This window comes from Marinicauda pacifica, assembly GCF_004793635.1.
In the GTDB taxonomy this organism is placed as follows: Bacteria; Pseudomonadota; Alphaproteobacteria; order Caulobacterales; family Maricaulaceae; genus Marinicauda; species Marinicauda pacifica.
Window position 1 is genome coordinate 55,140 of the sequence record NZ_SRXV01000005.1, and the last position, 55,175, is coordinate 110,314.

Here is a 55,175-nt window from a genome sequence, read left to right on the forward strand (position 1 = left end):
CTGGCCTGGCCCACACGAAGTCCGGGAAACCCGTCCATGACCCATTTCAAACCGCGCACCGAGCTTTCCACCCACGAGGTGTTCAACCAGTCCGAGCCGATGACAGGCTATAACGCCTTCAGCGACGATGTGATGGTGCGCGAAGCGATCGGGCGGACCGGTGCGAAGGTCCATGCCGAACGGCTGTCCGGGTTCGGCGCGCGCATCGGGTCGCAGGAGGTTCAGGACTGGGCGGTACGCGCCAATGCGAACCCGCCCGTGTTCAAGCCCTTTGACCGGTTCGGCCAGCGCCTGGACGAGGTCGAGTTTCATCCCGACTATCACAATCTGATGGATCTCGGCCTGTCGCACGGCGTGTCGAGCGCGGCCTGGACGGTCGATCAGGGTGGACACAGCCTGCATGCCGCCCTGCTGATGCTCATGGGCGATGCCGATGCCGGCGTGTGCTGCCCGATGTCGATGACCTATGCCTGCGTGCCTGCACTGCGCCACGCCGACTGGGCCGGCGACTGGATCAAGGGCGCGACGGCCGGGGCCTACGATCCCCGCTTCCTGCCCGCAAACGAAAAGTCCGGCCTGACCCTGGGCATGGCGATGACCGAGAAGCAGGGCGGATCGGATGTGCGGGCCAACACCACGCAGGCGCGCCCGATCGGCGGCGACGAAGTGGAGTTGACGGGACATAAATGGTTCTGCTCGGCGCCGATGAGCGACGCCTTCCTGACACTGGCCTATCTTGAGGGAGAAGAGGCGCTGTCCTGCTTTCTGGTGCCACGCTGGCGCCCGGACGGCACGCGCAACACGATCGAGATTCAGCGCCTGAAGGACAAGCTCGGCGACAAGTCGAACGCTTCCTCCGAGATCGAATACAAGGCCGCCTGGGCGCGGCGCGTCGGCGAACCGGGGCGCGGCGTGCGCACCATCATCGAAATGGTCAACCACACCCGCCTCGATTGCCTGGCCGGGTCGGCCGGACTGATCCGCCAGGCCGCGGCCGCCGCGGTCTGGCACAGCGACCGGCGCAATGCCTTCCAGCGGCGCCTGGTCGATCAGCCGCTGATGCGCGAAGTCCTCGCCGAGCTCTCGATGGAGGCCGATGGCGTGATCGCGCTCGCCTTCCGGGTTTCGGAAAGCTTTGACCGGGCCGGAGAGGACGAGCACGAGGCCGCGCTGGCCCGCGTCCTGACACCCCTGGCCAAATACTGGATCTGCAAGCGCGCACCCTATCTCGTCTATGAAGCGATGGAGGCCCATGGCGGCGCAGGCTATGTCGAGGAACACCCCTTGCCACGCATGTTCCGCCAGAGCCCGCTCAATGCGATCTGGGAGGGGTCCGGCAATGTCATCGCGCTGGACGTGCTGCGCGCCCTCTCCCGCGACACCGCCGCCCGCGACGCACTTGCCCGCGAGCTTTCCAGCGTGACCGGCCGCCACCCTGCCCTAGACGCGCGCATTCGCGACCTTTCCCGCATGGTGGAAACCGGTGTGGGCGAAGCCGATGCGCGCCGCTTTGCGGAACATGCCGCGCTCGCCTTGACCGCGGCGAGCCTCATCCGGGCGGGGCTCGACCCCGTCGCGGAGGCCTTTATCGGCCGGCGGATAGAAGAGAGCGCCATCATGCTGGGCGCGGGATCGGCCCGGATCGACAGCGACACGCTGATCGGCCGGGCGCGGCTGACCGTGTGATCGTCAGGCCTTCTTGACCATCACGCGGGAAACGGTCTGGTAGCCGTGCCGCTCGAAGAAGGCGTGTGCGCCCTCATTGCGCAGACCGCTCTCCAGGGCCAGCCAATCGGCGCCCGCATCGCGTCCTGCAGCTTCCACATAGCGCAGCAACGCCGTTGCAATTCCTGTCCGGCGACGGCCCGGGTCCACGATTAGGTCTTCCAGAGTCGCGACCGTGCGGCCGTCCTCGCGCTGGACGTTCAGGCAGGCGAGCCCCGCCCAGCCCTCCTCGTCGCGCACGGCAAAGCGCCGCGTCGCCGCACCCGTCGCGGCAAACTCGCGTTCGATGATCCCGGCGAAGTCCTCGTGCCAGCGGTCAGGCGCCGCCGCCCGGCCCCACAGAATTTCGGAGTGGGAGATATACTCGGGAAGCGGGCGAAGCTGGGACGCAAACCAGCGTGCCAGGTCGCGCAAGGCCCTGGGGTCGCTGACCTCGACAATCCTGATCTCGGCGTCACGATTTACGTTCAAGGTCTTTGAGCCATTTGCGGACGATCTTGCAGTCCATAACCTTGGCGACGTGGCCGAAGAAATACGCTCTTCGCTCCTCGTCGCCGGCGAATTCATCATAGCGCTCGACCGGCTCGTCGAACACGTCGCGCAGCACGTCGGTGTAGTTCTCGCGCAGCTCAGGCCACTGGGCGCGAAAATACCAGGACTGTGTCGTGGCGTGGAACCAGATCACCCAGCTGCCGAGGATTTTCGGATCGAAGCCGCCCTCCTGCCGCAAGCGCAGCGCGATCTCGAACAGGTTGAGGCATTGCAGATAGAAATTCCCCGCCACGCTCTCGTCGCCCGGTCCGGGCGTCCACTCGCCGGGCCGAGTCTCTTCCATGAAGGGCTCCAGCCGGGCGCCATACTCTGCCTCGTACCGGAACACCTCGTTGGAGGAGAGCTCGAGCGACAGGTAATTCTCCTGTTTCCTCAACTGGATCATCTTGCGTTGCTGCAGCAGGAAAACGACAAGGGACACCAGCAGAGCCGCGAATGCGACGACCGCTTCCATTGATGTTTCAAGCCCGAACATCCCGCCTCCACTCATTCCTGCCTGCAGCCCGTACTGGCCAGCGTCATTGCCTAACCGACGAGCCAGTAGATACCGAGCGCGATCGGGGTGCCGATCACATAGCCCAGCACGCCGGCGAGCACGCCGGGCGTGACCAGATCCTTCCAGCCCTTGGCCGCCGCCAGCGCGGGCGCGGTTGTCGCGCCCAGAATGGCGGCGTTGGACGCGATGATCATTTCCGGCAGGGACAGGCGGGCAATCGAGCCGACAGCCAGCATGATCACAGCATGGATCGCGATCAGCACCGCGATGAAGGCCATGATCATCGGGGCCTGCGAGATCATGTCAGCAACGTTAGCACCCGCAGCGATGGCCCCGAAGAAGACGAAGGCGAGCACCACGCCCAGCTCGAACCCGCCATGAAGCCTGGCCATCTGCCGAGGCAGAAGCGTTGCCGGCGCGACCGCCAGGACCGTGATGAGCACGTAGCGCAGGCCCGGAATACCGATGGCCTGCGTGATGAAATCAGCGATTGCCACGACGAGCAGCGCGAAAGTGAGCGTCAGGCCCAGGCTCAGAGGCGTGGCCGCATTTGCGCTCGTTTCGCCGGTCTCCGCGACCGTGCCAGTCGTGTGGTCGCGCGTCACGAAGCGCCGGGCAAGCCAGGCGATGCCGGGCAGGATGGCCAGGATCGCCAGATAGGTGGCGCTGGCCAGATGGTCTGCCGCGACGATGGCCGAGACGAGCGCCGGTTCGTTCGCGGCGAGGCCTGTCTGCTCGACCAGCGGCCCGAAATTGACTGATCCGCCGATATAGCTGGCGGTCAGCGATCCGGTGATCGCGGCTTCCAGCTCGCCCAGATCGAGCAACAGCCCGGCCAGCAACGCGCCTGCCACCGTCGCGACCGAGCAGATCAGGAAGGCCGCGCTGATGCGCGTGGTCTCGAAGATGATCCGCCGCAGATCCGCCTTCATCAGAAAGAGCGGAATCAGGATGGGCACAAAATACGCGAAGACAAAATCGTACGCCGCCGCGTCGAAGGGCAGGATGCGCAGGTTCGAGGCGAGAATGGCAAGCAGGATCGTCCAGACCGTTCCGGTCAGCAGTGCGCCGATCCGCGTCTTCTCCAGCAGAAAGCCGATGCCGGCGATGGTGAAGAGCGCGGCCATCACGGCGATGTTGTTTCCGGCCGGGATCAGGGACGAGGCCTCTACACCCTCCATCGGAGCCATCCTTTCTGTCGTGTCTGTCTCGCGTGTCTTGCGTCGGGCAGACATAAGCCGCGGCGAGCGGGCCGCAAGGTGGTCACACCGCCCTCATGCGCTCGGAACCCGGGTGGGTAACACTGCATCCGCCTCGATCTCGACCAGATAGTCGGGTGCGGCCAGAGCGGCCACGCCGATCATGGTGCTTGCCGGCCTGTGCGCGCCGAACACCGCCAGGTGAGCGGCACCCACGGCCGCCTGTGTCTGCGCGTTCATGTCGGTTACGAAGATGCGGGTGCGCACGACGTGGGCGGTATCGGTACCGGCCTGGGTCAGGGCGTCGGCGATGATCTCCAGGCAGCGTTCAGCCTGGGCTCCGACATCGCCGGGCGCGTGAACATGGCCGGTGCGTCCGACGGACACCGTGCCAGCCACCCAGACCTGATCGCCGTGGACGACCGCCCGGCAATACCCCACGCGGTCCTCCCACGGAGCACCGGACGGGATGCGCCGTATCCCGCCACCCTCAGGCGTACTCACTCGGCGCCCCGCTGCACACCATTCTCGAAGATATCCAGTGCGATCGCGGCCATGCCTTCGGTGGCCATGGTTATGGAGGTTTCCGCGTCGGGGTAGAAGAAGGGCGAGTGATTGGCCGGCGGCACTTCACCGCGAGCCATGTATTCGTCCCACACATCCCGCGGCTGTCCGCCGACCCAGAACATGAAGATGGGCACACCCGCCTCGGTCATGCCGTAGCGGGCAAAGTCCTCGCCGCCGGTTACCGGCTGGGTCGAGCGCACATTCTCCTCGCCGAAGCGGGCGCGCAGCGCGCCGACCGACTGCTGGGTCAGCGCCGGATCGTTGTACAGCGCCGGCGTATAGATATCCTCGGTTTCGACGATTGGCATGAGGTCCTCGGGCAGGCCTGCCGCCCGGGCCTGAGCCATGGCGATCCGCTCGATGCCGTCCAGCAGCGTCTGACGCACGGAGGGCTCATAGCTGCGCACCGTCAGCTGGAGATGCGCACTGTCGGGGATGATGTTGTGCTTGGTCCCCGCATTAAAGGCCCCGACCGTCACGACGCCGGTATCGAAGGGCGAAATCTCCCGGCTCACCAAGGTCTGGAGATTGGTCACGATCTGGCTGGCCAGCACGATCGGATCGACCCCGTTCTGCGGGCTGGCGCCGTGCGCGCCAATCCCGCGCACGGTGATGTCGACGCTGTCGACATTGGCCATCGCGTATTCGGAGACGAAGGTGATCTCGCCGGCCGGGACATACCCCCAAGTATGGAAGCTGACGACCGCATCCGGCGTGCCGAAGCGCTCGTAAAGCCCGTCCTCCAGCATGGCATGAGAGCCCAGGCCGATCTCCTCACCCGGCTGGCCGATCAGGATCAGCTTGCCCGACCACGCATCGCGATTGTTCGAGAACCAGCGGGCCGCACCGACCAGCGCCGTCATATGCGTGTCGTGCGCGCAGGCATGCATGACCGGGAACACGTTGCCGTTACGGTCTTCCTGTGTGGCCTCGGAGGCGAAGTCCAGCGGGGTGTCCTCCTCCATCGGCAGGCCATCCATGTCCGCACGCAGCAGCACGGTCGGGCCGTCGCCATTCTCCAGAACCCCGACCAGGCCGGGCGCGCCGACATCCTCGGTGACGTCGAAGCCGGCCTGGCGCAGTTCCTCGGCCAGGCGGGCCGCGGTCTCGGTCTCGACCATGGAGAGTTCGGGATTGGCGTGGAAGTGCTGGTAGAGGCCTTCCAGGTAGGCGTCATAGTCGGCGCTTACCGCGCTCGACAGATCGTCGGTTTGCGCGAAAGCGGGCGCGCAGAGCGCGGTGGCTGAGGCGGCGGCGATGAGTAGACGGCGCATAGAAGGAACTCCCCGGTGTCTCTGATTGACGCCCATTGCAGCGTGCGCCGGGGGGAAGGTCAATGGCAGCCTAGCCGAACATCGCGTCAATATCGGCCTGGGCGGAGGATTCTTCGGCTTCGTCCGCGTCGTCCATCTTGCCGTGAATGGCGCCGGACGCCGCCCCGATCAGCGGGCGGATATCCTCGTTGGCCATGCGGGCGACTGTCGCGCATGTCTCGGAATCGGCGCCGCCTTCCAGCATGGACTGGGCGCGGGCGACCTCACTGTCGATCTGCAGGATGATGGTTTCCAGGTGCGCGCGCAGCGCCCGCGGTGCGGCGCCGTAAGCCAGAATGGCGAGCTCCTTGGCCGCAAAAGTCGAACGCTGGAAATGCTCGACATAGTCGCACGGGGCCCAATCGAGCACATCCTCGGCGCAATCGGGCATGTCGGGCAACATGTCCATGAGCATCACCACTTCGTTGAAATGGTTGAGGTAGTCGGTCGCCAGGCCGGTCTCCGGATTGATGTTGGCCTTGGCCAGCACATCCGCGCCCAGCGCGCCCTCCCCCAATGTCGTCTCCGTGTCACTCATGCCTGGTCCGGACTTCAAACCCATTGCAAAGGCGCATCTTTCACGCCTCAAGGTTTAGGAACGCCTAACCGCCCGCCCCGCAATCCGATCACTCCTGCCCGCCACCGAACCGCTCGCTCCACTCGGCCACCGCGTCATCCTCGATCTTGGCGAACAGCACGTCGGGCGGGGTGAAGGCGCCTCCCGGCGGCAGCGCGGTGAGAATCTCCTGCGCGCTCGCCTCGGGCCAGTCGAAGCCTTCTCCGGACAGACCCAGAGCCGCCATGATCTTGTCGGCAGTGAAGGGAATGACCGGGTGAGCCACTAGTGCGAACAGGCGGCACAGATTGATGCCCGTGCGCACGCCCAGCGCTGCGCGTTCGCGGTCGGTCTTGAAATGGCTCCACGGTTCGGCACGGGTCAGATATTCATTCCCCGCCGCCCACAGGGCGCGTGTCTCGGCCATCGCCTTGCGGAACTCCATCGCCTGGTAGTGCTCGGCAATGGTCTTCAGACCGGCATCGACTTCTTCATACAGCCAGCTCTCGGCCTCGCCCGGCTCGCCACCGGCCGGAATCTCGCCGTCAAAGCGCGAATTTCCGAAACGCAGGATGCGGTTGACGAAATTGCCCAGCACGTCGGCCAGGTCCTTGTTCACCACCGACTGGAAATGCTCCCAGGTAAACTGCGCGTCGCCGCCTTCGGGCGCCCCGGCGGTCAGATACCAGCGCCAGTAGTCGGCGGGCAGCAGGTCGATGGCCTGGTCCATGAAGACGCCGCGCTTCTCGCTCGTGGAGAACTTGCCGCCATACCAGGTCAGCCAGTTGAAGGCCTTGAGCCGGTCCACCGTCTTCCAGGGCTCGTCCGACCCCAGGATCGTGGCGGGGAAAGACACCGTGTGGAAGGCGACATTGTCCTTGCCCATGAATTGCACATAGGTGACGTCGCCCGCGCCCTCGTCGGTGCGCCACCACGATTGCCAGTCGCCCCCCGTCTTGTCGGCCCATTCCACGGTCGCGCCGATATAGCCGACGGGCGCATCGAACCAGACATAGAAGACCTTGTCCTCGAAGCCCTCGCGCGCCTGGCCCTCGCGGACCACCGGCACGCCCCAGGACAGGTCCCGGGTGATCGTCCGGTCGCGCAACCCCTCGTCGAGCCATTTGTAGGCGATGGACTTGGCCAGCGACGGCCAGCCGTCGGCCGCGTCCACCCAGCTGCGCAGACGGTTCTCCATCCGGGTCTGGAGCAGGCGCAGGTGGCGGGTATCGCGCACCTCGAGGTTTTTCGATCCCGAAATCGCCGAATAGGGATCGATCAGGTCGACCGGGTCCAGCAGCCGGCCGCAATTGTCGCACTGATCGCCGCGCGCCTTTTCATGCTTGCACGTGGGGCAAGTGCCCTGGACGTAGCGGTCGGGCAGGAAGCGGCCATCGTCGATGGAATAGATCTGCTTCTCGACGACCTCTTCGATCAGGCCCTTGTCTTCGAGCACGCGCGCGAAATGCTGCGTCAGTTCGGCATTCTGCGGGCTCGACGTGCGGCCGAAATAATCCCAGGCCAGACCAAAGCGCTCGCCAAGCGCCTTCTGGATCTCGTGCTGTTCGTCGCAATAGGTGCGCACGTCCTGGCCGGCCGCAGCCGCGGCCAGCTCGGCCGGGGTGCCGTGCTCGTCGGTCGCACAGATCGCCAGGACATCATGGCCGCGCATGCGTTCGAAGCGCGCATAGACATCGGCGGGCAGCATCGACCCGGCCAGATTGCCCAGGTGTTTGATACCATTGATGTAAGGTAAGGCGCTCGTAACCAGAATGCGGGGCATTATCGATAACCGTCCAATCTCGAGAGTGCTGACCGCCGGCCCGGGATCACTGAAGCGGGTGCGGTGCGAGGCGCAGACATAGCGGTCACACGAGGTCAGGAAAATAGCCAGGGCGCATTTTGGCAGCGGCCCGGGGGATCGGGAGGCTTGCGATCGGTCGGAAGCAGGACGCCGGCGCGGTCGATGGTCAGCAGTCTTCAAACAGCCGGGGACTCGACGGCAGATCGAAAATTCGGTCATGTTCGTGCAAACGCTACAACCACGTCGCCTGCACTACCGGGCAATGGGAGAGACGCTCACATGGCTTCGATGACCGACGCCGAACGGGTGGCGGCGCTCAGGCGCTACCAGGTTCTGGACACCGACCCCGATCCGCGGTTTCAGGCGATCACAAACACCGCCGCGATTGCCCTCGATGTGCCGATTGCCCTCGTCACGCTGGTGGATGAATCGCGCCAGTGGTTCAAGGCGCGGCACGGGCTTGATGTCTGCGAGACCGAGCGGGAAATCTCGTTCTGCACTCACGCCATCGTCAGCACCGAGCCCTTTATTGTCGAGGATGCCGCCAGCCACCCGGTCTTCAAGAACAACCCGCTGGTTACCGGCCACCCCTTCATCCGCTTCTATGCGGGCATTCCGCTCATCGACAAGCAAGGCGCCGCGCTCGGGACGTTCTGCATCATCGATGCGCAACCGCGTACACTGAAAGACGACGAACTGACCATGCTTTTCGGGTTCGCCCAGTTTGCCATGACGGCGCTGACAGCCCATCGCCAGAAAATCGAGATGGAGACGGATTCAAGCTTACGCACAGGATCGTGAAATCGGGCTGATGGCCGGTCCGCGCACTGACCGCCTTTTCAAGAAGGAAGCACCATGTCGAGACTGCACCTGGGTGAAAAGCTTCGCGCCTTCCGCATCCGTCAACGGATCAAGCAGGAAGCGCTCGCGGCGGATCTCGGCGTCAGCCAGGCCACGATTTCCCGGCTGGAATCCGGCGTGATGGAGGCCAGCCAGCAGCTGGCGGACAGCATCGAGGCCCTGCTCGCCAATCCCACGAACCAGTCGAGTTTTGACTATTGGCGCGCGGCCGTGTCCCGTCTGGACGGCCTGTTCGCCCTCTACCGCCTGATGGGTACGGAAAGCGATCCGCTCACCGTATCGCGCGGCTTTGAACGCTGGGCTGAGGCCGGAGCGACCGCTCCCGACAATGCCATGGATACGATCGCCCAAGCGGTTTCACAGACCCGCAGCGCGCTGGTGGATGCCACCCAGCAGCCGGTGACGCGCCCGATCACGATCGACGGAGCCAAGCTGCATCTCAATCTCCAGCTCGTGGTCGACGATCACGGCTCCCGCCTCGCCCTGGTGGAGATCATCCGCACGCACTAGGGCGCTGCTGCCCGGCTTGCACGCGCCGGGGCCCGCGCGTATAGGAGGCGCCGGTTGTCGCAAGGCCGACAGGCCGGTTTAGCTCAGCTGGTAGAGCAGCGGTTTTGTAAACCGAAGGTCGGGGGTTCGAGTCCCTCAACCGGCACCATTTTCACACCCGGCGATTATCGAGGCAGGTGGCCGATACGCGTTTCCAGACGCACGGCGAACCAGGCGATGAGCTGCTTCCACATCTCGTCCTTCAGGACCAGGCCTTCCACATCGTGCTCCATGTTCGGGTTGTCGTTGACCTCGATGACGAACACGCCGGCTTCGTTCTGCTTGATATCGACGCCGTAGAGCCCGTCGCCGATCACGCGGGCGGCCCGAACGGCGATATCGATGACCTCGGCGGGGGTATCCTCGATGGCGAAGGTCGCCGAGCCGCCTTCGGTCATCTTGCCTCCCTCTCCGTGCTTGATGATCTGCCAGTGGCCCCGGGCCATCTTGTACTGGCAGGCAAACAGGGGCTTGCCGCCGAGCACTCCGACTCGCCAGTCGAACGTGGTCGGCATGTATTCCTGGGCAATGATCAGCGCGGTGTCCTTGAACAGCGCCTTGGCCTTCTTCGTCAGCTCCTCGCGCGTGGCCACCTTGTGGACCGAGCGCGAGAACGACCCGTCCGGTGCCTTCAGCACGACCGGGCTGCCGAGCGATTCCATCACGTCGGAGAGGTTCGCGTCTTCGTCGAGGATCAGGGTGCGCGGTGCGGGAATGCCCGCCTTTTCCAGCAGCTCCTTGAGATAGACCTTGTTGGTGCAGCGGATCATGGACTGGGTGTCGTCGATGACCGGCATGCCTTCCTGCTCGGCGCGCCGCGCGAAGCGATAGGTGAAGTTGTCGATGGCCGTCGTCGCGCGGATGAAGAGCGCATCATACTCGGCCAGATTGGCCAGATCGTTCGGTCCGATCGGCTGCACCTCGACATGCTCGCGCGAGGCCACCGAGGCCAGCCGCTTGAGAGAGGCTGCGCTCGACGGCGGCTTCTCCTCCTTGGGATCGACCAGCACCGCGAGCGACCAGCGCGCCGGAGTGCGGGCTTTCTGCGGGCTCCAGCTCCGCTTGGTATGGGAGTCCAGCGCATCCAGGAAGAAGTCGCGGCGTTCGCCCTTCAGCGCATGGATCGAAACCGGGCGCAGCTTGTCGATGCCGCCCGCCTCGTTCAGGCGCACCTCGATGGCGGGCACGCGAAACCAGTCGAACAGCAACTTCGAAAACCGCTTGAAGCCGGCAAGCTCGGGACGTCCAAATGCGACGAGAAAGCGCTCCGGCCGCTCCGCGAGGGCGTCAAGATCGCGGGCCAGCGCAGCGTTGAGTTCAGGCAGCGCCGACACGTAGAGCGACTTGCGCGACAGCTCGACCATGCTTTGCACCGTCGGCACGATGCGGTGAGCGCGCGCCTCCGCGAGCAGTGAGGCATAATAGCCTGCGCTCTGATAGGCGTAGGAGCGTGACAGGTTGATGATGTTGGGCCGGCGGTCGGAGAAGAGCCGGGGCTTGGTCAGGTAGTCGGCGACCTTGAGCACCTTGTGGGGCGTCTCGTGCTGGGCCAGGTCACCGGAATGGTCGACCAGAAGGAGCCAATCGCTCATGACTGTGTGTGTTCTCGCATTGCGATCTCGGTCTCCATGATCACCGCATCCTCTCCGTCATCATAGTATGCTGGGCGAATTCCGGTTCGGCGAAAAGCGCTTCTCTCATAACTTCGCTGCGCAGCGCCGTTCGACCGGCGAACCTCCAGCCGCAGGCGCCGGCATCCGCGCTGTGCGGCGTGGCGCGCGGCTTCCGCGACCAGTGCCGGACCGATACCCTGACCGCGTGCCGTCTCGTCCACGGCGATCGAATAGAGCCGGGCCACCGTCGCATTGCGCCGGTAGAGGATCAACGCATAACCCACGCGCTCCGGGCCATGTTCCCCGGCGCGCTCGGCCAGCAGGACCAGGGCGGAGGAACGCGTGAGCAACCGGCGCAGATTGCGGCGGGCAAAGCGATCCTGAGCAAACGCGCCGCGCTCCAGCGCATCGATCTCATCGAGGTCTGCGGGCCCGGCGGGGCGGATCCGGATGGGGGATGACGGCGCGTGCGGGTTCGAGGTCAAGGGACGACTCATGGAAGGCGGACTGGGGCGAGGAGTATGTAGCGCTATGGAACCGGTTGCGTCATCTCGCGCGTTGAACCCGCAGTCCCTGGCGCGCTATTGAGACACGAAGCGAATTTGAACCAATCATCTTCAAGGAGTCCCGAGCCGATGACCCGATTGAGCCTGCTGACCGCTGTATCCGCGCTTGTGCTCGCCGCTTGCGGCCCGGGCCAGGACCCTGAGTCCGAACCGATGGCGCCCGAGGGCGATGCCGCCTCGCACAGCGAGGTGGACACTGGTCATGGACCGGAGACGCCGGCGCGCGGAAGCACCGAAACCGCATCCGCGTCGCAAGACAGCGCCGAGCCCGATCCGGCCTATGGCAACCCGACCGGCGATGCCGGTGCCGATCAGACCGGCGAAACTGCTCCGGATCAAGCGGCGGCGGACGAGACACCGGCCATGAGCGAGGAGGCACAAACCATCCTCGCCGGGTTCGGTGCTCCCTATACGCAGGCCGATCTTGAAAACGGCGAACGTGTTTTCCGGCGTTGCGCCGCCTGCCACACGCTTCCTGAGGGCGCGCGCAACCTGGTCGGTCCGAATCTGCACGGTGTCTTTGGGCGCGAAGCCGGCACGGTCGAAGGCTTCCGCTATTCCGATGCGGTCCAGAACGCCGATTTCGAATGGACGCCGGACCGGCTTGAAGAATGGCTGGCCAATCCGCGCGAATTCCTCCCCGGCAACCGCATGGCTTTCCCCGGGTTGCGCGACGAGCAGGACCGTCACGACGTGATTGCGTACCTGGCGGTCGAGACCCACGCCGAACCGGTCGAATGATCGCGGCCTGAGACAGAGCTTGAAACGCCCCTCCCCGCCGGGAGGGGCGTTTTCGCGTCTACAGTCCGAACAGGCTTCCCGGGAGGGCTCCGATCACCGCGCCGGTCATCAGCGTGGCAAGGGAGCCTGATATGAGCGCGCGCGGCGCCAGCGCCAGAATGTCCTCGCGGCGCGAGGGCGCAACGGCCATCAATCCGCCGATCAGGATGCCGACCGAGGAAAAGTTGGCGAAACCGCAGACCGCGTAGGTCAAGATCAGCGTGGTGCGCGGCGACAGGCCCTCCGCATTGGCGAGCTCGGCATAGGCCAGGATCTCGTTCAGCGCCGTCTTGTAGCCCATGATGGAGCCGGCCTGGTTCGCTTCGGCCCACGGAATGCCGGCAAGCCAGACCAGCGGCGAGAAGATCCAGCCCATGAAGCGCTCGACCGAGATGGGCGCGCCGAAAAAGTCGGGAAAGACGGTCAGCATCATGTTGAGCAGGGTCACCAGAGCGGTGAAGACCAGCAGCATGGCGATGATGTTGATGAACAGCTTCACGCCGTCGGTCACGCCGGTGGTGAGAGCGTCCATCGTGGAATGATAGAGATTGACCGGGATCGGCTCCTGTCCCGTCATCTCCTCACCCGGCTCCGCCGGGTGCATCACGCGGGCAAGCAGAACCGCCGCGGGCACGGAGATGAGCGAGGCCGTGACGATGTGGCCGGCGGCGTCGGGCAGCACTCCTGAGAGCTGCGACACGTAGATCGCCATCACCGACCCGGCGACCGTGGAAAACCCGACCGTCATGATCAGGAAGAGGTCCGACCGGCTCATCGTGGCCAGGCGCGGACGGATCAGAACCGGGCTTTCGGTCATCCCCAGGAAGATGTTGGCAGCCGCGCCGAGCGAGGCCGCGCCTGAAAGCTGGAGGATGCGCCGAAAGAGCAGCGCGAAAGCGCGCACGGCAAACTCGAGAATGCGCCAGCGCCACAGCAGCGCCGAAAGGGCGGAAAGGACAATGACCATCGGCAGGGCATGGAAAGCAAAGGTGAACGCTCCCGGCACCGTCCCGTCGGGATTGATCGCGACAGGCTGGAACGGCATGTCCGCGGCCTGCTGGCTGCCCAGATAGCCGAAGACGAAGCTCGTTCCCTCAAGGGTCGCCTTCTGCAGCGCATCCACGACGCCGGTCAGCGAGGCCAGGAAGGCACGCGTGGGCGCGAGCGAATACAGCATGACCGCAATCACGAACTGGACAGCGACCGCGCCGGCGATGAGGAGGAATGGCGGCTTGCGCCGCGGGCCGAATGCCCAGGCGATTGCGATAAACGCAAAAACGCCAATCAGGCTGCGCAGCTGAAGCCCCGCGTCTTCCATCGTGTCTGCCTTCGAGTTGTTGAGAAATCCCGGTCCCGGGCGCGCACCCTAATGTGTAGACGGACGGTTTTCCAGCGCTTGAACTGTCGTGCGCGAAACGACACTGTCCCCGCCATGAAACGCGCGATCTGGTCTCCCTGCATACAGGTCTGCTTCGTCGACCCGGAGGACCGGATGTGCGTCGGCTGTTTTCGCACGCTTGAGGAGCTCGGCCGGTGGACCCGGTTTACCGACGCCGAACGCGCCGCGCTCAAACCGGAGCTTGAAAAGCGTCGCGCAGCCTATCTGGCACGCAAGGCCGGCTAGCCCGTGAAGAATGCCTCGCGCAACATGTTCAGCGCGACGATCACCAGCCCGATCGCGAAGGCCTGTCGCAGCCTGTGCTCGGGCAGGGCATGGGCAAGGCGCGCGCCGACCGGGGCGAGAAAGACGGCGGCAATCGCCAGCACCGCGAAGGCGGCCATGTTCACATAACCCAGAGAGAACGGCGCCCGGCCAAGCTCGCCCATGCCGGCCACCATGAAGCCGATGGCCCCCGGCAGACCGATCGCCACGCCGAAGCCGGCCGCGGTCCCGACCGCCTTGTGGATCGGCTTGCCGCACAGCGTCATCAGCGTGACGCCGAAGACCCCGCCGCCAATCCCCATGAGGCTGGATAGCGTGCCAATCAGCGTGCCCAGAACACCGCTCATCGGCAGGCCGGGCATGTCCTGCGCCAGCTTCCAGTCCGGCCGGCCGAAGAAAAACTGCGCCGACAAAAGCAGGGCGACGATGCCGAACAGCGCGGTCAGGACTTCGCCCGGGGCCAGGTCGGCAATCACCGACCCGGTCAGGGCGCCAAGTACGATCCAGGGGGTCCAGCGGCGCAGCACGTCGAAATCGACCGCGCCGCGGCCGGCATGCGCGGCGACGGAGCGCAGCGAGGTCGAGACGATGACGGTGAGCGAGGTTCCCACCGCGGCATGCATGGCGTGGTCTTCATAGCCGAGCGCGCTCAGCGTGTAGTAGAGGGCGGGGACCATCACGACGCCGCCGCCAATCCCGAACAGGCCGGCGATCAGACCGGCAAAGGCGCCCGTGGCCAGGAGCCCGGCGAAGAAGACCCAGATCTGTGCGGTCACGCGGCCTGTCTCGCCTCCGAGACGGCCTCCGCCGCGCGCGCGACAACCGACCAGTCCGCACCCGGCCGGTTGGCCTCGCTGGAGAGGATTTGGCGCCAGCGGCGCGCGCCGGGCATGCCGGTAAACAGGCCGAGCATGTGGCGGGTGATGGCGTGAAGACGCGTGCCCGCGGCGAGCGCGCCTTCCACATAAGGCCGGTACGCTTCCAGCGCGTCGAACGGTGTCTCTACCGGGTCGCGCTCGCCATAGAGGCGGCTGTCGACGCGCGCCAGCTCGAATGGTGTGTGGTACGCGGCCCGGCCCAGCATGACACCGTCCACGCCGCTCATCTCCTCGACCGATTGATCCAGCGTGGCGAGACCGCCATTGAGCAGGATTTCAAGGTCCGGGCGCGCCGTCTTCAGGCGGCGCACCAGCGCGTAGTCGAGCGGGGGCACGTCCCGGTTCTCCTTCGGGCTCAACCCTTTCAGCCACGCCTTGCGGGCATGCACGATGAAGGTGGTCACGCCCGAGGCGGCGACCGTGTCGACGAAGGAGAAAAGCGTCTGCTCGGGATCCTGGTCGTCCACGCCGAGCCGGTGCTTGACCGTGACCGGCACGTCGACTGCATCGCGCATCGCCGCCAGGCATTCGGCCACAAGCTCCGGCTCGCGCATCAGGCAGGCACCGAACTTGCCGGACTGGACCCGGTCGGACGGACAGCCCACATTCAGATTGATCTCAGCATAGCCGAAGCCTTCCGCGATGCGCGCAGCTTCGGTCAGGAAGCGCGGGTCCGATCCGCCCAGCTGGATCGCGACCGGGTGCTCGCTCGCATCAAATCCGATCAGGCGCGGCGCATCGCCGTGGATCACTGCCTGGTCGACCGCCATCTCGGTATAAAGCACGGCGCGCCGCGTCAGGACACGATGGAAGGCCCGGCAATGCCGGTCGGTCCAGTCCATCATGGGCGCCACGGTGAACCGGCGATCCAGGGTGTGCGGGTGTGCGGTCATTGTGATCATTTAGTTCGGCAGCAGAAAAAGCGCAAACGGGCCGGGACCGAGCTGTTTTGCCTGCATCGAAGAAATTCGCGGCCACGATTGCCGCGAACCGATGAGGCCCCAGGGCGGGACCTGAACTGAGCCAGCGACTGACGCAGCCCCAAACTGTCCATTTTTAACCCTGACATTTAACGGGGATTTGAGGCTTTCGGGCCTATGCTTCTGCCAGAAGTGGAGCGGACATCCATGGCCAAGGCCGTCTTTCAGAAACACCAGCGTGTCTTCGTGCGCCCGGTCGGAACCTGGGCGATGGTGGAGCAGGTCAAGCCGCAATGGGTCAAGGACGTCGAAGAGCCGGTCAAGGTCTTCTACGATTGCGGGCTCGGGCGTGACTTCTCCGCTGCAGAGCTCGCCGCCGAGGAAACCGCTGACGCCGATGTCCAGCCCGGCCAGTGGCGCCTCATGCGGGTAAAGAACAAGTGGCAGACCGCCGACGAGTGCATTCACCACCCGCATCCCGGGACCTACCCTGTGGTCGTCACCGATGAGCGCGACTGGGGCGGGTGGCGTGTGCCCGGTGCGGAATACGACCGCGATCCCAACCGGATAGAGGCGCAGGCCCGTCTGGTCGCGAATGCTCCGCGCCTTCTTGCCCTCGCCGAGGCGCTGGTTCGCCTGGCCGGCGACGATCCGGGGGCGGGCGATGAGCTGCTTTCCCTCGCCCGCCGCGCCAAGGACACCGTCCGGGCAGTCAAGAACACACCCCAATCGGACACCTAGCGGAATGCAGGTCGTCTGAATAATTTATGGGTCGCCTGGCTAACACCTTGGTAAGCGCGCAGCGGAGACTATCTTCACGTAAACGGTACAGTTTCAGGTGTCGCTCGTGCAATTTTTTCCCGGTCTCGACCGGCTAACGGTCCTCCTCGTCGACGATAACAGCCACATGCTGCACATCGTACGCACAATGATGCGCGGGTTCGGCATCGTTCATATCTTCGAGAGCCGCGACCCGGCCGAGGCCATCGACATTGCCCGCAATGACAGCATCGACCTGATTATTCTCGATTATCAGATGGATATGCTGGACGGACTGGAATTCACGCGCATGCTGCGCACCGCAGCCGACAGCCACAACCGGTTCGTGCCGATCATCCTCTTGACCGCCTATACTGAACGTTCGCGCATCCTGAGTGCGCGAGACGCCGGCGTGACCGAAATCTGCGCCAAGCCCATCAATGCCAGCGAGCTGTGGCGCAAGATCGCGGCCTGCGTGAACGAGCCGCGCCCGTTCGTGCGCACCAAGACGTTTTTTGGACCGGACCGCCGTCGCCGCACAATCGAGTGGCCGGCTGAAAAAGAGCGGCGCAAGACGCCGATCGAGGCCCCACAACCCCAAGCCCCAGATGGCGAAACGGCCCCGAAAGCCGCCGGCGAAGCGGCGTCGCAAGCAGCAGAGGCCACACTGGAACAGGCCGGCTAGACTGGCAGAAAAGCAAGACGTGTCGCCTGATTACAACAAAACCGTCGCGATTGTTTAATCATGCCTCGCAAACGCATGCGGTTTCCTGCTTAAACTTTTCATTCTGCTGGACGAACGCGTTCACTCTCCGTTAAATCACACAATGACCGAGGCGCGCCTGCGATCCGCGTCCGCTTCTGCGGATGGCTCTGTCGGGATGACCGAGCAAGCTCGCCCCATGCGCGGCGGGCTGACGCCGCGCCGCGTCCTCTTCGCGGTGATCGCGTTCTCGATGATCTTCGGCGCGATCATCGCCTTCAAGCTCCAGCAGGAATGGGCCGACACTGTCGAGGAAGCCGAAGGTACCCAGGCGCGCACCGCCGCCTTCCTGGCCGAGCGCGTCAGCGGACGTCTGGCCGAGGTGCGCGGCGCCCTCGCCTTCGCCGCCGCCGACCTGTCGACGGCCGAGGCGGACCGCATCGAAGACGTTGCCCGGATCCGTCTGCAGACATTGACCGAGTCCAGCCTGATTTCCGGGGCCGCCCTGCTTCTGCCCGGCGGAAGCGTGGTCCGCTCGCCGGATACGCAGGCCGATATCCGGGAGGCGGCCGAGGCGGCTCTGGCCAGCCCGACCGGTGTGGCAACCCTGCTCGGCCCGCCCTCCAGCATCGTCATGGGCTCCGGCGTGCCGCTGCCCACCGGCCAGGTTGGCGCCCTGGTCGTCTGGGTGGACCCGGCCGCCATTCTTCCGGAAAACCGCCCTGACCAGATCTCGATCCTGGCCAGCGCGGAAGGGCGCACACTTGCCTTGCAGCCTCCGGTGCAGCTTCGCGGGGCACCCTTTGCGGCCGAACGGTTCGGGCTGTCGACAGAGCGCATCCTGCGCGTTGCCGGCCAGGGCGGAGCGATTTCAGGCGCGCGCATGGGCGAGCAGGACCGCATTCTGGGTGTCGCGGCCCTCGCCGACGCGCCGATCCAGACCTATAGCCTGGGGCCGCCTGCCATCGACCAGACAGGCTGGCGCCGCACGCTGATCTTCTATCTTCTGATGTTCCTCGGGCCGCTTTTTGCGGCGGTGGCGCTGTGTGCGCTCCTGCTGATCCAGATGGGCAAGCTGAAGACCATCCAGGCGCAGCTTGAAGACTCTGAGCGCCGTTTCCGTCTGGCGATCGAGGGTGCCCGCTGCGGCGTGTGGGACTGGGATTTGTCGACCGACGACGTCTTCATCACCGAGTCCTTCGCCCGCATGGTGGGCCGCAAGGGAGCCTCGATCATCAGCGGGCCGGAGTTTCTCAGCCTGCTCGACCCGGAAGACCGGGGCCGCGTTCGCACGGCTCTGCGCGGCGCCCTCAAATCGGGAGAGGTCAATCTGGAAGCGCGCGCCAACTCAATCGCGCTCTGGATGCAGATGCGTGGCCGTCCGATGGTCAGCGAACGCGGCGATGCCCGGCGCATCATGGGCGTGGCCATCGACATCACCGAGCGCAAAGGCGCCCAGGCTCGCGTCGCGGCGGCGGAATCGCGCCTGCGCGCCGCGCTGGAATCCATGAATGAGAGCTTCGTGCTGTGGGACTCCAAGCGCCGCCTGGTGTTGTGGAACCGCAAGTTCCGGGAATTCTTCGATCTCGACGAGCACGCGCTGAAAGCCGGCATGGCCTATGACGATGCCGAGGCGGCCGCCGGAAAGGCCATTCTCGCCGTCCATTCCGATGCGCGCGAGAACGCCACTTACGAGATGGAGCTGAAGGACGGGCGCTGGCTGCACTACTCCCAGCGGGTCACCAATGATGGCGGCCTGGTCTCGGTCGGCGCCGACATTACCGCGCTCAAACGCCACGAAGCGACACTCAAGGCCAATGACCGTCAGTTGCGCCAGAGTGTCGACAGCCTGAAACGGTCCCAGGAACGGATCCAGGAACTGGCGCACAGCTATGAAGAAGAAAAGATCCGCGCCGAGCAGGCGAACCGGTCGAAATCCGAATTTCTCGCCAACATGAGCCATGAGCTGCGTACGCCGCTCAATGCCATCAACGGCTTCTCGGAAATGATGATCCAGAACATTTTCGGCCCGCTCGGCCACGAGCGCTACACCGAGTATGCGAACGACATCTACAATTCCGGTCAACACCTGCTCTCGCTGATCAACGACATTCTCGACATGTCCAAGATCGAAGCCGGCAAGATGGTTCTGTCAGCGGAGCCGGTCGTTCCGATGGATTTGATCGAACAATGCCTGCGCCTGGTCTCCGCGCGCGCAGCCGAGAAGAACATCAATATCGTTCTGGAAGGCGAAGACCTGCCGGAAATCGAAGCCGACCCGCGTGCCATCAAGCAGGTGCTGCTCAATCTTCTGTCGAACGCCGTGAAGTTCACCCCGGAGGACGGCCGGGTCACCGTGCGCGGCTTCAATGCGGTGGACGGCGTCGTGCTCCAGATCAGCGATACCGGCATCGGCATTCCCGAAGAGGACCTGCCCCGGCTTGGCCGCCCGTTCGAGCAGATCGAAGCGCATCATTCGCGCAAGCACGAAGGGTCTGGCCTGGGCCTGGCCTTGTCCAAGTCTCTGGTGGAGCTGCATGGCGGCACGTTGCGGATCGATTCCACGCTCGGCAAAGGGACCACGGTGTCCTTCACCCTGCCCGCGCAGCTGCCTGACGAAGCCTCAGGCGAGCATGGTGCGTTTCACCTGAACGCCAACGCCGCCGAGTAATCCCCAAACTAGTTGTTCGGCCCGGCCGGCGCGTCCGCAGCCTCGTCTGCCCGGACCGCGTCATCTCCATCGCCGTCGCCGCCGCGGTTATGCTCGCGATGCTCATGACGGTCACGGCGATCGTGACGGCGATGGCGGCGTCCCTCGAAGGGGGGACGGCCCGAATAGGCCTCGGCCAGCACCTCGCTGCGCGTCTGCGAATCCAGACCTTCAACGATGTCCAGCAGCACGCGCTCGCCCTGCGCTTCGACGGCGGCGCGCGTCTCGCGCGCCCGGCGCAACGCCTGGGCGGCGCGTTCCGTATCGAAGGGCTCGGCCAGAATGGCGGCGGCCGCCTCGCGGCGTGCCGCACCGGCTTCGCGCAGCAAGGGGCGGATTTCTCCGCGTCCCTCCATCATGCGTTCGCGCGCGGCCGCGCGTCCCTCCTCGGGCAACGCTTCGTAGAAGGCGCGCGGGTTGAAGCGGCCCGGCCCGAGAACCGTTTCAAGAGCCCGATCCTCCCGGGCCCCCGGCTGCTCGAACCCGCGTTGCAACAGCACGCCGATCAGGATGCCGTTCGCCAGTACAGAGACGACCAGAAGGCCGACCCAGAGATTGGCGGCAAGGCCGGTGCGGTTAAACATCACTCTTCCTCCACCCAGGCTGAATTCTCGGCCTGGAGACTGTCGAACGCGGCAATATAGATCGCCATATCGTCCCGGTCCGGCTGCGCCGAATCCCCGAACGACCATCCCAGCCCGAGGCCGCCAATCAATGCGACGGCAGCCGCCATGCTCGCCCATCGCGGGGTCGCCATGCCTGGGCGCGATTTCGCCCCAGGACCGGAGGCCAGCAGGCGCGCCTCAAGATTGCCCGGCACCCCGGTGAGGTCCCGGGCGGACTCCAGCAGGCGGTCGAGCCGGGCGGCCTCTTCGAGCTGCGCGTGAAGAGCGTCGTCAGCGTGGTCGCGCAGGAAAGCAAGCGCTGCCTCGCGATCGGCGGCGGGCCAGCGCGATGGAGCTGCGCCATAGGCGCTGACAAGGCGGTCAAAGCGGGTGCGGTCCATCAGCTCTCTCCCTCGTGAGCTCCCCCGGCCAGGCCGGAGAGAAGGTTGGATTGTTCGTCGGCAAGCGCCTGTTTCAAGCCGCGGCGCGCTCGCGCCAGTAGCGATTCCAGGGCGTCGACACTCACCTCCATCATCGCGGCGGCATCGATATTGGAGTGCTCCTGGAAGTGACACAGCTCCAGGGCCAGTCTCTGGCGTTCGGGCAAAGCCTGCACAGCTTCGCGTACAGCCTGTGCGGTCTGGCTGGCGCTGATCTTCCGGTCGGCCAGAGGTGCCGTGTCGGCCCGCTCGGGCACCTCGCCGGAGACCTCGCGGCGGCGGCGCAAACGGTCGTAGCAGGCATTGATGGCGATACGTCCCACCCAGCTGTCGAACCGAGCGGTTCCGGGCTGCCACCTGCCTGCACCTCTCCATACCTTGATGTACACGTCCTGCGCGGCATCCTCGGCTTCCGCCTCACTGCCGAGCAGACGCCGGGCGAGGCCCAGAATGACCGGCAGATTGCGGCGCATGAACAGGCGCGCCGCCGCCGGGTCGCCCTGCGACAGGGCGCGCGCATAGGCCAGATCGCCGCCGGGGAAAGCGTCGCGGTCGACTGGCGGGCTGGACTTGCCACCCGCAATCAAGGTCAGTCGTGGCGCGATGACGCCCTCCCCGGCCGCACGATGCGGTCTGGCTCCTAGTTGCGCCACCAGCGGCGCGCCTCGCGGCGATCTTCACGGCGCTCCTCGCGCCGTTCCATCGCAGCATCGAGTTCATCGGCCGTCACCGAACCGTCCTGATCGGTGTCGAGACGGTCGAACATCCGGGTTTCGCCGTCGACGAACTCGGCGCGCGAGATCCGGCCATCTTCGTCCGCGTCCTGACCGTCCATCCAGCCGCCGCGTTCGCCGCGTCTGCCACGATGGCCGCGGCCCCGCCGGCCATCTTCATCGTCGCGCATCTCCTCGCGGCGGACCTCGCGCATCTCCATCATGCGCCGATGCATGGGCGAGGCGTCTTCCGCGTCAAGATAGCCGTCCGAATTACGGTCGCGCCATTCGAACTCCTCGCCCTTCAGCGAGGCGATTTCGTCTCGTGTGACGGTATTGTCGCCATTCAGGTCGAACATGGCCAGATGGGTCAGTCCGGAATGGCCACGGCCACCCCCGTGATGGCCCTGTCCGGGCGCGGCGACGGCAACGCTGAGTCCGCCCAGCGCGATGCCGGCGGCCAGAAGCGTGGTTTTCAATGCGGTCTTCATGAGTGAAGCCTCCTAAGGGTCAGTCGTCAGTCCTCGAAGGCTAGAACGCTGCGGCCCGTCACTATCCGTCGCTGTCCAGCTGCGGCTCGCCGATATGGGCCACGAAAAGGGCGCGAACCCTGGCCGCATGGTCGTCCAATCGGTCTTGAAGGGCCTGAAGGCCGCTCACGCCCACCGCCTCGCCCAGCCGTTCGGCGAAGGGGAGGCTGGCGGTGTCGGGGTCAAAGCCCGACCCGTGCGCCAGACGCAGAAGCTGCGTGACCAGGCTGTAGTCGCGCAGCGCGGTGGTCAGGGCCTCGCCGTCGGCCTCCGGCAGCGCGCCGCATTCTACCAGCATCCGCAAGGCCTGAGCGGTCGATGGCGACAGGCGCCGGCCCAGCACCAGCTGTCCGGTCTGGGCGATGAATTCGATCTCGATCAGCCCACCGGTCCGCAGCTTCAGATTCCAGAGCGAGCCAGCCGGCTTGTCGCGTTCCAGGCGCGCCCGCATCGCAGCCGCGTCGCGGCGGATGTCCCGGGCCGCAACGTCGCACGCCATCGCCGCGTCCAGCGCCGCGCTCACCTCGGAGTCCAGGCCCTGGCCGCCCACGATCCGGGCGCGTGTCAGCGCCATGCGCTCCCAGGTCCAGGCTTCCCCGCCCTGATAATAGCTCTCGAACCGGGCCAGGCTGACCGCCACCGGACCCGCCGACCCCGACGGCCGCAACGCCAGGTCGACATCGAACAGATCGCCTTCTTCGGTCGGCGCCGACAGCGCGGCGACCAGGCGCTGCGTGAATCTCGAAAACCAGGTGTCGCATCCGATAGGGCGTTCGCCCTCCGACATCTCGCGATCGGCCTGGTAGACCACCATGATGTCCAGATCAGAGTCTGCGGAAAGTTCGCACCCGCCCAGCTTTCCAAGTCCCAGAATGGCAAACCGGCCCGGGGGCGGGCCGTGACGGCGCGCCACCTCGTTCAGGGCCGCATCACTCATGACCTCGATTGCCGCCTCGGCGAGATCAGTATAGGCGCGCCCTGCCTCGCCGGCACTGGCCCGGCCCAGCAGGGTCTGCGCCCCGATGCGCAGGCGTTCCTCGCGCGCGATGCGCCGCGCCTGGTTGAGCGCCAGCTCGAAGGGTGTGCCGCGTCCGCGCACCTCGCGCATGCGCTCGGCGAGCTTGGTCCGGTCGCCAGTCTTCAGCGGCTGGGCAAAGGACGGGTCCAGCATGATGTCCAGCAGGGCGGGACGGCGCGCGAGCACCTCGGCCAGGCGAGGAGCGAGCCCCAGAATGGCAATCAGCTCGTCGGCGAGTTCAGGGTGATTGACCAACAGGGAGAGCGGCTGGACGCCCGACGGCAGGCCCTCGAAGAATTTGGCAAAGCGCGCGAATGTCCGGTCGGCGTCGCCCGTTGCGCCGATCGCCTCGACCAGGCGGGGCGCCAGCCTGGAAAACAGGCCGCGCGCGCGTTCGGTCCGGCCGGCCCTGGCCCGGCCCGCCGCCCATCCAGACAGCCGCGACCAGATCTGTTCAGGCTGTGAAAATCCGTGCGCGCTCAGCGTGGCGAGCGTGTCCGGTGTGGGCTCCACGCCGGTCAGGACCAGACTGCCTTCGCCGGTGGCCAGGCTGTCGCCGTCATCGAACTGCTCGGAGAAGGCGGCATGAATGCGCTGCAAGGCCGATGTCACCTGCGCATCGAAGGCCTCGAGCTCCGCTTCGCCGAAAAGGGCCGCGACCGCCGCGCGGGCAGAGCGGTCCGCGGGCAGGGTCTGGGTCTGCTCGTCCTCGCGCATCTGGATGCGGTGCTCGACATGGCGCAGCGTGCGGTAGTCCTCGATCAGGGCCTCGGCCTCTTCCGCCGCGATCAGGTCCTCGGCCTGGAGCGCGCGCAGCGCCCCGACCGTGTCCGGCACCCGCAGGGCCGGCTTGCGCCCCCCGAACAACAACTGCATCACCTGCGCGTAGAATTCGACTTCCCTGATGCCGCCCCGGCCGAGCTTGACGTCATGGCCGGCGACGCGGATCTCGGCGCGCCGCCCGATCGACTGGATCTGTTTGGCCAGGCTGCGAATGTCCTCCACGGCCGCAAAATCCAGCGCCCGGCGCCAGATGAAGGGTTCGAGATCGCGCAGGAAGGCTTCACCCGCCTCCCTGTCGCCTGCGCAGACGCGCGCCTTGGCGTAAGCGGCCCGCTCCCAGTTCTGTCCGACCGCCTCGAAATAGCGCCGCGCCGATTCTGCCGACAGCGAGACCGGCGTGGAGGACGGGTCGGGCCGCAGTCTGTGATCGACCCGGAAGACATAGCCATCGCTAGTCTCCTCCGACATGAGCCGCACCCAGGTCTGCGTCAGGCGGTCGAGCGCCTTTTGCGGTTCCTTGCCTTCGGGCGTCACGATCCGGTCCGGCTCGAACAGCACGACCAGATCGATATCGGAGGAATAGTTCAGCGTGCCGGTGCCCATCTTGCCCAGCGCCAGCACGAAATAGCCCGGCAGCGGCGTGTCGTCGGCTTCAACGTCGAAGCCCCGGATGCGCACTGCCGCGCCCAGAGCGCCCTGCACGCTGGCATCGGCAAAGGCGGTCAGCGCCCCCACGGCATGGGACAGGTCATAGGCCCCGGACAGATCGGCTAGCGCGGCAGCCAGATGAAGATCGCTCTTTGCCTCGCGCAGTACCCGCGCCGCCTCGTCGTGATCGCTGAGCTCTGCGACGGCACGCGCGCGCTCGATGGCGTCCGCGATCACCGCTTCGGGGCTGTCGCGCGCCAGTCGCAGAAAGGTCTCCGCCCGCCGCACGGCCAAACGCCCCAGGTAGGGCGCGGCCGCAAACACCGCATCGACGAATCCGGACGCCTCCGCCCACGCCTCGCGGGCCGCGTCCGGCAGGCGCGCACGCACACGCGCGGCGCGCTCGGTGTCGCATACCGGAAGGGATCGGGTCAGGCGGGCAGGGATGGGATCGGGCATGGACAGACGGTGGCGCGTCGGGTCGGGAAGGGCAAGCCTACTTCACCTGCGGGAAGACCAGCGCCACCCTCAGGCCCGGTGCGCCGTCCGTTCCCGGCCCGTCATCGAGCGACAGCGCGGCGCTATGCACCTCGGCGATGGCCTGGACCAGAGACAGGCCCAGCCCGACGCCGGGCTGGTTGCGGCTTTCTTCGAGACGCACGAAACGCTCCAGCACGCGGACCCGGTCCTCGGCCGGAATGCCCGGCCCGGTATCGGTGACGGAAATCTCCACCGCGCCGGACCCGGTCTCACGCACGCGCAGGCAGATGGCCTCTCCCGCCGGCGCGTACTTGACCGCATTGTCGATGAGGTTGGCGACCAGCTGCGCGATCAGCTCGCGGTCGCCCAGAATGGTCAGGCCACTGGCCAGCTCGCTGGAAAACTCCAGCCCCGCATCTTCGCACACCGGCTCGTAGAGTTCGGCGATATCGGACAGGAGTTCGGCCGGGTCCAGCGTCTGGAAAGCCTGGCGGCGCTCGCCCGTCTGCAGCCGGGTCAGCGACAGCACGGCGTTGAAAGTCTTCAGCAACTCATCGGTATCGCTCACCGCCTGGGCCAGCGCGGCTTCATAGTCGGTCTTGTCCGCACCCTCGACCAGTGCCGTTTCCAGCCGGCTGCGCATCCGCGTCAGCGGCAGGCGCAGATCGTGCGCGATGGAATCCCCGGCCGTGCGCATGCGGTGCATGAGGTGCTCGACCCGGTCCAGCATGTCGTTGAAGTGGCGCGCGAGATCGTCGAGATCGTCGCCGGAATGGGTACGCGGCGCGCGCGTTGCGAACTTGCCGGTCATGACCTGGCGCGCAGCCGCGTTGATGCTTTCCAGACGTGCAGCGAAGCGGCGGCTGACCAGCACGCCGGAGACGATCCCAAACGCCAGCGCCAGACCAGAGGCGACCAGAATCGCGTTGAGCAGTCCGGCGACGAGCCGCGTCTCTTCCTGCACGTCGAGACCGACGAAGAGCGCATACCCGTCGGGCAAGGCGGCGATGCGTCCGCGCGCCTCGCGCCCGGTGGCCGCATCGTTTTGGCCGTCCTCGTCATCGACCGGGGCCCGGTCATAGGTAAAGCGGATACGCCCGTCCTCGTCGGGAGCAACGGCGGGCAATGCCGAGATATTGCCCGTCATCCGCTCCCCGTCGGGACCGACCAGCAGATAGAGAAACTCCGACCCGCCGACCGATCGCTGCAGGATGTAGCGGTTGGCCAGGCCCGGCCCGCCCTCGGCGAAGCGTTTTTCGACCGCCGCGACTTCCTGGCCGATCGTGGCATCGGCACGCCGCGAGGCGGCCCCCACCGAGTAGGCGTAGACCAGCGCCAGGATCACGAAGCTGGACACCGCGAACAGGCCGGCCGCCATCAGCGTCAGCCGGAAGGCGGTCGTGCGCGCGAAGGCGGGCATGCGCCAGTTCACGTCTCAGCCTCCCCGGCCCGAGCGGCCCGTCTCACGGCGCGGAGAGCCGGTAGCCTGCACCGCGGACGGTATGCAGCATCTCCGCATCGAAGGGCTTGTCGATTTTCGACCGAAGCCGGGAGATATGCACGTCGATCACGTTGGTCTGGGGATCGAAATGATAATCCCAGACCTTCTCCAGAAGCATGGTGCGCGTCACCACCTGGCCGGCATTGCGCATGAGGAATTCCAGCAGGCGGAATTCGCGCGGTTGCAGCAGGATGTCCTCGCCGTCACGCCGCACGGTGCGGGCCAGAAGGTCCATGTCCAGCGTGCCCACGGTCAGCCGGGTCTTCACGCTGTCCGGGTCGCGGCGCCTCGCCAGTACCTCGACCCGGGCCAGCAGCTCGGCGAAGGCATACGGCTTGACCAGATAGTCGTCGCCGCCCGCTTTCAGGCCCTGGACCCGGTCATCGACCTCGCCGAGGGCGGAGAGGATCAGAACCGGGGTCTGATCGCCCTCCCCGCGCAGCGTTTCGATCACCGTCAGACCGTCGAGCTTGGGCAGCATGCGATCGACAATCAGGACGTCGTAACCGCCATTGCGGGCCATCTCCAGCCCGGTCTCGCCATCGTGCGCCGCATCGATGACGTGGCCGGCTTCCTTCATGCCCCGGCTCATGAAGCTGGCGACATCCTTGTCGTCTTCGATGATCAAGAGACGCATGGCACTTCCTCTCCCGTCGGGAATCCGGCCGGATGGCCTATTCCTCGTCCTCGAACTGAAGCGCGGCGTAGCGGACTCCGCCCTGCGAAGCGACGAGCACGAGAACCGCGCTGCGGCCGCGTTCGCGCGCGGATTCGATTGCCGCCTCAAGGTCGGCGACCGACATCAGGTCCTGACCGCCCGCTTCGAGGATCACGTCACCGGGACGGATGCTCTTCTCCGCCGCTTCCGAGCCGCGCGCGACACCGACGACCGACAGGCCGCGGCCACCCTCGATATCCAGGCCCTCGCGCGTTTCCTCGTCGGCGGGCTCGAGAGACATGCCGAAGAAGCTGTCCGTGGCCTCGTTATCGTTGGCAGTGCCGTTCAGCTCGTCCTCGCCCGGGCGCTCGGCCAGCTCGATGCGCAGCGTGCGTTCGTCGCCGTCGCGCAGAACGGTCAGACGCACGGTTTCGCCCGGCGCGAAAGCGCCGATGCGCCGCGTCAGTTCGATGGCGCTGGTGACCTCGTTGTCATTGACCTCGATGATTACATCGCCGTTCTGCAGGCCCCCTTGGGCAGCCGGCGTTCCGGCGATGACTTCCGGGACCAGAACCCCTTCCAGGTCCTCGTCCAGGCCCAGGGCGTCCTTCAGGTCGGCGGTCAGCGTTTGCGGTCGCACGCCGAGATAACCCCGGCTGACCGTTCCGCCTTCACGCAGCTGGGCGATGACGCTGGAGGCCAGGTCGGAGGGAATGGCGAAGCCGATGCCCACATTGCCGCCGGTCGGGGAGAAGATGGCCGAGTTCACGCCGACAACATTGCCTTCCAGGTCGAAGGCCGGGCCGCCGGAATTACCCCGGTTGATCGGAGCATCCAGTTGCAGGAAATCGGTATAGACCGCGCCGATCGGACGTCCGATCGCGGAAACGATGCCCGCCGTAGCCGTGCCACCGAGGCCGAACGGATTGCCCACGGCGACGACCCAGTCGCCGACGCGCACGTCAGGATCCTGGTCCAGCGTCACAAAGGGGAAGGTCTCGTCTTCATCCTCGACGCGAAGCAGCGCCAGATCGGTAGCCTCGTCGGTGCCGATGACATTGGCCGGGAAGCGGTCGCCATCCTTGGTTACGATGGTGATGTCGTCCGCGTCGCGGATCACGTGATAGTTGGTCACCAGGTAGCCGTCGGCGGAGATGAAGAAGCCAGATCCCTGCGCGCGGCGTTCCTGGGGCTCCTGCTGATCGGGCAGGCCGCCGAACCGCTCGAAGAATTCCCGGAATTGCGGCGGGAGGTCTTCCAAGTTCGGCGTTTCGCCGCGGGACACGGTGCCCGATGCCTCGATGGACACCACCGCCGGGCTTACCTGCTCGATCAGGTCGGCAAACGACATCGGCGCGCCCTGCGGCACGGCGGCGGCCAGAGGCGGCCGGGGCTGCTGAGCCTGGCTCATGGCGGGAAGCGCAGAGGTCGTCAGAAGCGCGGCGGCGAGACCGGTCGAAAGCGTGCGCAGTGGCATCTTGAAACTCATTTTTCGGACCATCCTGTTTGCGAGTGTGTCGGTGTTGGGGGAGACACCCGGGTACGGCGCCACTCATGAAGCAGCCCGGGTCACGTCTCCATTACCGTAACATTACCAATCATCAATTGGGGGCCATTATTCACCCTTGCAAGTGCGGATCGTGGTTTCGCGCTCCAGTGTCCGGTGCACCGGGCACTTGTTGGCGATTTCCAGAAGCTTGTCCCACTCGGTCTCGTCCAGCGCCTTGTCGGTGCGGATGAGGCGGTCGAACGTGTCGGCGGCCTCGTTCGGCTTGGCGCCCTTTTCGCGCGAGTGGATGACCTGGGTACTGATCAGGCCGACATCCCAGTCCTTGCGGTTGGCATACATGCGCAGCGTGATCGTCGTACACGCGGCCAGCGCGGCAGACAGCAGGTCGTAGGGGTTCGGGCCGCCCTCGTCTCCGCCCATCTCGCGTGGCTCGTCCACGAAGAAATGGTGCGGGCCGGTACTGGCCTGCGCATGATACTTGCCGAGCCCGGTTTCCTTGACCACCGCAGACGCTTTCGAGCGCGGGGCCGCCGCCGGTTCGGGCGGCGGGGGTGTCAGCGCATAGCGTTCCGCCCAGGCGGCAATCACCCGGGCCGCGTGCTCGGCATCGGCCTCGTCGCTCAGCAGGTGATCGGCGCCGTCGAGGCTCAGAAAGCTCTTGGGATGACGGGCGTTGACGAACAGCTTGGTTGCGTTGTCGATGCCCACGATCTCGTCGACCGGCGAGTGCGCGATCAGCAGCGGCGCATCCAGCCCGGCCACAATATCGGTCAGCGTATGGCCCTCGATGTCGTCCAGAAACTGCTTGCGGATGCGGAAGGGGCGTCCCGCCAGATCGACTTCGGCCTCGCCCTCGGTCTCGATGGTTTCGATGTGTTCGGCGAACTGGCTCTTCACATGCTCGGCGTCGCCCGGAGCGCCGATGGTCACGACCGCCTTGGTCTCGGGAATGCTGCCGGCCGCCACCAGCACGGCCGCGCCGCCGAGCGAATGGCCGACCAACAGGGTCGGCGCAACGTATTCCTTGCGCAGGAAGTCGGCGGCCTTGATCAGGTCCTCGACGTTCGAGGAAAAATTGGTATTGGCGAAATCGCCGTCGGACTCTCCGAGCCCGGTGAAGTCGAAGCGCAGCACCGCGATTCCGTCTTCCGCCAGAGCGCGTGAAATGCGCGACGCGGCGAGCGCGTTCTTCGAGCAGGAAAAGCAATGGGCGAAGATCGCATAAGCGCGCGGCGGACCGAGCGGCAGGTCGAGACGCGCGGCCAGCGTCTCACCCAGCGCGCCTTCAAAACTCACCTTTTTCGACACGCTCATGACCTGCGCTCCTGTTGATTGCCACTTGCGAAAGATGGCATCGCGAACCGGAGACGCAAGCCGCGCCTCACCTAGCGCTTCTTCTTGCGCATCGTCGCGGCCAGCAGGCCGCCGCCGAGCAGGAGGAAGGCGACCGGCGCGATCCAGAGCGGTGCCGTCTGGCTGTCCAGGGGCGGCCGCATCAGCACCTGATGGCCGAACCGCTCCACCAGCGCATCGCGAATCTCGCGATCGCTCTGGCCCTGTTCCACGCGTTCGCGCACGAAGCGGCGCATGTCCACGGCCATGCCAGCATCGGAATCGGCAATGGACTGGCCCGCGCACACCATGCAGCGCACTTCGCGCATCAGGTCCTGGGCGCGCGCCTCCTCTTCGGTGCCAAGCTGCGTTGCGGCCTGCAGGCTCAAGAACAGGGCCATCAGAAGCGTTGTCATGAGTTCGCCCCCCGGGCCGCTGTCTCACCCGCTACGCGCCGGCGCTGGACCACGCGGCCCGCCGCGCGGGCATAGAGCGCGCATCCTCCGCCCAGCACGATCATGAAGGCCCCGAGGCCCAGCGCCCAGATCATCGGGTGGAAGGCCAGCCGGATCTCGTAGCCGACGCGCCCGTCGGGCTGCAGGCGCGGTTCGCCGATCGCCGCGTAGAAATCTCCGCTCAGCCGGGTGCGGATGGCGACTTCGCGCGTGTTCTGGTCGGCGGCTGGATAGTAACGGCGTTCCGGCTGCAGGATGCCGCCGCGCTCCAGGCGCAGCGTGGCTCGGTCGGCGAGATAATTCTGTCCGTCCGCGCGGTGCACGTCTTCCAGCGTCACGGTATGGCCGGCATGGGTCAGGCTCTCGCCGGGAACCAGGGCCCGCGTCAGTTCCGGCGGGCGGCTCGCATCGGCGGCAGCGCCCAGCGCGATGAAGCCCACGCCGGCATGGGCGAGCGCCCGGCCGGCCACCGCAAACTTGAGGGCTCGCGTGCGCGCGGCGGGCAATGCGCCGACCGCATCCATCGCCGCTCCGCCCAGCACCCACAGCCCGAGCGCGCCGCCGATCACCGCCAGGACCGGCGCGCCCATCCAGATCAGCACGCCGCCGCCAATCGCGACCGGCAGAAGCAGGAGCGCGGCGCGCATCTGCGCCAGTCCGGCGCGCGCGCCGCCATTGGCCCAGGGCAGGAAGGGGGCCAGCGGCAGGAGCACCAGCGCCGCGATCATCAGCGGTGTCGCGGTGGCGTTGAAATAGGGCGGACCGACCGAGACCGCGGCCCCGCCGCTCATATCCAGGATCAGCGGATAGACCGTGCCGACCAGCACCACGCCGGCGCTGGCCGCCAGTAGCAAATTGTTCGCGCCGATGAAGGCTTCCCGGCTGGTCGGCTCGAAGCCCTCGCCTTCGCCCAGCGATCCGGCCCGCAGGGCAAACAGCGCAAAGCCGCCAACCGCGGCGCTTGCCAGCATGCCGAGAATCCAGACGCCGCGTTCGGGGTCGAGCGCGAAGGCATGAACCGAGGTCAGCACACCGGAGCGCACCAGGAAGGCGCCCAGCGTGGACAGGATGAAGGCCAGCAGCGCCAGGAAGACCGTCCAGCCGGGGAAGGCGCCGCGTTTTTCCGTCGCGATGGCCGAGTGGATCAGCGCCGCGCCCAGCAGCCACGGCATGAAGCTGGCGTTCTCGACCGGGTCCCAGAACCACCAGCCGCCCCAGCCAAGTTCGTAATACGCCCACCAGGCGCCCAGCGCGATGCCGGCTGTCAACGCGGTCCAGGCCGCGAGCGCGAAGGGCCGCAGCGCTGCGCCCAGCGCGCGCCCGGGCGTCTTCTCGATCAGCCCTGCCGCCGCAATCGCGAAGGCCGAGGACAATCCTACATAGCCGACATAAAGCAGCGGCGGATGCACCGCGAGCGCGGGATCCTGAAGGATCGGATTGAGGTCGGCGCCCTGCACCGGCGCGGGCAGCAGCCGGTCGAACGGGTTGGAGGCGAACGCCAGGAAGCTGAAAAAGAGAAGCTGGAGGATGGCCTGCACACTGACCGCACGCAGGCGCAGCGCCGGATCGGCCGGACCCACGCGCGAGATCGCCAGGCCGAACAGGCCCAGCATCAGGCACCAGAGCAGCATCGAGCCTTCATGCCCGCCCCAGGCGGCCGCGACCTTGTACAGCAGTGGCTTGTCGATATGGGAATGGCCCGCCACGTAGGCGATCGAGAAATCGGACTGCAAAAAGGCGACGATCAACAGCGCAAAGGCGGTACCGGCAGACACGACCACCGCAACGACCGCAAGGCGTCCGGCTTCGGCAAAGCCCCCGCTCCCGCCCCGGGACGCGCCCTTCCAGGCAAAGACGAGCTGGGCGAAAGAGGCCGCCAGCGCCAGCGCGATCAGGAAGCGGCCAAGTTCAGCAATCATGATCCCTCACCGCTCGTTTCAGGCTGGGGCGGGCGGTATTCATAGCCGCTGGAGCGCGCCGCGCCGGGCTCTTCCCACATCCCGTTTTCCCTCAGCGCATCGGCGACCTCGGGCGGCATGTAGGTCTCGTCGTGCTTGGCCAGCACGGTAGAGGCGTGAAACACACCCTCCCCGTCAAAGCTGCCCTCGGCGACAATGCCCTGCCCCTCGCGGAACAGGTCGGGCAGCGAGCCGCGATAGATCACGCGCAGATCTGCCCCGCCATCGGTCACCGAAAAATTCGCGCCGCCTTCCGCCGGGCGGTCGACCGACCCTTCCACCACCAGGCCACCCACACGGATATGCTGGCCGGGCGCCGGCGGGCTCTCCGCGATGTCGCTGGGCGCATAGAAGAAGACCATCGTGTCGCGCAGGGCCAGGCTGGCCAGCCCGGCCGCTCCGGCCAGCACCACGGCGGCCGCGCCGATAATCCAGAGGCGGCGTTTCGATTTGCGCATCAGCGCGTCTCCTCGTCTTGCTGCGCGCCGGACACCGGCACCAGGCCCAGCGCACGCGCGAGCGCGGACAGCATGACCCGGCGCGGCTCGCTGTCGAAGTTTGACTGGGCTTGCGCCAGGCTCGCCAGGGCCGCCTCGCGCTGACCGGACGTGGCGCGGGCGCGGACCAGAGTCATCCAGCCGGAAAAATCGTCGGGATTTTCGTCCAGCCGGGCCTGGAGACGATCCACCATGGCCGCGACCATCGCCTCCGCCTCGCCGGGGTCCAGGTCGGCAAACGGAGCCTCGCCCGCGGCTTCGCCCCCAGCGCCGAGCGCCGGGCCGGCGCTGGGACGCGACAGAAGGTCCGCCGCACGCGCGGCGATTGCGCCGCGGAAGGGGTCGCCGGGTTCAAGCTGGGCGATGATCGCGCCCCAATAGCGCGCCGCCGCCTCGCGGTCACCATCCTGATAGGCTCGCAGGCCAAGGAAGAAGGCCGGCTCGGGCAATGCCGGATCGAGTTCGTACGCGCGCTCGAACGCGCGCGATGCCGCAGGCGTGACCTCGCCTTCGTTCAGCGTGACCAGCGTTTGGCCCAGATCGGACAGGGTGCGCGCGCTTTCCTCGATACGCAGGGCGCGCTCCAGCACCGAGACCGCTTCCAGCTCGCGTTCGGTGGCGGCCAGCAGACGGCCGAGCATGGCCAGCGCCTGTGTATTGTCCGGCTCTCGCCGAACCAGCGCGCGCAGGCGCTCTTCCTGTTCTTCCAGGGTAAGGGTCGACGGATCGGCCTCGATCAGCCGGGCGACCGTCGCGCTGTGCGGCTGTCCGGGCTCGCCCGGCTCGGCGCCGGGGAAGTAGATCATGAAGGCGGCAAGCGCGATCGCGCCCGTGGTCACGAGGGCAATCGGGGCACCGTGCTTTTCGCGCGCCAGCGGGCGGGCGATGAACAGGCCGGCGATCACGGCGATCAGCGCGGCAAGACTGGCAAAAACGATCATTGCCCGGCCCTGCGTTCAAAGCTGAGGAGCAGGTTGTTGGCCGGCATTTGCACGCGTTCGGTCCGGTCGAAGCCGGACCGGGCGGCCAGCGCGTCCACGGCATCGATCGCGCGCACGCCCCAGGCGGGGTCGCGCCCTCTCAGGCTCTGGTCGAACTCGATATTGGACGGCGCGCTGCGTGCGCCCTCCAGGAACGGGCCGTAGAGATGCAGCCGCTGGCCAGCGTCGAGCAGGCGCGCCGCGCCGGAAAACAATCCCTCCGCCGCCGGCCAGGGCGCGATATGGATCATGTTGGCGCAGAACACCGCATCGACGGGTCCGACAGGCTCGATCCAGTCCGCAGTGCTCACATCCAGCGCCAGAGCCGGATTCATCCGGCCGCCGGCCTCGCGCGCCCAGTCGTCGGTGCTTGCCCGCGAGACGGCATCGGGATCGCTTGGGATCCAGCTCAGGTCAGGGCGCCGCGACACGCAGGCCAGCGCGTGCTCACCCGTTCCGCTGGCGATTTCCAGAACGCGCGCACCGTGCGGCAGGCGCTCGGCCAGACATTCGGCGATCGCTTCGCGGTTGCGGGCCGCGCTGGGCGAGGACAGACGCGCCCCGGCGACGTCGCGATCTTCCAGAGCAATCGGTTTGGCAGGCTGATCGGTCATGGCGCGATAGATAGTCGCCAAAGCGCCCGGTTTGAAGGAAATTACGCGGCTTTGGCTGCGGCACCGCGGCGCAGGAGGACAGCCGCCGCCTTGCCCTCGCCCAGAGAGGTCATCAGCAAGGCCACCGCCTCAAGACGCGTCTGCGCCTTGTCTTGCAGGTCTTGGTCCTTGACGCGCAGCTGGTTGAGCAGGTGACCGCCCAGCTCTTCGAGGCGTCCCTGCAGCCCCGTGAGCAATTGCTGGTGCGCGCCGCCGGCCGCCGCCCGGGCCGCATCATCCTTCGTCGCCAGAAGGAAGCGGGCCAGCGACTGTGCCTCGGTAAACGCCTCGCTGCCCGGCTGCGGCACCTGCGTCATCCGCGCCGCGCGTTCCGACTTGGGTGCGGCGATCAGCGGTTCGAACGCCTTGCGCGTGCGCTCGTGATGGCGCTCCATCTGGCTGGACGCGCGATTGCGCAACTCAACCAGCTTCTGGCCCCAGGGGCCATCCTTGCGGATCCCGATCTCGCGGGTCATCCCCACCGTGATGGCGGCGAAATTGCTCAGCGCCTGCGTGGCCGCATCCGCCTCTGCTTCCGTTTTCGGACTTTGCGCGAACCCGGCCAGGAAGTGCCCGGCATCCAGCAGCAGCGCCTCGCCAATCCCGCTCATGTCGGTACGCGACAACAGGAAGTCGTCGCCGCGCTTGCCGATGCGTTCGAAGGCGCGAAGTATCCGCCAGGGCCGCGTCAGGCGCGCCATCACGAAGTAGAGAAACCAGGCGCCGGCATCGGGATCGGCTTCCGCTGCCGTTTCGTAGCGGTCGCGCAGATCGGCCGACAGCGTGTCGGAGATTTCCCCGATCTGTTCGGGCAGGCCCTCCAGCGCCGTACGCAAGGCCGGGGCCGCGCGCAGGATGACCGCAATATCGCGAACGGAGTCAAAATCGCGCACGCCGAGCCGGGCCTTCAGCCGCTTGGCCTCGCGCGGCTCGTCCTTCACCGCCGCGACCGCATCCAGGATGCGTCCCGCAACCCGCACGCGGGCCTCGTCCAGCCGTCCGGCTTCATCCTTGAAGACGTCGGCGGCCACAGCCCGCGACTGTTCAGCCGCCTCGGGATCGAGCGTTTCGTCGATCCAGTGCCAGAGCGCCTCGAGAATGGCCGGAGGCGCATAGGCGAGCGAGGGCCGCGTGGTTTCCGGATCGTGGCTCAAAGGGGCAAGCGGCGCAAAAAAGCGTTTGCGCGCGGAGACTTCCGGGTCGGTCGAGCAATACTCGATCAGCCGGGCAAGTGCCGGGTCGGCATGACGTGCCGTCTCCGCCAACCGGTTCGAGGCATCGCCTGGAAAGGCGGCCAGCATGGCCCGGAGCTTTTCAAGTTTCGCTGGCGTCACAGCGCAGGTCGCCTCACCAACATTGCAAAGAACCCTATAAGTATCGCCTGATTAGCGTTAACGCGGCGTTTCCCGTATCTGGCGCGCCTGCGGCAGGATCAGCCGCGCGCACAGTCCGCCCAGCGTGCCGGTCTCCAGCACCAGCGTGCCGCCATAGGCCTTGGCCAGGTCGGTCACGATCGCCAGCCCCAGCCCGGTCCCCGGCGCCTGTTCATCGAGGCGCACCCCGCGGCCCAGCACGGCCTGACGCTCGGCCTCGGACAGTCCGGGCCCGTCATCCTCGATGCGGATTTCGATCTGGCCGGCTTCACCTTGTCCGGCGCGGATGCGTACGCGCCGCTCGGCCCATTTGCACGCGTTTTCCAGAAGATTGCCCACCAGTTCCTCGAGGTCCTGGCGCTCGCCCCGGAACAGCAGAGTCTCGGTCAGTTCCACCTCGATCTCGACGCCCTTGCGCCGATGAATCTTTTCCAGCGTCCGGCTCAGATCCTCGACGACCGGCGTCACCGGCGTGCGTGCGCCGATGGCCCGGGCATTCGCCGCAGCGCGGGCACGGCGCAGATGGTGTTCGACCTGGGCGGCCATGGCATCGGACTGGCGCCGGACGAGCTCGGCAAGCGGCCCATCCGCGTTCCGGGCCTCGTTGGACAGGACCGTGATCGGGGTCTTGAGCGCATGGGCCAGATTGCCGACGTGGGTCCGGGCGCGCTCGACCACTTCGCGCGAATGATCCACCAGCGCGTTCAGCTCTCCGGCCAGCGGCATCAGCTCGGCCGGGTAAGCGCCGGTGATCCGCTCGCTCTGCCCGTCGCGCACTGCCCCGACGGCCCGGCCCATCCGGAAAACCGGCGCCAGGCTGACGCGGACCTGGATCAGGATGCCCGCCACGAGCGCCAGGGCGAACGCAGTAAACAGGCCGAGTGACAGAAGTGCGAACTCGAAGACCCGGCGGTCCGCGGCCCGCCTGTCCTCGCCGACGGCGACCAGAATGGGCTGGTCCAGCCCGCTGATCTCGATGGCCCGCAGGAACAGGCGCAAGGGCTCCTCATTGGGACCCTTGGCCGACCCGGTTATGCCCTGCCCGCGGCGCGCCAGGGCCCGGTCCCGCAGCGAATCCGGGATGGCCAGGCTCTCGTCCCAGAGCGAGCGCGAGCGCAGCGTCCGCTCAGGATCCGCTGCCTCTGCGGGGGCAATCTGCCAGTAGCGGCCGGAGAATATCTGCCCGTAGCGGGTGTCGGCGGGCGGACGCACGAGCCCCAGCGAGCCGTCGGTTTCCACCTCGGCGGAGACGACCAGGAACTCGCCGACATCTGACAGGCGGTTATCCAGATCGCTCAGGATGGTCTGGCGAAACAGCAAGGTGAGCGCGAGCGCGCCGACCAGCAGCAGGGCCGCAGACCAGCTGATCGCGGTCAGCGTGACCCGCCGGACCAGAGACCCTTTTCGGGTCAGGGTTTCGCTTGGCTGTTCGTTCACCCGGCTTGCGCGCTCGCCCGGCCCGCTTCTGGATCGACCAGACGGTAGCCCAGCCCACGAACCGTTTCGATGCGGTTCGATCCGATTTTCTTGCGAAGGCGGCCGATGAACACCTCGATCGTGTTGGAATCGCGGTCAAAGTCCTGGTCGTAGATGTGCTCGACCAGCTCGGTGCGCGACAGCACGCGGTCGCGATGATGCATCATGTAGCTCAGAAGCCGGAATTCGTGGCTGGTCAGCTTGACCAGACGCTCGGCGATGAACACCCGCGCCCCGCGCGTATCGATCGCCAGATCGCCCAGCTCCAGCATGGACGAGGCGTGACCGGCCGCGCGCCGCGTCAGCGCGCGCAGGCGGGCCAGCAGCTCTTCCGGGTGAAAGGGCTTGGTCAGGTAATCGTCGGCGCCGGCGTCGAAGCCGGCGACCTTTTCGCTCCAGCGGTCGCGCGCGGTCAGGATCAGCACGGGAAAATCGCGACCCGCCTCGCGCCAGCGTTCCAGCACCGAAACGCCGTCCAGCGTCGGCAGGCCCAGATCGAGCACGACGGCGTCATAGGGCTCTGTATCGCCCAGGAACCAGCCATCCTCGCCGTCCCCGGACTGATCGACGGCATAGCCGGCATGATCGAGAATCTCGGTCAGTTGCCGGTTCAGGTCCTTGTCGTCTTCCACGATCAAAACACGCATGAGTTTTCAGCCTTTTTCAGTAGCGGTTCGGCGAGCCGTGAACCTGGCTTTGCGGGACCGGTGCGCCTGTGCGCGCATCGACATAGACGTCTTCGCGCCGGTCGGGCGTGGGAAACACGCGCACCACATAGACCGGGCGCTGCCCGCCGATGAGATCGGCAATCTCGATCGAGTAGGCCGACGGGTAGCGGCGCTGCATCAACCGGTAGATCTCGGTGCCCGACATGATCTCGCCGGCCTGGCGCGCATCGCGGGCCTGGTCCGCCGAGAAGGACGATTGCTGGGCCAGCGCCGGGGCGCAAACCCCGCCGGAGGCCAGAAGCAGTATCGATATGACAAGCGATCGGATCATGACTGACCTTATGGCCGGAGCCGGCTGAACCCCTCGTGAACATGTGTTCAGGCTAGCGTTCACCGGATATCGGAGCCGATCCGGGCCGCTAGCGTCTGAAACGCGCCCTCGGATCGTAACCTGTCGGCGGCGTCCATCCTTCTATAAATCTTTCAAGCTCGGGATCGTTCATGGGAATGTCGATCATCAGGCGGATGATCTGGTCGCCGCGCGTGCCGTCGCTCTTGGGCGCACCCTTGCCGCGAAGCCGCAGCAGCGCGCCCGACGTCGTGCCCTCGGGCACGCGCACCTCGACGAGGCCTTCCACCGTCGGCGCGCGCACCTTGCCGCCTTCAAGCGCTTCCTTCAGGGAGATCGGCAGGTCGACGCGGATGTCGTCGCCCTCGCGGCGGAAGAAGGGGTGGGCGCGTACATTCACTTCCACCAGGCCCGCCCCGGCCGGACCTCCGGCCTGTCCGGGATGGCCGAGCCCTTTCAGGCGCAGCACCTGTCCGTCCTCGACGCCGGGCGGGATCGTCACCTCGACCGGCTTGCCAGACGCGAAGGCGAGGCGCTTGCGCGTCCCGGTCATGGCTTCCTCGAAGGTCACGTCGACCGGGCGCCGCACATCCTCGCCGCGGCTGGCTTGGGGGCGGCGCGCCCGCGTCCGGCCCTGACTGCCCATATCGGTGAACAGTTCGGAGAAGATATCGCCAATGTCCTCGAACTGACCGCGCGGCCCGCGCTGGCTCGCCCCCGCGCCGGGACGCGAGCGGAAGTGGTAGGCGGCGGACTCCCGTCCATCCGCATCGATCTCGCCGCGGTCGAACTGGGCGCGCTTTTCAGGATCGGACAACAGCTTGAAAGCCTGCGTGACCTGCTTGAACCGTTCCTCCGACGCCTTGTCGTCAGGACGCGCATCGGGGTGAAGCTCTTTGGCCAGCTTGCGGTACGCACGCCGGATTTCATCGGCGGAGGCGGTCCGGGGCACTCCAAGAATCGCGTAAGGGTCTTGCATGTCGATCTGATAGCATCTGCCTGCGCGCATGGCGATTTCTCGCGATGCGCTGGTAAATTCGGGTCTGCTGTTCAGATGGCGCGTAAAGCCACGCCCTGCAAGCGCGCAGGATTAAAGAGCGATCCGCGCCGGGCGCCCCGGACCGTACACGTCCGAAACCTGCGCGACTTCCAGAACGCACCCCGTAATGCCGCCCGGCAGCACTCCGGCAAGCTGCGTCGGCCCGATCGTCAGCCGCGCCTCGTCCACCTCCTGGCTCCAGACGGTCTGCGCAGCCGGATCGAGCAGGCGCACACGATAACGCTCGAACGCCTCGCCCAGCGGCGTCTCGCCCGCGCCCCAGTCCTCGCCGCCGGTCCGGCTCCGCCGGATCCAGCTGGCAGACAGGGCGCCCGCCTTGATCGACGCGCGCAGGTGGACCGGGTTCAGCGGTCTCAACTCGACCTGTGTGTAACGCACGCTTCGATCCGCGCGGGCCGGATCGTCCAGCCCGCCTCCGGCCGGCACGGCACGCACCAGCAGGTCGGCGCCCGCCTCGTGGGCATGGACCGGCACCACCGCGCTTGCCCCGTCCAGCACCACGATTCGCGCGCCCGCCGCTGCACCGTCAGTCGCGCTTCCGCCAAGACCGCGCAGCAGGGTCGTCAGCGTCCAGCTGCCATCCTCCTCCAGGCGGGCGTGCTGGAACTGGACGATCTCCCATCCCGCCGGGCCCTCTATCGCCAGCCGGTTTGCACCGCCCAGCACCGACAGCCGGTCGCCGCTCGAAACCTGTCCGCGATAGAGCCGCAGCGAAAGCGTGCTGGCCCGGTCCCAGCGCCCTTCCGGCCCGCCCACCAGCGGGCTCAGCAACTCGCCCATCACCGCGCGCCGGGACAGACGGGTCCGCTCGGTCAGGCTGGCCGCATCGGCCCCGGCAAACAGCACCAGCTCGCCCGCCCAGGGCTCGCCATGGGCGGCCGCCACAAACCCGCCGCGCCCCGTCTCCCGGCCCGGTTCGGCGGGCAGGTCCATCAGCGTCAGGATGGGCTGCGCGGGCGGCATGACCGGATCGCCCGCCCCCTGCGGGCTCGACCCGGCAGGCAGGACATTCGCCGTCGTGGCCGGTTGCAGCACCGCATCGCGCTGCGCCAGACCGTCCACGCTCGCCACACGCCACACCCCCGCCGCAGCTGCGTCTTCATCGGTCAGCCTCACCACATCGCCCGCCTCCAGGCGCGCCTGCGAGGGCGGCAGGGTCAGACGCAGGCTCGCGCCGGTCTCCTGCAGGCGGGACAATGATTGCGCCGCGAGCCCGGCTGCCAGCGTGTCGTCGGCCAGCAGGCGGGCCGACAGGTCGACCGCGCCCTCCACCAGGTCGAGGCCCAGCGCACTCACGCTGGCCGGGCGGTACTCGCCATCGTCGCGAATATACCCGAGGCGCAGCGCGCGCACCGACCCGGCGTCCGGATCGCGCACCCGGGTCACCGGCCCCTCGCCGGGCCGATCGGCACATTGGCCGGCGTCCAGCGCGCTACTGCGGCTCTGCGCCGCGAATGCCGCCGGCCCGTCCGCCCGGTCGGCCAGATCGAAGCCATAGATGGCCCCCAGCCGGGCCAGCACATCGCGTCCGCGTTCCGGCCGGTCGATCGCGAAGCCTGCGACGAGGCCGTCAATCGCCGACACGTCCAGCGCCTCCAGCCCGCAGCGGCGCGCAATATCGGCCGCGATGGCGGCAAGCGAGGACTGCCCGGCCCTGCCGGTCAGCCAGTGGCCGAGACGCCAATTCTCCGCATCGCGCCAGACCGTCTCCAGCACCGGAAATTCGGGAAAGGGCCGCGCATCCCAGGTCCAGACCTGAGACTGCGACAGATCGATCATCGGTCCGCCATACACCGCCGAAACCGGATTGTGATCGCGCCAGTATCCGAGCAGCGCCTGCAGGAAGCGGCGCTGGATCAGGTCGTCGCGCGTACCGCGCGAATGATAGGGCGCGACACTCTCCGAACTCTTGGGATCGATGAAGACATTGGGCTGGTTCGCGCCCTTGTCGACGGCCGGGCATCCAAGCTCGATCAGGCGGATCGGCTTGCCCTGCGGCACCCAGCCGGTAGGCGAGGCCTGGCGCACGCCGCCGGGCCGGTCATGGTGCGCGTTCACCCACCAGCCGCGCAAATCCTTGTAGCGGAACACCCAGTCCTCGCCATGCGCGCCATCTTCGATGGGGGTACGCAGCTGCGCCTCGCGGTCGGCCGCGCTGGCGTAATACCAGTCATAGCCCTCCCCGCCCTCCACCTGCGCACGCAGATAGTCGAGGTCATGGATGCTGCCCGCACGCGCCGCGTCGGCATGGGCCTCGCCCTCGCGCCAGTCGGCCAGCGGCGCATACCAGTCGATCCCGACGAAATCGATCTCCCCGTCGCTCCATAGCGGGTCGAGATGGAAGATTACATCGTTCGATCCGTCCTGGGGCTGGTGGCCGAAATACTCCGACCAGTCGGCCGCATAGCTGAGCGCCGTGTCCGCTCCCGTGATCTTGCGGGCCTCGCCGGCCAGCGCCCTTAATCGCTCCACCGCCGGATAGACGCCCGCCCCGGCGCGCAGTGTCGTCAGGGCGCGCATTTCCGATCCGATCAGCATCGTGTCGACACCGCCCGCGGCCTTCGCCAGTGCGCAATGATGCAGGATGAAGCGGGCAAAGCCCCACTCGGCCGGTCCGGCATAGATGACGCGCTCGCCGTCAATCGTGAAATGATCGGCCTGCGCGGCGCCAAAGAAAGCCTCAACCTGGGCCGTCACGCCCGGCGTATTCTCCGGGCTGCCCGCCACGCCCGGCGCGGGATCGCAGGTGATCCGCCCGCGCCAGGGATAGGCCGGCTGGCCGGTTCCGCTTCCAGAAGGATCTTCCAGCGCGTTTCCGGCCGGAATGTCCATCAGGATGAAGGGGTAGAGCGTCACCGAAAATCCGCGCGCCTTGAGCGCCCGGATCGCCGCCACCACGGTCTCGTCCGACGGCGTGCCGCCATAGGCGGGTCCGTCCTCGCTCTCGCTGACCAGCCAGGCCGCCGCCCGGTCCTCGCCCGCGGCCCGCCAGACCAGCGGACGCGTATCCTTCAGCACGCGCTCCACGCCGGGCCGGATATCGCACTGACCGCACCGCAGATCGGTCCCGAACCAGGAGGTGACCAGCGCCACGGATCCCACACCCGGCAGTGCCGCCTCCAGATCGTCGAGCGCCGCCTCGATATCGCTGTGCGCCCGGTTCGTGTGCCGGTTCTCGCTCGCCTCGCGTCCCTCGCCGGTTTTGCGCATGACCGGCTCGGTCGCATAGGCAAACTCGCCCGATCCGGGGATGAGGCAGACACCCTCGACCAGGTCCAGCCCGCCGTCGGTCTCCGCGCGAATGACTTCGAACGCCAGGTTGGGGATGAAATTGCCGAACTTCTCCAGTGCCAGGTCTTCCAGCACGACATAGGCCAGCCCGCGATAGGCCGGGGCCTGGCCCGCGCCTTCAATGGCCTCGATCAGGCCGTCGGGCTGCTGGTCCTCGCTGCCGGCATGCACGCGCAGGGTCAGCCCAGCCCGGTCGAGCTCCGCGCCATTGGCCCAGATCCGGCCGATCTGCGCGATCGGGCCCTCGCACAGGCCCACGGCCAGGCTCACCGAATAGCGGTATTGCGTCACGCTTGGGCCTGACTTGCCGCCGCCTTGCGTCTCCTCGTGCTCGGTGAAGCGCGACGCCCAGATGACCTGGCCGGCCACGCGCATCCGCCCGTACACGATGGGAATGAAGGCCCCCTCGGTCGAGGTCTGCAGCTCCAGCCCGTCGAGCCGGGCGCCTGTCACGTTCTCGGCAAACAGGCCGGAGATCAGGCCGCGCACCCCGCTCTGAACCGCGCCTTGAAGCAGGGCCGCTCCGGTCGACAGCGCCAGCATCGCCATAACTAATACTCCGCAGGTGAAGGAGAGGGGAAACCGAACCGCGCCACCGCCCGGCGCCGCCAACCGGCGCTCAGCGCGGTCTCGCAGACACCGCGGCGCTGCCAGGCATGAAGCATCGCGCCGGGTCCGCTGACGATCGCGCAATGGCTGGCCGGGCCATATATTCGCATACGAAATACTAGCACGTCGCCGGCTTGCGCTCCGCCCGCCGGCAAGGTGTCCAGATGGCGGGACAGTCCCGTCAGAAGCCGCTCTTCAGCGCCGCGCTGCGCCCAGTCTTGCCGATAGTCGTATCTATGACCGGGTCGATAGTCGGCAGGATCGTCCGGCAACACCGCCTCCTTCCCGGAGACATCGCGATAGACGCCGCGGATCAGGCCCAGACAGTCGCAGCCCCGACCGCGCGCACTCGCCTGATGGCAGAAGGGTGTACCGATCCAGAGCCGGGCCGCCTCCACGACACGCCCGGACATCGCGCTCACCCGCGCCGTCCGCCGTCGCGGTCGGCTTCACGTGCCGGGTGGCGTTGCAGAACATCATTGCCGGGCATGTGCGGATGACCGCGGAAATTGGCGAAATTTTCGAACCGCGCCCGGCAGGTCTCTGCCTGCTTGTCGCACCCGGCCCGGACCGTGAATCCATCGCCCGGCTGGACCGGCGCGGCCGCGCTCGACGCCAGAATCAGGATCGCCTTGCCGTCTTCCAGCCGGTGCTCGCGCACCCTTGCCCGGCCGGGTCTGTTCTCTCCGCTTGTCCAGCTCAGCACCCCGCCGGTAAACAGGCCCGTCGCAAACGCGTCCAGGCCCGAAACCTCGACCCGCCCGTTGGCATCGAGGAAAACCACCTCGCCCGTCCCCGTCCAGCGCGGGTCGGACAGATCGGCCCGGCATCGCGCATCGCCCAGCTCCGCGTCGCAGGCTCTGGAAAAGACGCGCCCGATGCGCCGGTTCAGCCGCGCGCTCAGACCGGCCAGCTCCGCCTCGAACCCGTTTCGCGTGCGAACGATCTCGCCCAGCTCACCGGTTGCGACCCGCCAGAACAGGTCCGGCTCGCGCCAGTCTGCGCGGAAAATCTCCACCCTCGCCCCGTCCCAAACCCCGTTATCGAGGTCTGCGGCGCGAATACGCTGCGAGCTCAGCGCGCCGAACACGGCGCTACGCGCTGCATTCATCCCCGTCTCGCTGCGCATCGCGCCGGGCGACACGCCCGCCGCCGCCTCGAACACCTCGCCGCCAAGGGTCAGCGCCTCGTCATGCTCGGTGAAGGCGAAGACCGCGCCGTCGCGCCTGGTCATCCGCCAGCACCAGGCCAGCGTCGTCGTGCCGGCGTCCAGTCGGGCCTGCAATGCGTCAGGAATGACAATCATGGCGCCGCGCTCCCCGGGCTCAGCCATACTTCGGCGAGCGGAATTTGCGGCACCAGCCCGGCCTCGAACGCCTCCATGGACGCATCGATCCGGTCGGTATCGAAACGGACCGGCACGTCGAAAACGAAGCCGGCCGTGATCTGGCCACCCGGCTCCGGCGCGCTTGAAAATTCGATCCGCCCCAGCTCGTCCAGCGTGACGGGCCGGATCTCGCCCTCGACCGCTGCCAGCACGCTCTCCGCCCGGGGCAGGCGGATCGGGCGGCGATAGGCATCCGGCCCGGTGCCGTAGAGCTTGGTGAGCGCAAAGACGCGCATCTCGCCGTCTCCGGCTGCGATCAGCTGATCGCCCGGCCCCGGCTCATGCGAGGGCAGGCAGGATTTGTGATCGGCCGGGTCCCGGAAGCGGAAGGCGTGAAGCTGGCCCCGGCGTTCCTCGAAGAAGGCGATCAGACCGGCCAGATCGTCCAGTGACTTCACGCCCGGCCCGGCATCGTAGCGGCGTTTCGAATGGGCATGAGGCGTGTTGCGCTCTTCATAGCCGGAGGCCAGCGCCACGATCTCGGTCGTGAGCACCGGCCCGCCGCTCGCGCCGAGACCCACCGGAAACGGAAACAGGACATCGTGAAAGACGCTCACAGGCTGGCACTCCCCGCTCTGACCGCGCGCGCCAGCGCGGCGCTGATCTGGCGTTCGGAGCGGCGCACCGCATCGGCCTCTCGCCCCGGCGCCGCCAGGATGGTGACGTTGACCGTCGGGCCCGCCGCCATCGGCGCAATCGCCCCGGCGCCGTTCGGCACGAAGACTTCCGGTCCGCGCTCGCCGACCAGATAGGGCGAGCCGGCCATGACCGGTCCGCCCTCGGCGCGTGCGCCGATCACTGTCCGCGACAGGCCCGCCACCAGCCGGTCGACCGGCGCGAACACGAACTCGTCCAGCGCCAGGCGCGCCAGCGACTGGGCGATACTCTCCACCATCGCGTCGATCTCCAGCCGGCCGCTGCGCGCCGCGCGCTCCAGCGAAGCCGTGATGCGGTCGGCCGTCGTCTCGAAGGCGTCCGACAGGATGCCTGCCGCGCGTTCGCCCTCGCGCGCCGCCTCCTGCAGGGCCTGCGCCTGCTCGCGCGCACGTTCGGCGCCGGGACGCTTTTCCTCATCGGCCATCGCTCGTCTCCTTGATTGTGCCAGGGCATGTGCCGGGACATGTGTCTGGAAATTCGGCGCGCAGCCGGTCGAGCTCAGCGCGCGCCGGCGGTCGCGCGCCCGGCGGGTCCAGCTGACTGAGCAGCGCCTGCCATTCTGACAGCGACAGCGCCCAGAAATCGCGCGGCCTCAACCCGAACCGCACCACGCCGATGAAGAACCAGGCCTGCCAGTGCGCGCTCATCGCGCACTCGCCTCGAACGCGTCCGCGATCAGGCGCGCCGTCTCGCCGGGATCGAGCGTCATCGCTGCCGGATCCGGCTCGCTCGCCCCGCCCGCGCGCATCAGCGCCGTCAGGATCACGATCAGGTCGCCGGCGCCCGGCTCGGTCAGGCGGGCCGGCAGTGCCTTCAAACCGTCCAGTGCGAGCGCCGTCTCGATCTCGGCCAGCGCCCCCAGCGTCAGGCGCAACGGGTAGCGCTCGCCGTCCGCCAGCAGGACCGGCGCCGCGCGTTTCGAACCTGTCATGGGGATCTCGTTCTTTCGTGTTTGTCATTTGGCCGCCGCGGCGGGCCGCGATACCGTGCGCGACGTCAGACCCATGGGAGGTGTCATGTTGCGCGTATTGCTGGCCGCTTTCGGCCTCGTTCTTCTCTCGGGATGCCACGGCATCGTTCAGGACGCCTATGACGAGCGCGCCGAGGACGAGTGCGAGGAGTTGCGCAATATCGAGGAGCAGCGCGCCTGCCTGAACGCGATCGAGGACCGCGAACGCGACCGCCGCCAACGCGAGCTCGCTCCGCGGTCCTGAAGCATTTTCAGCGAAAGTGGGTACCGGTTTCGCGGTTCGAAAATGCGAAGAAAAAGTCAGTTCGCTGCGAAGCCGATCTCTCCGGCAGACGCCAGCGAGAGGGAATAGGCCGCCTCCCCGTCATGGCGCCCGGAATATTCCAGCGCCGTCACCAGGAAATCGCCGGTCAGCGCGCCGAAATCCGGTATCACCAGCTGCCAGCGGCGTTTCGCCTGGGTAAAAAACACGGCGCGCACCGTCTCGTCCGCCGCGCTGTCCACGAAGATCCCTGCCCCCGACACGCTGGCCGAGCGCACGCCCGCCCCGCCAAGCAGCTCGCGCCATCGGCCCGGACTGTCGGCATGGGTCGTCTCCACGCTGCGCGCATTGAGCGAGATCGTCCTGGCCCGCAGGCCCGCGACACTGGTAAAACTCTCCGGATCGGCCCCGTCGCCGATCTTCAGCAAGATATCCTTGCCCGCTTGTGCGGCCATGATCTTTGTCTCCAGAAAAGGATGAGGAACAGGCAATAAAAAAGCCGCCCTTGGGGGGCGGCTATGGATTGAAGAGAGCGCACAGGCTCAGATGAGCGGCCGCTCGGCCTCGGTGGCCCAATGACGGACCTGGTTTTCGTATTTTACATAGAGCGCCGGTGTGCCTCTGGCCTCGCGCTTCTCGTGGACATACAGGCGAAAATCGGTCCAGTCCTGAACATCGCTGCCCCGCCACCATTCCCTGATGATGCTCTCATTGAGCGCGCCGAGTTCGATGCCGATCGCCGTCGCCTCGTAATAGTTGAACAGGCGGATCAGGATTTCGGAGCCGTAGACCGCCTGGCCGCGGAAATTCACGAACGTGTTCTCCACTTCCTCGTAGCCGTAGGGGCCGGAGTGCTTCTCCTTCAGCGCCTCGATCAGCGCCTTGAATTGTTCATTGGCAAGCAGCAGGTCGCGGTCCTTGGTCTGCTCGACGATATGATCGAACGAACGCGCAATCTGGACGCGCTCCTTGGCGTGCTTGTTGTTGAGCCGGCCCTGATGCTGGTTCTGGCGATAAATCCCGAAGGCAATGATGGCCGAAATCGCCAGTATGATGGGTGCCAGATTCGGCAGGGCCTGCCAGACGCCGAGCAATAGCTCGCATTCGGAACGCGCTGCCTGGCAAGCCGTGTTCATATTTCCCCCTCCCGTTGTGCAAATCTATCCATTCCAGCGAGGAGCGGGCAACAAAAAACCCGGCCATTGGCCGGGCTTTTTGTCTCTAGGTCGTCATGGTGAAAGACTACCGATTGGTGCCCTCGGCATGGATCGATAACGCGAGGTCGCGCGGCAGGGAACGGTTCGTCCCTTCGCGCATACGTTTGGTCTCAACAGAGTGTGTCATTTGCCCTCTCACCGCCTTGCGGCGTTATCGCCCGTTCTTCGAAACGACGCGTCGCGAGTCGTTCCCAACATAGCGATCAATGCGTAAACGCGTGCCTAACGCGTTGGTATCCTCACAAAACTGCACCGGAAACACGGCGAAACCATGCCGTCTCTTTGCCGTTCGTGAGGCCTGAATTTAGGAGAGTCGGGCCCGGTATTCAACTGACTTGTCGCGCCATGCGCCAAACGCCCCCACTCACCCCGCCTCGATCAGCGCGCGCACACGCACCAGCGCGTGCAGAAGGCGGCTGTCGCTGGCGCTGAACACGTCGGCATAGACGACGTGGCAGGTTACGCAGCGCCACGCCCCGTCCAGCTCCGGCACTCCGGCGCGCAGCGCCTTGCGCAAGGCGCCGATGCCCGTCTTCACGCTGTCCGCGTCATCGCGCCGGCCCCAGACGTGAAGCGTGAGGCGATGCTCGATCAGGTCCACACCGTCCCCGTCGGCGCTTTCGCTCTCGCCCCGGCCCAGCGAGACAAACGGATAGGCGATCCCGCCCGGCGCACGGTCGAACAGGCGCGCGGGATGGCCGAATACGCCCTGCACGGATGGGCTCGCGGACAGATGGCCGAGCAGCCCGGCCTGGAAGGCAAGTTCCGCGCTCATAGCCGGGCCGCCCGATAGGGTTTCAACAGCGCGTAGATGGCGGCGGCGGCAGGCGTCGGCCCGCGCCCCGGCTCGATCGGCGCGCCGGGCTCGGCATAGGCCAGCGCGGCCAGGCGCAGGATCGCCTCCTTGAGCGCGGCCGGCACCGCCTCGGGCGGGCCGTATCCGGCGGTGAATTCGATCTCGATCCCGCCGGCGCGCCGGCCCGGCCGCGGAAAGCCGAAGGGCGCACGCGCGATCAACCGTCCCGGATCGGCGGCGGTATCGGCCCGCCATTCGGCCGCGTCCCAGATCTCGGCCGTGCCGTCCCGTGCGAAAATCTCGACCTGCTCGACCGAAAGGAGGGGCGGCGCGCGCAGCGCGAAAGCCGTACCGCATGCGGAAAGGCGCGACGGTGCCCAGCTATCGAGCGTCTCGCGGTAGCCCCGCGTGACAAGGCTCCGGCCAATCTTGATCTCGACAGTTTCGCGTGCCGCGTGTATGAGATTCCCGATAAGCGCGTCCTCACTGTCGTGAGAGAGGCGCAACCAGGTCTTGGCTTCGGACAGGCTGACCGGCTCTGCGCCGGGCGGCGTCAGGATCTGCAAGGACATGAAGGGGGGGCCTTTTAATGTTTGCATCGATGGCGCGCCGCAGCGTGCGCGCGAGCCGCACCGCGGCACTCATTCTTGCCGGCATTCTGCTGGCCATGCTCGTCGTGCTGGCCGAGCCGGTACGGGCGGGGCTTCTGGTCTTGCTGGAACCGGCCGTCTTCTGGATCGCGGCCGGGCTTGTCGTCCTCACATCGACACTGGGGATCGGCGCCCTGGTCCGCGTCCGCGAAGGGGGAGGCTTGCGCGAACGCGAACCGGGCGACCGGCTATGAGGCGGCGAATTTCAGCAGCTTGATCGCGTTGAAATCGCTCACCCCGCCGCCGACGCGCTTGGTCGTGTAGAACAGCACGTAGGGCTTGGCCGAATAGGGATCGCGCAGCACCTGCACGCCCTGCCGGTCGACAATCGTGTAGCCGCGCTCGAAATCGCCGAACGCGATGGCAAAGCTGCCTGCGCCGATATCGGGCATGTCTTCCGCTTCGGTGACGGGATAGCCCATCAGCGTCGCGCTCTGCCCGGCCGCGCCGGCCGGCTGCCACACATAATTGCCGTCGGCATCCTTGAACTTGCGCACCCGGGACACGGTCTGGCGATTCATCACGAAGCGGCCATTGGCCCGGTAGCCCGATTTCGGCGCATAGATGAGATCGATCAGGACATCGCCCGGATCGCTCACTGGAAAATCGCCGGCCGCCCCGGTCGCCACGTATCCGAGCTCGCCCCAGGCTTCCGTCCCGTCCAGCTTGTTCGTGTACGAAAGAAACCCTTTCGGCTTGTTCGTGCCATTGCCGCTGACGAAGGCCTGGCCCTCCTGTTCGGCGAAGACATCGCGTACCTCTTCGGCCAACCACTGGTCGATATCGACCAGCGCATCGTCGAGCAGCGAGGCGGTCGCGGCCGGCATGGCGTAAAGCTCGCCAGTGGGAAACTCTAAAAGGTCCAGCGTCGCGGTATCGGTCTCGGCCCGCGCGCCGGTTTCCGCCGCCCAGCCCGCGCTGGTTCCACCGAGACTCACCGGCTTGCGCCAGGTATGGCTGGTCGTCTGCTTCACGCTGGCGATCGCGCGCATCGGCGAGGCCTCGCCCAGCAGCCGGTCGATCAGCGCCTCGGTCTCCGGCGGCGCGACATAGCCGCCCTCGCCCGGCGTGCCGGAGGAAAGGGACTTGGCCTCCACCAGCGCCGAGGCATCGCCGCGCGCCAGGTATCGTGCAAAGGCCGACTTGCCCTCGCGCCCCGGCGAGAGTGACAGGGCCGGCCGGCCCGCCTCCACCGACAGCCGGTCGAGCGCCGTCTGCTGGCGCGTCAGCGCCGCGTCGATGCGCGCAATCCTGTCATCGAGCAGCGGATCGGCCGCCGACTTCGCCTCGATCTCCTCCAGGCGCCGGTCATTGGCGTCCTTGAAGCTCTCGAACGCGCACAGAAGCTCGTGCATCGCCGCACGCGCCTCGCCGGAGGGCGGCGCCATCTTGGTTTCCCGCGTCATGGGGAGTCCTTTCTTCGTGTGTGAACTGATAGGGTCTAGGCAGCGTGCGCGGCCTGCGCTCCGGGCTGCCTCGCCGGGGCGTGGACGGTCAGGCGCGCCGTGCCCAGCATGGGAAAGGTCACGATGGACACCTCCCACAGATCGAGCTCGGTCAGCACGCGTCCCCCGCCCGGCCTCGGCCGGGAGCGCACCGTGCGAAACCCGATGGACAACCCGTCCACCGCGCCTTGCGCGACAAGGCTCCGGGCCGCCCGGCTGCGCGGCCCGGCGCTGAGGATGCGTCCGCGCACGAACAGGCCGCGCGCATCCTCGAACATCTCGTCCCACACGCCGACCGGCTCGCCGGCCTCATGCTGGAACAGCATCCGGATACGCCCGGCCCCGCCCGCCGCCAGGCTGCGCGCGAACGCGCCCGCCACGACGATGTCGCCGGAGTGATCGGTCACGCCGAACACGCTGGCATAGCCCGACAGCGCCAGTGCGCCCGGGTCCGACGGCTCGTTCATGCCGCCTCCTTTCGTTTGTGAAGTACAAAGGCGGGCGCAGGCCGTGTTCAGCCTTCGCCCTCGGCCAGGCGCTGTTCGATCCGCTCCAGCGAGGCACGCGCATAGCGCGCCTGCTCTTCCAGCCGCGCCAGGCGCTCATAGACCGGCCCGGTATTCTCCACGCCGCTTTCCAGATGGCGGATGCGTTCGCCGGTTGCCCCGGCCCAGATCAGCGCCGCCGCGGTCTGCAGGGCGATGGCGACCACCACGCCCAGCGTGATCTGGCGCTCGAAGCGCCAGGCGCTCTCTTCGTCACGGCTCATCGCGCGATCTCCTCCAGGCCCAGCAGGGCGCGTTTCTCGGCATCGGTCAGGAAGCCGGCCTCGCCCACGCGTTGCCATCGCGCAGCGCGCTCGTCAGACAGGGCCGGCAGGGCCTCCTCGTCGGTCTCCAGTCCCAGCCCCTCGCCCAGCCAGGGCTCCAGCCAGCGCTGCATCGCTCCGGCGGTCTTGCGCGCCAGCGGCAGCACGGTCTGGCGGTAGAAGGCGAGATTGGCCTCGCGATAGTTCGAATAGGTATTGTCGCCGGGCAGGCCGAGCAGCATGGGCGGCACCCCGAAAGCCAGCGCGATCTCGCGCGCGGCCTCGCGGCGCGCCTCGATGAAGTCCATCTCCTGCGGGCTGTGGCCCATGGGCTTCCAGTCCAGCCCGCCTTCCAGCAGAAGCGGACGTCCCGCATTGCCCGGCCCGGCATGCAGCGTTTCCAGCTCGCCTTTCAGGCGCTCATACTGGCTCTCGGTCAGGCGCGCCTCGCCCCCGTCCCGGCTGGTCACGACCAGCGCGCCGGAGGGCCGCGCTGCATTGTCCAGCAGCGCCTTGGCCCACGCCCCGCCGGCATTGTGCACATCGACCGCACGCGCCGCAGCTTCCAGCGGCGGCTGGCCGTAATGATCGTCGGTAGGGTGGAATAGCCGCATGTGAAGGATCGCGCTGCGCCCGCTCGCCCGGTCGCGGCTGAACACCCGGCGCTCATGCCCGGCGCGGTATTCCCACCCGTCCGCCCAGCCCTTCGGGCTGGGCAGGACACGCATCCGGTCCGGGCGCAGCGCGAACAGGCCATGCGTGCCGCCCGCCTCTCCCGTCAGCTCCAGATAGCCATTGCCGGCAACCTGGAGATGACCGTGAAACCCCTCCATCAGCTCGTGCCCGGCCTCGTCCGGGTTGGGCCGGGCGAGCAGCGCGCGCGCCGCGTCCGCCCCTCCCCCCTCGCCGCGCACCGCGAACGGGATCGAGGCCGCGGCTTCCGCGATCAGGCGCACGCAGCGATAGGCGACCGCATTGCGCCCGTACCCCTCGCGCGCCAGGCCGGCATAGTCGCGCGCGCTCCAGCGCGCATGCGGCATCGTATCGAGCGCCACAAGACGGCCCGCCGCCTTGCGCTCGATGCGCAGCAGTTTTCTGAGCATGACGCTCTCCTGAGTTGAAATGAGGCCAACGCCCCGCCTGCGTCCGATGCTTCGAGGCTCGCTGCGCTCGCACCTCGGCATGAGGAAAGCGGGATGGCTTTAAGGCTTTGATATATCAATGATTTGCGTCACTCGATGTCACCCATCCCCCTCACCCTGAGGTGCCCGGCAAAGCCGGGCCTCGAAGGGTCGAATGACGGCCCCGCCCGCCGGTACCCTGTCCTCTCTGGTTTCCGGGTCTCGCTACGCTCGCCCGGAATGACGAATGTTCGAGATATTTCAAATAGCTCCAGACTTCGTCATCCCGGACTTGATCCGGGACCCAGAGATCGTGGAGCGGTGTCATCGGATGACACATCCCCGTCCTTCCCTGGGTCCTGACTTTCGTCAGGAAAGAGAAAGGCAATCCTGTCTGCCCCGAGCCCCCGGATCGCCTCCGGCCGTCCGGGGTTTCAGTCCATCGCACACTCTGAAAATCCCGGGCGGAGCGAACACCTGAGGACCTCAGAGCACAGACCCCCGCCCCTCACACCACCCGCACGCGCGGATCGCGGCCCGGACCGGCGAGCGCGCTGACCGCCCAGACCAGCGCATCCACTCGGTCGGGGCTGACGCTCAGGGCCGCGCTGCCAAAGCTGCACATCTGGTCTTCCAGCCTTTCCATCCGCGTCTCGTGGCGCACCCGGCCCGCGGCATAGAGGGCGGCGACCGGTTCGGCGCGCGCCCGCTTGCCGCGGCTCGCATGGACCAGGCGCACCGGCAGGCCGGGATGCTCGGCCTGCAGCACGGCGCGCACCATGTCCCCGCCCTGGTTGGCCTCGGCGATCACCTGGTCGGCATCGTAAATCTCGAAACTCTCCGCCACCGCCCGGGCCCAGGCTTCCGGGCGGCCGGGCCCGGAGCGGTCGCGCAGGATGACGATGTGCGCCTCGCGCCCGGTGCCGCTGGCGCCCGCCACGATGATTCCGCATTCCGCGCTCGCCGGGCCTGCACCGGCGGGCGGATCGACGGCGACCACGATGCGGTCCGGCTCCACGGCCGGGCGGTTCAGCGCCGCGTCGATCATGGCGCGCGTCCACAGCGCGTCCTCGGGATCCTCGATCAGCTCGCCGTCCAGCTCCTGGCGCGCGATATGGCTGGCGCCGTATTCATACGTCACCGCCTCGACAAAGCCGGGCGCGAGATTGTCCTTGTTGTCCTTCGTCGCCGCGCGCGTCAGCACCACGCCCGGCGCATCGACCAGGGCTTTCAGCGCCGGGATGGGCCGCGGCGTGGTGGTAATCATCAGGCGCGGCGCCTCGCCCAGGCGCAGGCCCAGCTTCAGGATGTCCAGCGTCGCGCGGGCATGGCGCCAGGCGGCAAATTCATCGGCCCACGCCAGATCGAATTGCGGTCCGCGCAGCCCGTCCGGATCCTCGCCGGAGAAACAGTATCCGATCGCCCCGCCCGGCCAGACCAGCCGCCGGCGCGACGCCTCGAAGCGCGGGCGCCGGGTCAACGGCCCGAGCGAGAGCAGGCCGGACGGCCCCTCGATCATCACCTCGCGCACCGCCTGCTGGTCGGGACCGACCAGCGCGACGCGCCGCGCCCCCGCCTCGATGGCGGCGCGCACCCATTCGGCCCCGGCGCGCGTCTTGCCCGCGCCGCGTCCGCCCAGGAACAGCCAGATGCGCCAGTTCCCGGCCGGGGCCAGCTGATGCTCGGCTGCCCATATATGCCAGTCATTCAGCAGCGCCGCTGTTTGAGCCGGACTCATCTGACGAAGCATCAGCTCCCTCGCCTCGGGACGCAGCAATGCGATTGAGGTGACGTTCCACCACGGCGCGGTAGTCTTCTTCGTCATCCGGGCCTGCCTCCACTGTCGCGCTCGCGGCGGAGAAGTCCGCCACGGCCCGGGCCGCTTTCGTCATGGCGAGAATGGCTTTGGCGGTGCGTTCCGCGCCCGCCGGATCGGCCATCAGCCGGGCTTCCGCCTGCCCCATGAAATGGACCAGCTTCAGCGCCAGGCGCCGTGCGGGATCGGCCGGCAGGCTGTCCGCCTCCCGCCGCAGGCGCTGGACGACCCAGCGTTCGCTCAGC

58 protein-coding genes and 1 tRNA gene (1 of these 59 only partly in view) are annotated in these 55,175 nt (G+C 67.1%); 11 read left to right on the forward strand and 48 right to left on the reverse strand.

Annotated elements, in window-relative coordinates; all coding sequences use genetic code 11:
* The first annotated feature begins 36 nt into the window (after window positions 1-36).
* Complete coding sequence (locus E5162_RS13900) at window positions 37-1,686, forward strand: acyl-CoA dehydrogenase family protein (RefSeq protein WP_135945884.1); 1,650 nt, start codon at window positions 37-39, stop codon at window positions 1,684-1,686.
* A gap of 3 nt (window positions 1,687-1,689) precedes the next feature.
* On the opposite strand, the gene E5162_RS13905 is transcribed toward E5162_RS13900, so the two are convergent.
* The 7 genes from E5162_RS13905 to metG all read right to left on the reverse strand — a co-directional run bounded on the left by E5162_RS13905 (window position 1,690) and on the right by metG (window position 8,191).
* On the reverse strand, window positions 1,690-2,196 hold the full coding sequence (locus E5162_RS13905; RefSeq protein ID WP_158291315.1) for a GNAT family N-acetyltransferase: 507 nt from the start codon (window positions 2,194-2,196) through the stop codon (window positions 1,690-1,692).
* Window positions 2,180-2,752 carry a hypothetical protein gene (locus E5162_RS13910; protein WP_135945886.1) on the reverse strand — a complete coding sequence of 191 codons (573 nt, stop codon included), beginning with the start codon at window positions 2,750-2,752 and terminating at the stop codon, window positions 2,180-2,182. Before E5162_RS13910 ends, E5162_RS13905 begins: the two co-directional genes overlap by 17 nt.
* A 50-nt stretch (window positions 2,753-2,802) precedes the next feature.
* A complete protein-coding gene (locus E5162_RS13915) occupies window positions 2,803-3,954 on the reverse strand; it encodes a DUF819 family protein (protein ID WP_135945931.1) in 1,152 nt (383 codons plus the stop codon).
* 93 nt (window positions 3,955-4,047) lie between these two features.
* Window positions 4,048-4,476 (reverse strand): RidA family protein, encoded by a 429-nt coding sequence (locus E5162_RS13920; protein WP_206751129.1) that lies wholly within the window; start codon window positions 4,474-4,476, stop codon window positions 4,048-4,050.
* Complete coding sequence (locus E5162_RS13925) at window positions 4,473-5,813, reverse strand: amidohydrolase (protein ID WP_135945887.1); 1,341 nt, start codon at window positions 5,811-5,813, stop codon at window positions 4,473-4,475. The genes E5162_RS13920 and E5162_RS13925 overlap by 4 nt, the downstream gene beginning before the upstream one ends.
* A 70-nt stretch (window positions 5,814-5,883) precedes the next feature.
* Window positions 5,884-6,390: a hypothetical protein gene (locus E5162_RS13930; RefSeq protein WP_135945888.1), complete on the reverse strand. Its 507-nt coding sequence runs from the start codon at window positions 6,388-6,390 to the stop codon at window positions 5,884-5,886.
* A gap of 88 nt (window positions 6,391-6,478) precedes the next feature.
* Window positions 6,479-8,191 carry a methionine--tRNA ligase gene (gene metG, locus E5162_RS13935; RefSeq protein WP_135945889.1) on the reverse strand — a complete coding sequence of 571 codons (1,713 nt, stop codon included), beginning with the start codon at window positions 8,189-8,191 and terminating at the stop codon, window positions 6,479-6,481.
* Between the two features lie 309 nt (window positions 8,192-8,500).
* Between metG and E5162_RS13940 the strand changes: the two genes are divergently transcribed.
* The 3 genes from E5162_RS13940 (at window position 8,501) to E5162_RS13950 (ending at window position 9,731) form a co-directional block, all read left to right on the forward strand.
* Window positions 8,501-9,013, forward strand: coding sequence for a GAF domain-containing protein (locus E5162_RS13940; protein WP_206751130.1), 513 nt, complete (start codon window positions 8,501-8,503; stop codon window positions 9,011-9,013).
* 54 nt (window positions 9,014-9,067) lie between these two features.
* Window positions 9,068-9,583 (forward strand): helix-turn-helix domain-containing protein, encoded by a 516-nt coding sequence (locus E5162_RS13945; RefSeq protein ID WP_135945891.1) that lies wholly within the window; start codon window positions 9,068-9,070, stop codon window positions 9,581-9,583.
* A gap of 72 nt (window positions 9,584-9,655) precedes the next feature.
* Window positions 9,656-9,731 (forward strand) — tRNA-Thr (locus E5162_RS13950).
* A 16-nt stretch (window positions 9,732-9,747) separates the two neighbouring features.
* Here the strand turns inward: E5162_RS13950 and E5162_RS13955 are convergent.
* On the reverse strand, window positions 9,748-11,214 hold the full coding sequence (locus E5162_RS13955) for a RimK family protein (protein WP_135945892.1): 1,467 nt from the start codon (window positions 11,212-11,214) through the stop codon (window positions 9,748-9,750).
* On the reverse strand, window positions 11,211-11,720 hold the full coding sequence (locus tag E5162_RS13960) for a GNAT family N-acetyltransferase (protein WP_158291316.1): 510 nt from the start codon (window positions 11,718-11,720) through the stop codon (window positions 11,211-11,213). The genes E5162_RS13955 and E5162_RS13960 overlap by 4 nt, the downstream gene beginning before the upstream one ends.
* A gap of 150 nt (window positions 11,721-11,870) precedes the next feature.
* Between E5162_RS13960 and E5162_RS14985 the strand changes: the two genes are divergently transcribed.
* On the forward strand, window positions 11,871-12,542 hold the full coding sequence (locus E5162_RS14985) for a c-type cytochrome (protein WP_206751131.1): 672 nt from the start codon (window positions 11,871-11,873) through the stop codon (window positions 12,540-12,542).
* Between the two features lie 58 nt (window positions 12,543-12,600).
* On the opposite strand, the gene E5162_RS13970 is transcribed toward E5162_RS14985, so the two are convergent.
* Window positions 12,601-13,899, reverse strand: a complete 1,299-nt coding sequence (locus tag E5162_RS13970; RefSeq protein WP_135945894.1) for a NupC/NupG family nucleoside CNT transporter — start codon at window positions 13,897-13,899, stop codon at window positions 12,601-12,603.
* A gap of 114 nt (window positions 13,900-14,013) precedes the next feature.
* Between E5162_RS13970 and E5162_RS13975 the strand changes: the two genes are divergently transcribed.
* Entirely contained in the window at window positions 14,014-14,205 is a 192-nt protein-coding gene (locus tag E5162_RS13975; protein ID WP_135945895.1) for a DUF1289 domain-containing protein, read from the forward strand.
* Here E5162_RS13975 and E5162_RS13980 read toward each other — a convergent pair.
* Window positions 14,202-15,020 carry a sulfite exporter TauE/SafE family protein gene (locus E5162_RS13980; protein ID WP_233342039.1) on the reverse strand — a complete coding sequence of 273 codons (819 nt, stop codon included), beginning with the start codon at window positions 15,018-15,020 and terminating at the stop codon, window positions 14,202-14,204. The genes E5162_RS13975 and E5162_RS13980 overlap by 4 nt on opposite strands.
* On the reverse strand, window positions 15,017-16,015 hold the full coding sequence (dusA, locus tag E5162_RS13985; RefSeq protein WP_135945896.1) for a tRNA dihydrouridine(20/20a) synthase DusA: 999 nt from the start codon (window positions 16,013-16,015) through the stop codon (window positions 15,017-15,019). Before dusA ends, E5162_RS13980 begins: the two co-directional genes overlap by 4 nt.
* A 234-nt stretch (window positions 16,016-16,249) precedes the next feature.
* Between dusA and E5162_RS13990 the strand changes: the two genes are divergently transcribed.
* From E5162_RS13990 to E5162_RS14000, 3 genes are all read left to right on the forward strand, one after another.
* Window positions 16,250-16,783: a hypothetical protein gene (locus tag E5162_RS13990; RefSeq protein WP_135945935.1), complete on the forward strand. Its 534-nt coding sequence runs from the start codon at window positions 16,250-16,252 to the stop codon at window positions 16,781-16,783.
* A 106-nt stretch (window positions 16,784-16,889) separates the two neighbouring features.
* A complete protein-coding gene (locus E5162_RS13995; RefSeq protein WP_233342038.1) occupies window positions 16,890-17,486 on the forward strand; it encodes a response regulator in 597 nt (198 codons plus the stop codon).
* A gap of 196 nt (window positions 17,487-17,682) precedes the next feature.
* Window positions 17,683-20,175 carry a PAS domain-containing sensor histidine kinase gene (locus E5162_RS14000; protein WP_174235014.1) on the forward strand — a complete coding sequence of 831 codons (2,493 nt, stop codon included), beginning with the start codon at window positions 17,683-17,685 and terminating at the stop codon, window positions 20,173-20,175.
* Between the two features lie 8 nt (window positions 20,176-20,183).
* Here the strand turns inward: E5162_RS14000 and E5162_RS14005 are convergent, their stop codons facing one another.
* The 26 genes from E5162_RS14005 to E5162_RS14125 form a co-directional block, all read right to left on the reverse strand.
* Complete coding sequence (locus E5162_RS14005; RefSeq protein ID WP_158291317.1) at window positions 20,184-20,798, reverse strand: periplasmic heavy metal sensor; 615 nt, start codon at window positions 20,796-20,798, stop codon at window positions 20,184-20,186.
* Window positions 20,798-21,220 carry a hypothetical protein gene (locus E5162_RS14780; RefSeq protein WP_158291318.1) on the reverse strand — a complete coding sequence of 141 codons (423 nt, stop codon included), beginning with the start codon at window positions 21,218-21,220 and terminating at the stop codon, window positions 20,798-20,800. Before E5162_RS14780 ends, E5162_RS14005 begins: the two co-directional genes overlap by 1 nt.
* Entirely contained in the window at window positions 21,220-21,912 is a 693-nt protein-coding gene (locus E5162_RS14010; protein WP_206751132.1) for an RNA polymerase sigma factor, read from the reverse strand. The genes E5162_RS14780 and E5162_RS14010 overlap by 1 nt, the downstream gene beginning before the upstream one ends.
* Window positions 21,900-22,463, reverse strand: a complete 564-nt coding sequence (locus E5162_RS14015) for an EF-hand domain-containing protein (protein WP_135945899.1) — start codon at window positions 22,461-22,463, stop codon at window positions 21,900-21,902. The genes E5162_RS14010 and E5162_RS14015 overlap by 13 nt, the downstream gene beginning before the upstream one ends.
* A gap of 61 nt (window positions 22,464-22,524) precedes the next feature.
* Window positions 22,525-25,410: a bifunctional [glutamine synthetase] adenylyltransferase/[glutamine synthetase]-adenylyl-L-tyrosine phosphorylase gene (locus E5162_RS14020; protein ID WP_135945900.1), complete on the reverse strand. Its 2,886-nt coding sequence runs from the start codon at window positions 25,408-25,410 to the stop codon at window positions 22,525-22,527.
* Window positions 25,411-25,447: 37 nt separating this feature from the next.
* Window positions 25,448-26,863 carry a sensor histidine kinase gene (locus tag E5162_RS14025; RefSeq protein ID WP_233342037.1) on the reverse strand — a complete coding sequence of 472 codons (1,416 nt, stop codon included), beginning with the start codon at window positions 26,861-26,863 and terminating at the stop codon, window positions 25,448-25,450.
* 31 nt (window positions 26,864-26,894) lie between these two features.
* Window positions 26,895-27,569, reverse strand: a complete 675-nt coding sequence (locus tag E5162_RS14030) for a response regulator transcription factor (protein ID WP_135945901.1) — start codon at window positions 27,567-27,569, stop codon at window positions 26,895-26,897.
* 37 nt (window positions 27,570-27,606) lie between these two features.
* Window positions 27,607-29,079 carry a Do family serine endopeptidase gene (locus tag E5162_RS14035; RefSeq protein ID WP_233342036.1) on the reverse strand — a complete coding sequence of 491 codons (1,473 nt, stop codon included), beginning with the start codon at window positions 29,077-29,079 and terminating at the stop codon, window positions 27,607-27,609.
* Window positions 29,080-29,205: 126 nt separating this feature from the next.
* Window positions 29,206-30,414 carry a bifunctional alpha/beta hydrolase/OsmC family protein gene (locus E5162_RS14040; RefSeq protein ID WP_135945902.1) on the reverse strand — a complete coding sequence of 403 codons (1,209 nt, stop codon included), beginning with the start codon at window positions 30,412-30,414 and terminating at the stop codon, window positions 29,206-29,208.
* Between the two features lie 71 nt (window positions 30,415-30,485).
* Window positions 30,486-30,848 (reverse strand): cytochrome c-type biogenesis protein, encoded by a 363-nt coding sequence (locus tag E5162_RS14045; RefSeq protein WP_135945903.1) that lies wholly within the window; start codon window positions 30,846-30,848, stop codon window positions 30,486-30,488.
* Window positions 30,845-32,806, reverse strand: coding sequence for a heme lyase CcmF/NrfE family subunit (locus E5162_RS14050; RefSeq protein WP_135945904.1), 1,962 nt, complete (start codon window positions 32,804-32,806; stop codon window positions 30,845-30,847). Before E5162_RS14050 ends, E5162_RS14045 begins: the two co-directional genes overlap by 4 nt.
* Window positions 32,803-33,303 carry a cytochrome c maturation protein CcmE gene (ccmE, locus tag E5162_RS14055; RefSeq protein ID WP_135945905.1) on the reverse strand — a complete coding sequence of 167 codons (501 nt, stop codon included), beginning with the start codon at window positions 33,301-33,303 and terminating at the stop codon, window positions 32,803-32,805. Before ccmE ends, E5162_RS14050 begins: the two co-directional genes overlap by 4 nt.
* Window positions 33,303-34,283 carry a tetratricopeptide repeat protein gene (locus tag E5162_RS14060; protein WP_135945906.1) on the reverse strand — a complete coding sequence of 327 codons (981 nt, stop codon included), beginning with the start codon at window positions 34,281-34,283 and terminating at the stop codon, window positions 33,303-33,305. Before E5162_RS14060 ends, ccmE begins: the two co-directional genes overlap by 1 nt.
* On the reverse strand, window positions 34,280-34,936 hold the full coding sequence (locus E5162_RS14065; protein WP_135945907.1) for a DUF938 domain-containing protein: 657 nt from the start codon (window positions 34,934-34,936) through the stop codon (window positions 34,280-34,282). The genes E5162_RS14060 and E5162_RS14065 overlap by 4 nt, the downstream gene beginning before the upstream one ends.
* Window positions 34,937-34,977: 41 nt before the next feature.
* Entirely contained in the window at window positions 34,978-36,309 is a 1,332-nt protein-coding gene (locus E5162_RS14070) for a hypothetical protein (RefSeq protein WP_158291319.1), read from the reverse strand.
* A 57-nt stretch (window positions 36,310-36,366) separates the two neighbouring features.
* The gene (locus tag E5162_RS14075; RefSeq protein WP_233342035.1) at window positions 36,367-37,785 is read right to left on the reverse strand and encodes an ATP-binding protein; all 1,419 of its coding nucleotides are present in this window, start codon (window positions 37,783-37,785) and stop codon (window positions 36,367-36,369) included.
* Window positions 37,782-38,471, reverse strand: coding sequence for a response regulator transcription factor (locus E5162_RS14080; RefSeq protein WP_135945909.1), 690 nt, complete (start codon window positions 38,469-38,471; stop codon window positions 37,782-37,784). Before E5162_RS14080 ends, E5162_RS14075 begins: the two co-directional genes overlap by 4 nt.
* 16 nt (window positions 38,472-38,487) lie before the next feature.
* Window positions 38,488-38,823, reverse strand: coding sequence for a PepSY domain-containing protein (locus E5162_RS14085; protein ID WP_135945910.1), 336 nt, complete (start codon window positions 38,821-38,823; stop codon window positions 38,488-38,490).
* Between the two features lie 88 nt (window positions 38,824-38,911).
* Window positions 38,912-39,850 (reverse strand): DnaJ C-terminal domain-containing protein, encoded by a 939-nt coding sequence (locus E5162_RS14090; protein WP_233342034.1) that lies wholly within the window; start codon window positions 39,848-39,850, stop codon window positions 38,912-38,914.
* 81 nt (window positions 39,851-39,931) lie between these two features.
* The gene (locus tag E5162_RS14095) at window positions 39,932-43,741 is read right to left on the reverse strand and encodes a baseplate multidomain protein megatron (protein ID WP_135945912.1); all 3,810 of its coding nucleotides are present in this window, start codon (window positions 43,739-43,741) and stop codon (window positions 39,932-39,934) included.
* Between the two features lie 2 nt (window positions 43,742-43,743).
* Window positions 43,744-44,214: an NlpC/P60 family protein gene (locus E5162_RS14100; protein ID WP_135945941.1), complete on the reverse strand. Its 471-nt coding sequence runs from the start codon at window positions 44,212-44,214 to the stop codon at window positions 43,744-43,746.
* A gap of 5 nt (window positions 44,215-44,219) precedes the next feature.
* Window positions 44,220-45,107, reverse strand: coding sequence for a DUF2163 domain-containing protein (locus tag E5162_RS14105; protein ID WP_158291320.1), 888 nt, complete (start codon window positions 45,105-45,107; stop codon window positions 44,220-44,222).
* Window positions 45,104-45,745, reverse strand: a complete 642-nt coding sequence (locus tag E5162_RS14110) for a DUF2460 domain-containing protein (RefSeq protein ID WP_135945914.1) — start codon at window positions 45,743-45,745, stop codon at window positions 45,104-45,106. Before E5162_RS14110 ends, E5162_RS14105 begins: the two co-directional genes overlap by 4 nt.
* The gene (locus tag E5162_RS14115) at window positions 45,742-46,269 is read right to left on the reverse strand and encodes a phage tail tape measure C-terminal domain-containing protein (RefSeq protein WP_135945915.1); all 528 of its coding nucleotides are present in this window, start codon (window positions 46,267-46,269) and stop codon (window positions 45,742-45,744) included. Before E5162_RS14115 ends, E5162_RS14110 begins: the two co-directional genes overlap by 4 nt.
* Window positions 46,259-46,492 carry a phage tail assembly chaperone gene (locus E5162_RS14120; RefSeq protein ID WP_135945916.1) on the reverse strand — a complete coding sequence of 78 codons (234 nt, stop codon included), beginning with the start codon at window positions 46,490-46,492 and terminating at the stop codon, window positions 46,259-46,261. Before E5162_RS14120 ends, E5162_RS14115 begins: the two co-directional genes overlap by 11 nt.
* Window positions 46,489-46,776 carry a GTA-gp10 family protein gene (locus E5162_RS14125; RefSeq protein ID WP_135945917.1) on the reverse strand — a complete coding sequence of 96 codons (288 nt, stop codon included), beginning with the start codon at window positions 46,774-46,776 and terminating at the stop codon, window positions 46,489-46,491. The genes E5162_RS14120 and E5162_RS14125 overlap by 4 nt, the downstream gene beginning before the upstream one ends.
* An 85-nt stretch (window positions 46,777-46,861) precedes the next feature.
* On the opposite strand from E5162_RS14125, the gene E5162_RS14130 reads away from it, so the two are divergent.
* On the forward strand, window positions 46,862-47,059 hold the full coding sequence (locus tag E5162_RS14130; RefSeq protein WP_135945918.1) for a hypothetical protein: 198 nt from the start codon (window positions 46,862-46,864) through the stop codon (window positions 47,057-47,059).
* A 56-nt stretch (window positions 47,060-47,115) separates the two neighbouring features.
* Here E5162_RS14130 and E5162_RS14135 read toward each other — a convergent pair whose 3' ends face one another.
* The 4 genes from E5162_RS14135 to E5162_RS14150 form a co-directional block, all read right to left on the reverse strand.
* Window positions 47,116-47,532: a phage major tail protein, TP901-1 family gene (locus tag E5162_RS14135; protein WP_135945919.1), complete on the reverse strand. Its 417-nt coding sequence runs from the start codon at window positions 47,530-47,532 to the stop codon at window positions 47,116-47,118.
* 87 nt (window positions 47,533-47,619) lie between these two features.
* Window positions 47,620-48,213 carry a DUF4760 domain-containing protein gene (locus E5162_RS14140; protein ID WP_135945920.1) on the reverse strand — a complete coding sequence of 198 codons (594 nt, stop codon included), beginning with the start codon at window positions 48,211-48,213 and terminating at the stop codon, window positions 47,620-47,622.
* Between the two features lie 445 nt (window positions 48,214-48,658).
* Window positions 48,659-49,069, reverse strand: a complete 411-nt coding sequence (locus tag E5162_RS14145) for a DUF3168 domain-containing protein (protein ID WP_135945921.1) — start codon at window positions 49,067-49,069, stop codon at window positions 48,659-48,661.
* A complete protein-coding gene (locus tag E5162_RS14150; protein WP_158291321.1) occupies window positions 49,066-49,662 on the reverse strand; it encodes a head-tail connector protein in 597 nt (198 codons plus the stop codon). Before E5162_RS14150 ends, E5162_RS14145 begins: the two co-directional genes overlap by 4 nt.
* 17 nt (window positions 49,663-49,679) lie before the next feature.
* On the opposite strand from E5162_RS14150, the gene E5162_RS14155 reads away from it, so the two are divergent.
* Complete coding sequence (locus tag E5162_RS14155; protein ID WP_158291322.1) at window positions 49,680-49,934, forward strand: hypothetical protein; 255 nt, start codon at window positions 49,680-49,682, stop codon at window positions 49,932-49,934.
* Here E5162_RS14155 and E5162_RS14160 read toward each other — a convergent pair.
* The 6 genes from E5162_RS14160 to E5162_RS14185 form a co-directional block, all read right to left on the reverse strand.
* Window positions 49,929-51,146, reverse strand: a complete 1,218-nt coding sequence (locus E5162_RS14160) for a phage major capsid protein (RefSeq protein WP_135945924.1) — start codon at window positions 51,144-51,146, stop codon at window positions 49,929-49,931. The genes E5162_RS14155 and E5162_RS14160 overlap by 6 nt on opposite strands.
* Before the next feature lie 35 nt (window positions 51,147-51,181).
* On the reverse strand, window positions 51,182-51,652 hold the full coding sequence (locus E5162_RS14165) for an HK97 family phage prohead protease (RefSeq protein WP_135945925.1): 471 nt from the start codon (window positions 51,650-51,652) through the stop codon (window positions 51,182-51,184).
* Window positions 51,653-51,699: 47 nt separating this feature from the next.
* Entirely contained in the window at window positions 51,700-51,954 is a 255-nt protein-coding gene (locus tag E5162_RS14170) for a hypothetical protein (RefSeq protein WP_135945926.1), read from the reverse strand.
* Entirely contained in the window at window positions 51,951-53,096 is a 1,146-nt protein-coding gene (locus E5162_RS14175; protein ID WP_135945927.1) for a phage portal protein, read from the reverse strand. Before E5162_RS14175 ends, E5162_RS14170 begins: the two co-directional genes overlap by 4 nt.
* 526 nt (window positions 53,097-53,622) lie before the next feature.
* Window positions 53,623-54,864, reverse strand: coding sequence for a DNA-packaging protein (locus tag E5162_RS14180; protein WP_135945928.1), 1,242 nt, complete (start codon window positions 54,862-54,864; stop codon window positions 53,623-53,625).
* Window positions 54,818-55,175, reverse strand: partial view of a hypothetical protein gene (locus E5162_RS14185; RefSeq protein ID WP_135945929.1) — the 3' portion only. It continues 128 nt past the right edge of the window; the window shows 358 of its 486 coding nt (coding positions 129-486); the start codon falls outside the window, past its right edge; it ends in the stop codon at window positions 54,818-54,820. Before E5162_RS14185 ends, E5162_RS14180 begins: the two co-directional genes overlap by 47 nt.

Bases quoted from the DNA above. Each gene is read 5' to 3' on its own strand.
- E5162_RS14090 (WP_233342034.1), bottom strand. From the start codon at position 39,850: ATGCGCGCAGGCAGATGCTATCAGATCGACATGCAAGACCCTTACGCG.
- E5162_RS14160 (WP_135945924.1), bottom strand. From the start codon at position 51,146: ATGACGCGGGAAACCAAGATGGCGCCGCCCTCCGGCGAGGCGCGTGCG.
- E5162_RS14130 (WP_135945918.1), top strand. From the start codon at position 46,862: ATGTTGCGCGTATTGCTGGCCGCTTTCGGCCTCGTTCTTCTCTCGGGA.
- E5162_RS14125 (WP_135945917.1), bottom strand. From the start codon at position 46,776: ATGACAGGTTCGAAACGCGCGGCGCCGGTCCTGCTGGCGGACGGCGAG.
- E5162_RS13915 (WP_135945931.1), bottom strand. From the start codon at position 3,954: ATGGAGGGTGTAGAGGCCTCGTCCCTGATCCCGGCCGGAAACAACATC.
- E5162_RS14105 (WP_158291320.1), bottom strand. From the start codon at position 45,107: ATGATTGTCATTCCTGACGCATTGCAGGCCCGACTGGACGCCGGCACG.
- E5162_RS13910 (WP_135945886.1), bottom strand. From the start codon at position 2,752: ATGTTCGGGCTTGAAACATCAATGGAAGCGGTCGTCGCATTCGCGGCT.
- E5162_RS13900 (WP_135945884.1), top strand. From the start codon at position 37: ATGACCCATTTCAAACCGCGCACCGAGCTTTCCACCCACGAGGTGTTC.
- E5162_RS14095 (WP_135945912.1), bottom strand. From the start codon at position 43,741: ATGGCGATGCTGGCGCTGTCGACCGGAGCGGCCCTGCTTCAAGGCGCG.
- E5162_RS14000 (WP_174235014.1), top strand. From the start codon at position 17,683: ATGACCGAGCAAGCTCGCCCCATGCGCGGCGGGCTGACGCCGCGCCGC.
- E5162_RS13925 (WP_135945887.1), bottom strand. From the start codon at position 5,813: ATGCGCCGTCTACTCATCGCCGCCGCCTCAGCCACCGCGCTCTGCGCG.
- E5162_RS14155 (WP_158291322.1), top strand. From the start codon at position 49,680: ATGTTTGCATCGATGGCGCGCCGCAGCGTGCGCGCGAGCCGCACCGCG.
- E5162_RS14045 (WP_135945903.1), bottom strand. From the start codon at position 30,848: ATGACAACGCTTCTGATGGCCCTGTTCTTGAGCCTGCAGGCCGCAACG.
- E5162_RS13955 (WP_135945892.1), bottom strand. From the start codon at position 11,214: ATGAGCGATTGGCTCCTTCTGGTCGACCATTCCGGTGACCTGGCCCAG.
- E5162_RS14985 (WP_206751131.1), top strand. From the start codon at position 11,871: ATGACCCGATTGAGCCTGCTGACCGCTGTATCCGCGCTTGTGCTCGCC.
- E5162_RS14780 (WP_158291318.1), bottom strand. From the start codon at position 21,220: ATGGACCGCACCCGCTTTGACCGCCTTGTCAGCGCCTATGGCGCAGCT.
- E5162_RS14015 (WP_135945899.1), bottom strand. From the start codon at position 22,463: ATGAAGACCGCATTGAAAACCACGCTTCTGGCCGCCGGCATCGCGCTG.
- E5162_RS14005 (WP_158291317.1), bottom strand. From the start codon at position 20,798: ATGTTTAACCGCACCGGCCTTGCCGCCAATCTCTGGGTCGGCCTTCTG.
- E5162_RS14050 (WP_135945904.1), bottom strand. From the start codon at position 32,806: ATGATTGCTGAACTTGGCCGCTTCCTGATCGCGCTGGCGCTGGCGGCC.
- E5162_RS14150 (WP_158291321.1), bottom strand. From the start codon at position 49,662: ATGTCCTTGCAGATCCTGACGCCGCCCGGCGCAGAGCCGGTCAGCCTG.
- E5162_RS14170 (WP_135945926.1), bottom strand. From the start codon at position 51,954: ATGAGCCGTGACGAAGAGAGCGCCTGGCGCTTCGAGCGCCAGATCACG.
- ccmE (WP_135945905.1), bottom strand. From the start codon at position 33,303: ATGCGCAAATCGAAACGCCGCCTCTGGATTATCGGCGCGGCCGCCGTG.
- E5162_RS14165 (WP_135945925.1), bottom strand. From the start codon at position 51,652: ATGAACGAGCCGTCGGACCCGGGCGCACTGGCGCTGTCGGGCTATGCC.
- E5162_RS13990 (WP_135945935.1), top strand. From the start codon at position 16,250: ATGGCCAAGGCCGTCTTTCAGAAACACCAGCGTGTCTTCGTGCGCCCG.
- E5162_RS14120 (WP_135945916.1), bottom strand. From the start codon at position 46,492: ATGAGCGCGCACTGGCAGGCCTGGTTCTTCATCGGCGTGGTGCGGTTC.
- E5162_RS13975 (WP_135945895.1), top strand. From the start codon at position 14,014: ATGAAACGCGCGATCTGGTCTCCCTGCATACAGGTCTGCTTCGTCGAC.
- E5162_RS13970 (WP_135945894.1), bottom strand. From the start codon at position 13,899: ATGGAAGACGCGGGGCTTCAGCTGCGCAGCCTGATTGGCGTTTTTGCG.
- E5162_RS14030 (WP_135945901.1), bottom strand. From the start codon at position 27,569: ATGCGTCTCTTGATCATCGAAGACGACAAGGATGTCGCCAGCTTCATG.
- E5162_RS14020 (WP_135945900.1), bottom strand. From the start codon at position 25,410: ATGCCCGATCCCATCCCTGCCCGCCTGACCCGATCCCTTCCGGTATGC.
- E5162_RS14140 (WP_135945920.1), bottom strand. From the start codon at position 48,213: ATGAACACGGCTTGCCAGGCAGCGCGTTCCGAATGCGAGCTATTGCTC.
- E5162_RS14065 (WP_135945907.1), bottom strand. From the start codon at position 34,936: ATGACCGATCAGCCTGCCAAACCGATTGCTCTGGAAGATCGCGACGTC.
- E5162_RS14115 (WP_135945915.1), bottom strand. From the start codon at position 46,269: ATGGCCGATGAGGAAAAGCGTCCCGGCGCCGAACGTGCGCGCGAGCAG.
- E5162_RS14040 (WP_135945902.1), bottom strand. From the start codon at position 30,414: ATGAGCGTGTCGAAAAAGGTGAGTTTTGAAGGCGCGCTGGGTGAGACG.
- E5162_RS14100 (WP_135945941.1), bottom strand. From the start codon at position 44,214: ATGTCCGGGCGTGTCGTGGAGGCGGCCCGGCTCTGGATCGGTACACCC.
- E5162_RS14145 (WP_135945921.1), bottom strand. From the start codon at position 49,069: ATGAGCGCGGAACTTGCCTTCCAGGCCGGGCTGCTCGGCCATCTGTCC.
- E5162_RS13940 (WP_206751130.1), top strand. From the start codon at position 8,501: ATGACCGACGCCGAACGGGTGGCGGCGCTCAGGCGCTACCAGGTTCTG.
- E5162_RS14035 (WP_233342036.1), bottom strand. From the start codon at position 29,079: ATGAGTTTCAAGATGCCACTGCGCACGCTTTCGACCGGTCTCGCCGCC.
- E5162_RS13930 (WP_135945888.1), bottom strand. From the start codon at position 6,390: ATGAGTGACACGGAGACGACATTGGGGGAGGGCGCGCTGGGCGCGGAT.
- dusA (WP_135945896.1), bottom strand. From the start codon at position 16,015: ATGACCGCACACCCGCACACCCTGGATCGCCGGTTCACCGTGGCGCCC.
- E5162_RS14135 (WP_135945919.1), bottom strand. From the start codon at position 47,532: ATGGCCGCACAAGCGGGCAAGGATATCTTGCTGAAGATCGGCGACGGG.
- metG (WP_135945889.1), bottom strand. From the start codon at position 8,191: ATGCCCCGCATTCTGGTTACGAGCGCCTTACCTTACATCAATGGTATC.
- E5162_RS14175 (WP_135945927.1), bottom strand. From the start codon at position 53,096: ATGCTCAGAAAACTGCTGCGCATCGAGCGCAAGGCGGCGGGCCGTCTT.
- E5162_RS13945 (WP_135945891.1), top strand. From the start codon at position 9,068: ATGTCGAGACTGCACCTGGGTGAAAAGCTTCGCGCCTTCCGCATCCGT.
- E5162_RS14085 (WP_135945910.1), bottom strand. From the start codon at position 38,823: ATGATCCGATCGCTTGTCATATCGATACTGCTTCTGGCCTCCGGCGGG.
- E5162_RS14180 (WP_135945928.1), bottom strand. From the start codon at position 54,864: ATGCTTCGTCAGATGAGTCCGGCTCAAACAGCGGCGCTGCTGAATGAC.
- E5162_RS14080 (WP_135945909.1), bottom strand. From the start codon at position 38,471: ATGCGTGTTTTGATCGTGGAAGACGACAAGGACCTGAACCGGCAACTG.
- E5162_RS14060 (WP_135945906.1), bottom strand. From the start codon at position 34,283: ATGATCGTTTTTGCCAGTCTTGCCGCGCTGATCGCCGTGATCGCCGGC.